The sequence below is a fragment of the Cupriavidus sp. DB3 genome (assembly GCF_020418465.1).
GTDB lineage: Bacteria > Pseudomonadota > Gammaproteobacteria > Burkholderiales > Burkholderiaceae > Cupriavidus > Cupriavidus cauae.
Genome location: NZ_JAIZPL010000003.1, coordinates 57,672 through 113,900, shown reverse-complemented (window position 1 = coordinate 113,900; position 56,229 = coordinate 57,672). Strand labels below are relative to the sequence as shown.

The 56,229-nt window shown below is 69.0% G+C and carries 51 protein-coding genes and 1 pseudogene (2 of these 52 running past the window's edge); 27 read left to right on the top strand and 25 right to left on the bottom strand.

Annotation, left to right across the window (positions count from 1 at the left end; all coding sequences use genetic code 11):
- From thiL to K7G19_RS10160, 3 genes are all read left to right on the top strand, one after another.
- Window positions 1–708: the 3' portion of a thiamine-phosphate kinase gene (gene thiL, locus K7G19_RS10170; RefSeq protein WP_226107139.1), read on the top strand. It extends 342 nt beyond the left edge of the window; 708 of the gene's 1,050 nt are visible here — the last part of the coding sequence; its start codon lies off the left edge, out of view; it ends in the stop codon at window positions 706–708.
- A gap of 117 nt (window positions 709–825) precedes the next feature.
- Entirely contained in the window at window positions 826–1,392 is a 567-nt protein-coding gene (locus K7G19_RS10165; RefSeq protein ID WP_149316626.1) for a phosphatidylglycerophosphatase A, read from the top strand.
- A 61-nt stretch (window positions 1,393–1,453) separates the two neighbouring features.
- Complete coding sequence (locus K7G19_RS10160; protein ID WP_149316625.1) at window positions 1,454–1,951, top strand: CinA family protein; 498 nt, start codon at window positions 1,454–1,456, stop codon at window positions 1,949–1,951.
- A 121-nt stretch (window positions 1,952–2,072) separates the two neighbouring features.
- Here the strand turns inward: K7G19_RS10160 and pyrF are convergent, their stop codons facing one another.
- Window positions 2,073–2,915, bottom strand: a complete 843-nt coding sequence (gene pyrF, locus K7G19_RS10155) for an orotidine-5'-phosphate decarboxylase (RefSeq protein ID WP_149316624.1) — start codon at window positions 2,913–2,915, stop codon at window positions 2,073–2,075.
- Window positions 2,916–3,125: 210 nt separating this feature from the next.
- Between pyrF and K7G19_RS10150 the strand changes: the two genes are divergently transcribed.
- Both K7G19_RS10150 and corA read left to right on the top strand, forming a co-directional pair.
- Window positions 3,126–4,022: a DMT family transporter gene (locus K7G19_RS10150; protein ID WP_226107137.1), complete on the top strand. Its 897-nt coding sequence runs from the start codon at window positions 3,126–3,128 to the stop codon at window positions 4,020–4,022.
- A 532-nt stretch (window positions 4,023–4,554) separates the two neighbouring features.
- Window positions 4,555–5,517 (top strand): magnesium/cobalt transporter CorA, encoded by a 963-nt coding sequence (corA, locus tag K7G19_RS10145; RefSeq protein ID WP_149316622.1) that lies wholly within the window; start codon window positions 4,555–4,557, stop codon window positions 5,515–5,517.
- A 64-nt stretch (window positions 5,518–5,581) separates the two neighbouring features.
- Here the strand turns inward: corA and mtgA are convergent, their stop codons facing one another.
- From mtgA to mpl, 9 genes and pseudogenes are all read right to left on the bottom strand, one after another.
- Complete coding sequence (gene mtgA / locus K7G19_RS10140; protein ID WP_150082155.1) at window positions 5,582–6,283, bottom strand: monofunctional biosynthetic peptidoglycan transglycosylase; 702 nt, start codon at window positions 6,281–6,283, stop codon at window positions 5,582–5,584.
- A gap of 216 nt (window positions 6,284–6,499) precedes the next feature.
- Window positions 6,500–7,366: pseudogene (gene aroE, locus K7G19_RS10135) on the bottom strand (shikimate dehydrogenase); the annotation flags it as partial.
- A gap of 18 nt (window positions 7,367–7,384) precedes the next feature.
- Window positions 7,385–8,290, bottom strand: a complete 906-nt coding sequence (locus K7G19_RS10130; protein WP_190286285.1) for an energy transducer TonB — start codon at window positions 8,288–8,290, stop codon at window positions 7,385–7,387.
- A 60-nt stretch (window positions 8,291–8,350) separates the two neighbouring features.
- The gene (locus tag K7G19_RS10125) at window positions 8,351–10,555 is read right to left on the bottom strand and encodes a ribonuclease catalytic domain-containing protein (protein ID WP_226107135.1); all 2,205 of its coding nucleotides are present in this window, start codon (window positions 10,553–10,555) and stop codon (window positions 8,351–8,353) included.
- 398 nt (window positions 10,556–10,953) lie between these two features.
- Window positions 10,954–11,694: a 3-oxoacyl-ACP reductase FabG gene (gene fabG, locus K7G19_RS10120; RefSeq protein WP_150082139.1), complete on the bottom strand. Its 741-nt coding sequence runs from the start codon at window positions 11,692–11,694 to the stop codon at window positions 10,954–10,956.
- A complete protein-coding gene (locus K7G19_RS10115; RefSeq protein ID WP_226107134.1) occupies window positions 11,691–11,912 on the bottom strand; it encodes a hypothetical protein in 222 nt (73 codons plus the stop codon). The genes fabG and K7G19_RS10115 overlap by 4 nt, the downstream gene beginning before the upstream one ends.
- Window positions 11,913–11,935: 23 nt before the next feature.
- Entirely contained in the window at window positions 11,936–12,562 is a 627-nt protein-coding gene (locus K7G19_RS10110; RefSeq protein WP_226107132.1) for a chorismate lyase, read from the bottom strand.
- Window positions 12,555–13,235, bottom strand: a complete 681-nt coding sequence (locus tag K7G19_RS10105; RefSeq protein WP_226107130.1) for a YqiA/YcfP family alpha/beta fold hydrolase — start codon at window positions 13,233–13,235, stop codon at window positions 12,555–12,557. The genes K7G19_RS10110 and K7G19_RS10105 overlap by 8 nt, the downstream gene beginning before the upstream one ends.
- A 14-nt stretch (window positions 13,236–13,249) precedes the next feature.
- The gene (mpl, locus tag K7G19_RS10100; RefSeq protein ID WP_149316616.1) at window positions 13,250–14,641 is read right to left on the bottom strand and encodes a UDP-N-acetylmuramate:L-alanyl-gamma-D-glutamyl-meso-diaminopimelate ligase; all 1,392 of its coding nucleotides are present in this window, start codon (window positions 14,639–14,641) and stop codon (window positions 13,250–13,252) included.
- Window positions 14,642–14,861: 220 nt separating this feature from the next.
- Here mpl and K7G19_RS10095 point away from each other — a divergent pair, with 220 nt between their 5' ends.
- The 10 genes from K7G19_RS10095 to K7G19_RS10050 all read left to right on the top strand — a co-directional run bounded on the left by K7G19_RS10095 (window position 14,862) and on the right by K7G19_RS10050 (window position 23,276).
- Entirely contained in the window at window positions 14,862–15,572 is a 711-nt protein-coding gene (locus K7G19_RS10095; RefSeq protein ID WP_149316615.1) for a UDP-N-acetylmuramate--alanine ligase, read from the top strand.
- Between the two features lie 54 nt (window positions 15,573–15,626).
- On the top strand, window positions 15,627–16,205 hold the full coding sequence (locus K7G19_RS10090; RefSeq protein WP_150082138.1) for a TlpA disulfide reductase family protein: 579 nt from the start codon (window positions 15,627–15,629) through the stop codon (window positions 16,203–16,205).
- A gap of 250 nt (window positions 16,206–16,455) precedes the next feature.
- Window positions 16,456–16,935 (top strand): type II 3-dehydroquinate dehydratase, encoded by a 480-nt coding sequence (gene aroQ / locus K7G19_RS10085; protein ID WP_226107648.1) that lies wholly within the window; start codon window positions 16,456–16,458, stop codon window positions 16,933–16,935.
- Between the two features lie 171 nt (window positions 16,936–17,106).
- Window positions 17,107–17,568 carry an acetyl-CoA carboxylase biotin carboxyl carrier protein gene (gene accB / locus K7G19_RS10080; RefSeq protein ID WP_149316613.1) on the top strand — a complete coding sequence of 154 codons (462 nt, stop codon included), beginning with the start codon at window positions 17,107–17,109 and terminating at the stop codon, window positions 17,566–17,568.
- Window positions 17,569–17,724: 156 nt separating this feature from the next.
- Window positions 17,725–19,092 carry an acetyl-CoA carboxylase biotin carboxylase subunit gene (accC, locus tag K7G19_RS10075; RefSeq protein WP_149316612.1) on the top strand — a complete coding sequence of 456 codons (1,368 nt, stop codon included), beginning with the start codon at window positions 17,725–17,727 and terminating at the stop codon, window positions 19,090–19,092.
- Between the two features lie 124 nt (window positions 19,093–19,216).
- Window positions 19,217–20,128: a 50S ribosomal protein L11 methyltransferase gene (prmA, locus tag K7G19_RS10070; RefSeq protein WP_149316611.1), complete on the top strand. Its 912-nt coding sequence runs from the start codon at window positions 19,217–19,219 to the stop codon at window positions 20,126–20,128.
- Window positions 20,112–21,128 (top strand): DUF3426 domain-containing protein, encoded by a 1,017-nt coding sequence (locus tag K7G19_RS10065; protein ID WP_226107128.1) that lies wholly within the window; start codon window positions 20,112–20,114, stop codon window positions 21,126–21,128. Before prmA ends, K7G19_RS10065 begins: the two co-directional genes overlap by 17 nt.
- Before the next feature lie 119 nt (window positions 21,129–21,247).
- A complete protein-coding gene (tpx, locus tag K7G19_RS10060) occupies window positions 21,248–21,748 on the top strand; it encodes a thiol peroxidase (protein WP_149316610.1) in 501 nt (166 codons plus the stop codon).
- Between the two features lie 92 nt (window positions 21,749–21,840).
- Window positions 21,841–22,788, top strand: coding sequence for a carbohydrate kinase family protein (locus K7G19_RS10055; protein ID WP_150082137.1), 948 nt, complete (start codon window positions 21,841–21,843; stop codon window positions 22,786–22,788).
- Window positions 22,789–22,808: 20 nt separating this feature from the next.
- Entirely contained in the window at window positions 22,809–23,276 is a 468-nt protein-coding gene (locus K7G19_RS10050) for a hypothetical protein (protein WP_053822532.1), read from the top strand.
- A 342-nt stretch (window positions 23,277–23,618) separates the two neighbouring features.
- Here K7G19_RS10050 and K7G19_RS10045 read toward each other — a convergent pair whose 3' ends face one another.
- Window positions 23,619–24,335, bottom strand: a complete 717-nt coding sequence (locus K7G19_RS10045; protein ID WP_187829090.1) for a histone H1-like DNA-binding protein — start codon at window positions 24,333–24,335, stop codon at window positions 23,619–23,621.
- 746 nt (window positions 24,336–25,081) lie between these two features.
- Between K7G19_RS10045 and K7G19_RS10040 the strand changes: the two genes are divergently transcribed.
- The 5 genes from K7G19_RS10040 (at window position 25,082) to K7G19_RS10020 (ending at window position 30,516) form a co-directional block, all read left to right on the top strand.
- Entirely contained in the window at window positions 25,082–25,318 is a 237-nt protein-coding gene (locus tag K7G19_RS10040) for a hypothetical protein (RefSeq protein WP_226107126.1), read from the top strand.
- Window positions 25,319–25,797: 479 nt separating this feature from the next.
- The gene (locus K7G19_RS10035) at window positions 25,798–27,099 is read left to right on the top strand and encodes an MFS transporter (RefSeq protein ID WP_226107124.1); all 1,302 of its coding nucleotides are present in this window, start codon (window positions 25,798–25,800) and stop codon (window positions 27,097–27,099) included.
- Between the two features lie 5 nt (window positions 27,100–27,104).
- On the top strand, window positions 27,105–28,349 hold the full coding sequence (locus tag K7G19_RS10030; RefSeq protein ID WP_149316605.1) for an amidohydrolase family protein: 1,245 nt from the start codon (window positions 27,105–27,107) through the stop codon (window positions 28,347–28,349).
- A gap of 213 nt (window positions 28,350–28,562) precedes the next feature.
- Window positions 28,563–29,492: a LysR substrate-binding domain-containing protein gene (locus tag K7G19_RS10025; protein WP_226107122.1), complete on the top strand. Its 930-nt coding sequence runs from the start codon at window positions 28,563–28,565 to the stop codon at window positions 29,490–29,492.
- Window positions 29,493–29,682: 190 nt separating this feature from the next.
- On the top strand, window positions 29,683–30,516 hold the full coding sequence (locus K7G19_RS10020) for an aldo/keto reductase (RefSeq protein WP_226107120.1): 834 nt from the start codon (window positions 29,683–29,685) through the stop codon (window positions 30,514–30,516).
- Between the two features lie 130 nt (window positions 30,517–30,646).
- Here K7G19_RS10020 and K7G19_RS10015 read toward each other — a convergent pair whose 3' ends face one another.
- Window positions 30,647–31,123 (bottom strand): Lrp/AsnC family transcriptional regulator, encoded by a 477-nt coding sequence (locus tag K7G19_RS10015; RefSeq protein ID WP_226107118.1) that lies wholly within the window; start codon window positions 31,121–31,123, stop codon window positions 30,647–30,649.
- A gap of 265 nt (window positions 31,124–31,388) precedes the next feature.
- Between K7G19_RS10015 and K7G19_RS10010 the strand changes: the two genes are divergently transcribed.
- Complete coding sequence (locus K7G19_RS10010; RefSeq protein ID WP_226107116.1) at window positions 31,389–35,030, top strand: indolepyruvate ferredoxin oxidoreductase family protein; 3,642 nt, start codon at window positions 31,389–31,391, stop codon at window positions 35,028–35,030.
- Between the two features lie 104 nt (window positions 35,031–35,134).
- Here K7G19_RS10010 and K7G19_RS10005 read toward each other — a convergent pair whose 3' ends face one another.
- Window positions 35,135–35,572: a hypothetical protein gene (locus K7G19_RS10005; RefSeq protein ID WP_226107114.1), complete on the bottom strand. Its 438-nt coding sequence runs from the start codon at window positions 35,570–35,572 to the stop codon at window positions 35,135–35,137.
- A 262-nt stretch (window positions 35,573–35,834) separates the two neighbouring features.
- Between K7G19_RS10005 and K7G19_RS10000 the strand changes: the two genes are divergently transcribed.
- Window positions 35,835–36,431: a YSC84-related protein gene (locus K7G19_RS10000; protein ID WP_150082133.1), complete on the top strand. Its 597-nt coding sequence runs from the start codon at window positions 35,835–35,837 to the stop codon at window positions 36,429–36,431.
- A gap of 234 nt (window positions 36,432–36,665) precedes the next feature.
- A complete protein-coding gene (locus K7G19_RS09995; protein ID WP_149316600.1) occupies window positions 36,666–37,565 on the top strand; it encodes a recombination-associated protein RdgC in 900 nt (299 codons plus the stop codon).
- Window positions 37,566–37,682: 117 nt separating this feature from the next.
- Here K7G19_RS09995 and K7G19_RS09990 read toward each other — a convergent pair whose 3' ends face one another.
- From K7G19_RS09990 to K7G19_RS09960, 7 genes are all read right to left on the bottom strand, one after another.
- Window positions 37,683–38,459 carry a pentapeptide repeat-containing protein gene (locus tag K7G19_RS09990; protein WP_226107112.1) on the bottom strand — a complete coding sequence of 259 codons (777 nt, stop codon included), beginning with the start codon at window positions 38,457–38,459 and terminating at the stop codon, window positions 37,683–37,685.
- 487 nt (window positions 38,460–38,946) lie between these two features.
- Complete coding sequence (locus tag K7G19_RS09985; RefSeq protein WP_226107111.1) at window positions 38,947–40,227, bottom strand: DUF445 domain-containing protein; 1,281 nt, start codon at window positions 40,225–40,227, stop codon at window positions 38,947–38,949.
- Window positions 40,228–40,356: 129 nt separating this feature from the next.
- Window positions 40,357–41,559 carry a ribonucleotide-diphosphate reductase subunit beta gene (locus K7G19_RS09980; protein WP_149316597.1) on the bottom strand — a complete coding sequence of 401 codons (1,203 nt, stop codon included), beginning with the start codon at window positions 41,557–41,559 and terminating at the stop codon, window positions 40,357–40,359.
- A gap of 135 nt (window positions 41,560–41,694) precedes the next feature.
- Entirely contained in the window at window positions 41,695–44,631 is a 2,937-nt protein-coding gene (locus tag K7G19_RS09975; RefSeq protein WP_226107108.1) for a ribonucleoside-diphosphate reductase subunit alpha, read from the bottom strand.
- Between the two features lie 540 nt (window positions 44,632–45,171).
- Window positions 45,172–45,777 (bottom strand): 1,6-anhydro-N-acetylmuramyl-L-alanine amidase AmpD, encoded by a 606-nt coding sequence (ampD, locus tag K7G19_RS09970; RefSeq protein ID WP_226107106.1) that lies wholly within the window; start codon window positions 45,775–45,777, stop codon window positions 45,172–45,174.
- Entirely contained in the window at window positions 45,774–46,121 is a 348-nt protein-coding gene (locus K7G19_RS09965; protein WP_370639525.1) for a PP0621 family protein, read from the bottom strand. Before K7G19_RS09965 ends, ampD begins: the two co-directional genes overlap by 4 nt.
- Before the next feature lie 15 nt (window positions 46,122–46,136).
- Window positions 46,137–47,108: an inner membrane protein YpjD gene (locus K7G19_RS09960; RefSeq protein WP_226107103.1), complete on the bottom strand. Its 972-nt coding sequence runs from the start codon at window positions 47,106–47,108 to the stop codon at window positions 46,137–46,139.
- Between the two features lie 305 nt (window positions 47,109–47,413).
- On the opposite strand from K7G19_RS09960, the gene ffh reads away from it, so the two are divergent.
- Both ffh and K7G19_RS09950 read left to right on the top strand, forming a co-directional pair.
- Complete coding sequence (gene ffh / locus K7G19_RS09955; RefSeq protein ID WP_149316592.1) at window positions 47,414–48,817, top strand: signal recognition particle protein; 1,404 nt, start codon at window positions 47,414–47,416, stop codon at window positions 48,815–48,817.
- A 147-nt stretch (window positions 48,818–48,964) separates the two neighbouring features.
- Complete coding sequence (locus K7G19_RS09950; protein WP_149316591.1) at window positions 48,965–49,510, top strand: hypoxanthine-guanine phosphoribosyltransferase; 546 nt, start codon at window positions 48,965–48,967, stop codon at window positions 49,508–49,510.
- A gap of 130 nt (window positions 49,511–49,640) precedes the next feature.
- Here the strand turns inward: K7G19_RS09950 and K7G19_RS09945 are convergent, their stop codons facing one another.
- From K7G19_RS09945 to K7G19_RS09930, 4 genes are all read right to left on the bottom strand, one after another.
- Window positions 49,641–50,261, bottom strand: a complete 621-nt coding sequence (locus tag K7G19_RS09945) for a LysE family translocator (RefSeq protein WP_226107101.1) — start codon at window positions 50,259–50,261, stop codon at window positions 49,641–49,643.
- Between the two features lie 217 nt (window positions 50,262–50,478).
- Entirely contained in the window at window positions 50,479–51,486 is a 1,008-nt protein-coding gene (locus K7G19_RS09940) for a 2OG-Fe(II) oxygenase (RefSeq protein WP_226107099.1), read from the bottom strand.
- Window positions 51,483–52,247 carry a lytic transglycosylase domain-containing protein gene (locus K7G19_RS09935; RefSeq protein ID WP_226107646.1) on the bottom strand — a complete coding sequence of 255 codons (765 nt, stop codon included), beginning with the start codon at window positions 52,245–52,247 and terminating at the stop codon, window positions 51,483–51,485. Before K7G19_RS09935 ends, K7G19_RS09940 begins: the two co-directional genes overlap by 4 nt.
- A 130-nt stretch (window positions 52,248–52,377) precedes the next feature.
- Window positions 52,378–54,105: a proline--tRNA ligase gene (locus tag K7G19_RS09930; protein WP_226107097.1), complete on the bottom strand. Its 1,728-nt coding sequence runs from the start codon at window positions 54,103–54,105 to the stop codon at window positions 52,378–52,380.
- 236 nt (window positions 54,106–54,341) lie between these two features.
- Between K7G19_RS09930 and K7G19_RS09925 the strand changes: the two genes are divergently transcribed.
- Both K7G19_RS09925 and K7G19_RS09920 read left to right on the top strand, forming a co-directional pair.
- Window positions 54,342–55,001, top strand: coding sequence for an RNA pyrophosphohydrolase (locus tag K7G19_RS09925; RefSeq protein ID WP_150082123.1), 660 nt, complete (start codon window positions 54,342–54,344; stop codon window positions 54,999–55,001).
- Window positions 54,994–55,632: a CNP1-like family protein gene (locus K7G19_RS09920; protein ID WP_223819432.1), complete on the top strand. Its 639-nt coding sequence runs from the start codon at window positions 54,994–54,996 to the stop codon at window positions 55,630–55,632. The genes K7G19_RS09925 and K7G19_RS09920 overlap by 8 nt, the downstream gene beginning before the upstream one ends.
- 114 nt (window positions 55,633–55,746) lie before the next feature.
- Here K7G19_RS09920 and proB read toward each other — a convergent pair whose 3' ends face one another.
- Window positions 55,747–56,229: the end of a glutamate 5-kinase gene (gene proB, locus K7G19_RS09915; RefSeq protein WP_226107095.1), read on the bottom strand. The gene runs 642 nt beyond the window's last position; 483 of the gene's 1,125 nt are visible here — the last part of the coding sequence; the start codon falls outside the window, past its right edge — the gene reads right to left on this strand; its stop codon occupies window positions 55,747–55,749.

Sequence of the window (56,229 nt, the reverse complement as noted above, 5' to 3'; positions counted from 1 at the left end):
GCGCTGGCGCTGCCCGAGGCCGATCCCCCCTGGCTGGCCGAACTGGCCGCCGGCATGCTGGAACTGGCCGACGCGCATGGCTGCGAGCTGGTCGGCGGCGACACCACGCGCGGCCCGCTGACGCTGTCCTTGACGGTGTTCGGCGACGTGCCGCGGGGCAGCGCGTTGCGCCGCGACGCCGCCCGCCCGGGCGACGACATCTGGATCTCCGGCACGCTGGGCGATGCACGCCTGGCGCTGGGCGATTGCCGCGGCGAATGGCTGCTGCCCGAGCCCGACTTCACGCTGGTGCGCCCGCGCATGGACACGCCGACCCCGCGCGTGGCGCTTGGCATGGCGCTGCGCGGGCTGGCCCATGCCGCGCTCGATATCTCGGACGGCCTGGTCGGCGATCTGGGCCATATCCTGGAGCGATCGCAGGTCGGCGCGCTGCTCGACGTCGATGCGCTGCCGCGCTCGGAGGTCCTGGCGAGCCAGCCGCGCGACTGCCAGCTCGATTGCGTGCTGGCCGGCGGCGACGATTACGAGCTGTGCTTCACCGCCCCGGTCGGGACGCGCGAAGCGCTGGCCGCGCTGGCCGAGCGGTTGGTTCTGCCGCTGACACGGGTCGGCACGATCACCGCCGAGCCCGGGTTGCGCCTGGTCGATGCCGGTGGCGGGCCCGTCTCCTTCCGGGCCCGAAGCTTCGATCATTTCGCCAACCCCTGACAGCCGGACGGCGGCATGTCATGATGCCGCCATGCGGCGGAGCGCCGCGCCGCCGGCCGCCTGCCGCGCCGGCGAGTCCCGCCTCCGACCGCGATAACAAACGAGCCAAATACCTTGATGTCCGCCTATCCTCCCGGTTCGGCGTCTACCGATCCCGCGATGACGCTGGAGGCCGGTCAGACCGCCAAGATCCTGCGCCCGACGGCGCGCTTCATGCTGTCCCACCCCGCGCATTTCATCGCGCTGGGCTTCGGTTCCGGCCTGTCGCCGGTGATGCCCGGCACGGTCGGCACGCTGTACGGCTGGCTGTCCTTCGTCGTGATCTCGCTGTGGGTGCAGCCGTCCGCCTGGCTGTGGATCATCGTCGGCGGCTTCCTGATTGGCCTGTGGGCCTGCGCACGGACCGCGCGCGCGATGGGCGTGCACGATCACGGCAGCATGGTGTGGGACGAGATCGTGGCGTTCTGGCTGGTGCTGGCCTTCGTGATGCCGACCGGCTTCTGGGGCCAGTTCGCCGCCTTCCTGTGGTTCCGGCTGTTCGACATGGCCAAACCCGCGCCGATCGCCTATTACGACCGCACGCTCAAGGGCCCGGGCCTGCGCGGCGGCTTCGGCGTGATGTTCGACGATCTGGTCGCGGCGTTCTACACGCTGCTGGTGTTCGCGCTGTGGCGCTCGTTCTGAGCGCATCCACGCCGCCGCATCCGAACCGTACCGATTCACCGCCAGCACGAGAGCCGTCATCATGTCCATCAGCCGCTTGCTCGACCAGCTTGCCGTCCAGGCCGGCATCGCCCTCAAGGAAAAATCGCTGATGGTCGCCACCGCCGAGTCCTGTACCGGCGGCCTGGTGGCGGCCGCCATCACCGACGTCGCCGGTTCGTCCGGCTGGTTCGAGCGCGGCTTCGTCACCTACTCGAACGAAGCCAAGAGCACCATGCTCGGCGTTCCGGCCAAGCTGATCCGCGATTTCGGCGCGGTCAGCGAGGAAGTCGCGCACGCGATGGCCGAGGGCGCGCTGCTCAACAGCCGTGCCCAGGTGGCGCTGTCGATCACCGGCGTCGCGGGCCCGACCGGCGGCACGCCGGAGAAGCCGGTGGGCATGGTCTGCTTCGGCTGGAGCAACCGCATCGTGACGCGGGTCGAGACCCAGCGCTTCAAGGGCGACCGCCAGCAGATCCGCCGCCAGGCCGCCGAGCATGCGATGCGCGGCCTGCTCGACCTGGTGCGCAACGAGGCCTGAGCGCCGGGGCGGCGGTTCGCCCGTTCGCCCGTTCGCCCAACACCCGAGCGCCCGAGCACCCGAGCACCCGAGCACCTCAGTACCCAAGTACCCAAGTACCCAGGCGCAGCGGCCCCGCCGTTCAGCCCTGGCGGAAGCGGTTGATCGTGTCGCGCGTCTGCAGCGCGGCGCGGCGCGCGGCCGCGGCGAAGTCCTTCTCGCGGCTGGCGTAGAGGATCGCCCGCGACGAATTGATCATCATGCCGGTACCGTCGGCGCTGCGACCCGCCTTGACCGTGGCTTCGATATCGCCGCCCTGGGCACCGATGCCCGGAATCAGCAGCGGCATGTCGCCGACCAGCTCCCGCACCTTGGCGATCTCGTTCGGGAAGGTCGCGCCGACCACCAGCCCCATCTGCCCGGTGGTGTTCCAGCGCGCCGCGGCCTGCTCGGCCACCAGCTGATAGATCGGCTTGCCCTCGACCTGCAGGAATTGCACGTCCGAGCCGCCCGGATTCGAGGTCCGGCACAGCACGATGACGCCGCGCTCGGGATAGGCGAGATACGGCTCCACCGAATCGAATCCCATATAGGGGCTGACCGTGACGGCATCGGCCTGATAGCGGTCGAACGCCTCGATCGCGTAATGCTGCGCGGTCGAGCCGATGTCGCCGCGCTTGGCGTCGAGAATCACCGGGATGCCGGGATGTGCGTCGTGGATATAGTGGATCAGCTGCTCGAGCTGGTCCTCGGCGCGCTGCGAGGCGAAGTAGGCGATCTGCGGCTTGAAGGCGCAGACCAGGTCGGCGGTGGCGTCGACGATCTCGCGGCAGAAGGAAAAGATCGCGCCGCCGGCGCCGGTCAGCGACAGCGGCAGCTTGCCCGGATCCGGATCGAGCCCGACGCACAGCAGCGAATCGTTGCGCCGCCAGGCCTGGGTCAACTGCTCGGTGAACGGGACGGGAGGAACGGAAGGACGGGTCATGGATCGCTCGAATGCGTGGCATCCGGGCCCGGGATGGGCCGCGGCGGACCGTTGGCTATCGTCTGTCGGCACGGGCAGAGAATCGCGGCGGCCGGCGACGGTCGGGTCGTTGCCGGCAATTTTACCCGTTGCATGCTATCTTCCTTGCGCTTTTCCGACAGACGAAACCAATAGAAAGAGCGGTAACGCACCGGTAACCGCCTCCCCTCCATGACTCTCGATCGCCGCAACCTTGCCCTGCTCGTCGCGCTGACGCTCGCCTGGGGCGTCAACTGGCCCGTGATGAAGATCGGCGTGGCCCATTTCCCGCCGCTGGGCTTTCGCCTGCTGTGCATGGCCGGCGGCCTGATCGCGCTGGGGCTGGCGCTGCGCGCCAAGGGCATCCCGCTGACGCTGCCGCGCGAGACCTGGGGCACGGTGTTCAAGCTGGCGCTGCCCAATATGGTGATCTGGCACCTGCTGGCGATCGGCGCGGTCAAGATGCTGTCCTCGGGCCGCGCCGCGATCCTCGGCTACACGATGCCGATCTGGGCCGTGGTCTGGGGCCTGGTCTTGTTCCGCGAGCGCATCTCGGCCTGGGCCTGGGTCGGCATCGGCTGCGCGCTGGCCGGCACGCTGCTGCTGATGTCGAGCGAGTTCGGCGCGCTGACCGGCAGCCCGACCGGCACCGTGATGATGCTGGCCGCCGCGGCCGGCTGGGGCTACGGCACCCAGCTGATGAAGCGCACCCCGGTCGATATCCCGCTCGGCACGCTGACCTTCTGGATGCTGGCGGTCGCGCTGCCCTTCCTGCTGGCCGGCACGCTGCTGTTCGAGGAGGGCTGGCGCATGCCCAACGCGATCGAATGGGCCGCGATCGTGTACAACGCGGTGGTCGTGTTCGCCTTCTGCCATCTGGTCTGGTTCGCGCTGGCCCGTTCGCTGCCGCCGGTGGTATCGAGCCTGTCGATCATGTTCATCCCGGTGGTCGGGGTCTTCTCCGGCATGTGGATGCTGGGCGAGCAGCCCCACTGGCAGGACTACGCCGCGATCGTGCTGATGTTTGCCGCGCTGGCCTCGGTGCTGCTGGTACCGCTGCTGATGCCGCGGCTGCGCCGTCGCGCGTAAGGCGGGCAGAGCCGCAGCCGCAGTCGAACCGTGCCTCATACCCCGTACCACGGCCGCGGTGACGCTTCATCCAGATTTCACTTAACAAACGCGGTCGCGTTGGGCTACACTCGCGCCCATCCATAATCCCGGAGAAATTACGTGGGCAGTAGCATCGGGTGTTCGAGTTGCCGCGGCAAAGCCGCGACCTCTACGAATGCCATGTCACTGCGGGCTGCGTAACGACGAACCCGTCCGGACCATCCTGGTCGGACGCTCGCCGAACCCGCCCGCAGCACACTGCGGGCGAGTGTTTTTTCCGTACTGCCACCGGCGGCCATCGCTTCAACAGGCCCGCCGCGTTGTTGCGGACTTCCCTCACCCGGCTTGCCAGCCATCAACGGCAAACGCCATCGCCTTGCACGGCCCGTCCGCGCAGCGCGATCACGCTTGCCTTCGAGCCCGCCATTCGCCGTCGCGAAGGGCGCGGCCCGGCCGTGCCGCAAGCCTGCCTGCCGATTTTCTTCATCGCACGGCATAAGGAATACCGGGGATGATCAATCTGTTCGTCCTGCAGAAAGGCCGGCTCGCCCAGGAGCAGGTCGACGACCGCAACGAGTTGCTGCAGCACAAGCCCATCTGGATCGATGTCGTCAGCCCCGACGACGAGGAACTGGACTGGATCAAGGAAGCCTACGGCGTGGCCCTGCCCGAGCTCGAGGACCTCGGCGACCTCGAGGCCTCGGCGCGTTATTTCGAGGGCGAGGATGAAAACATCCATATTCGCACCGACTTCCTGCTCGACGAGGACGAGGTCTCGCGCAACGTGCGCGTGGCCTTCGTGCTGACGCGCGACGTGCTGTTCTCCATCCACGACGAGGACCTGCCGGTGTTCCGGCTGGTGCGGCTGCGCGCCCGCATGCGCCCGGGCTCGGTGCGCAACGCCAAGGACGTGCTGATGGATCTGTACGCGACCGACGCCGAGTACTCGGCCGACTCGATCGAGGAGATCTACGAACGGCTGGAGGACGCCAGCAAGCGCGTACTGGCCGAGAACGTGACCGACGCCGCGGCGGCCGATGTGCTCGAGACCATCGCGCGCGAGGAAGACCGCAATGGCCGCATCCGCCGCAACGTGATGGACACCCGGCGGGCGCTGTCCTTCCTGATGCGCAGCCAGCTGCTGTCCGCCGAGCAGCAGGACGAGGCGCGCCAGATCCTGCGCGATATCGACTCGATCGAGAACCACACCGCGTTCCTGTTCGACAAGATCAACTTCCTGATGGACGCCACGGTCGGTTTCATCAACATCAACCAGAACAAGATCATCAAGCTGTTCTCGGTGGTGTCGGTTGCGCTGATGCCGCCGACCCTGATCGCCAGCGTCTACGGCATGAACTTCAAGGTGATGCCCGAGCTCGACTGGGCCGGCGGCTATCCGTGGGCGATTGCGCTGATGGCGGTGTCGGCGGCGATTCCGCTGATCTATTTCCGCCGCAAGGGCTGGCTCAGCTAGAAGCCCCAAGGCCCGGCGCCGCGACGACCGGGCCGCCCGGCGGGCTGCCCGCTGCCGTACGTCATCAGTCCGGCAGCGTGGCCGAGCCCATCCGGCGCGCGATGATGCCGGCCTTGGCGCGGAAGTTGACGCGCACATGCGCGCAGTACTGCTTCTTGTCGAAGCATTTTGGCGCCGGCAGCGCCGCCGCCAGGCGCGCCGCCTGGCCCACGCTGAGACGGCCGGCGCTGGTCTTGAAGTAGTGCCGGGCGGCGGCCTCGGCGCCGAACACGCCCTCGCCCCACTCGACCGAGTTCAGATAGATCTCGTAGATGCGCTGCTTGTCGAGCCAGAACTCCAGCATCCAGGTAATCAAGAGTTCCTGGCCCTTGCGCAGGTAATGCTGCTCGGGCGACAGGAACAGGTTCTTGGCCAGCTGCTGCGTGATGGTCGACCCGCCGCGCACGATATGGCCGCGCTTCTTGTTGCGCTCCCAGGCTTCCAGCATCGCGTCGAAGTCGTAGCCCGGATGATTGACGAAGTCGGCGTCCTCGCTGGCGATCACGGCGCGCTTCAGGTTGCGCGAGATCTCGCCATACGGCACCCACTGCCGCTCGATGCCGCAGCTCCAGACATTCCAGCCGCACAGGCGCCAGCGCTCGGCGCGCATGAACGAGGTCGGACCGGGATCGACTACCTGCCACGCGGCGATCTGCAGGAAGAAATAGACCTGCATCGCGACCACGCCGGCCAGCACGCTGCCCAGCAGCCATGCGAGCCAGCGCAGCGGCGCGGAAGTGCCGGCGCGCGCGGACGCGGCGGCGGCACGGGAACGGACGGCGCGTTTGCGTTGGGCCAAGGCGGAACTCGCGTCGGTCAGTCGGCGTAGCGGAAGAACGGGATGCGCCCGAGGTCAGCGTCCGGCCTGCGGTTTGCCGTGCGGTCTGGCCTGGGGTTCGGCCGCCGCTTTGGCTCCCGGTTCGGCAGCCGCTTCGCACCCGGCTTCGGCCCGCAGCGCGGCCCGCAGTTCCTCGAGCACCGGCGCGGTATCGGGATGCACGCCGCGCCAGAGGTAGAAGGCCTGCGCCGCCTGCTCGACGAGCATGCCGAGCCCATCGGCGGTGCGGGCGCCCTGCGCCGCCGCGTACTGCAGGAACACGGTCGGCTCGGCGCCGTACATCATGTCGTAGGCCAGCACGCCCTCGCCGAGCAGCGCCTCGGGCACCGGCGGCACCTCGCCCTGCAGGCTGCCGGCGGTCGCGTTGATCACCACCTCGCAGCCGTCCTCCTCGGACAGCCCGGCCAGCGCCTCGAAGCCGCCGCCCCACAGTTCGACGCCGGCCTCGCCGGCGGCCTCGGCGAAGTTCTCCAGCATCTCGCTGGCGCGGTCGGCGGTGCGGTTGGCCACCACGATGCGGTCGGGCCGGCAATCGATCAGCGGCAGCATCGCGCCCATCGCGGCGCCGCCGGCGCCCAGCAGCAGGATGCGCCGCCCTTCGAGCTCGACGCCGAGACGATCGACGATATCGCGCACCAGGCCGACGCCGTCGGTGTTGTCGCCGTGCAGCAGGCCGTCCTCCATCCACAGCGTGTTGACCGCACCGGCGGCCTCGGCGCCGGGCGTCAGCCGGTCGGCCAGCTCGAAGGCCTGCACCTTGAACGGCGTCGTCACGTTCAGGCCCTGGCCGCCCTCGGCGAAGAACCGGCGCACGGTGTCGGCAAACCCGTCCAGCGGCGCCAGCAGCCGTTCGTAGCTGAGCGCCTGCGCGGTCTGGCGCGCGAAGGCGGCATGAATCTGCGGCGAGCGGCTGTGCGCGATCGGGTTGCCGACCACGGCATAGCGGTCCACGGCGAGGTCAGGGTTGGGCATGTCGGTAGCGTTGGGCATTTATCGGGATGGCAGCGGCGATGGCGCCTGGGACGGCAACCGGGATTGCAGCCGGGTTTCCAGCCCGCTGCGCGAGAACTTGAACGTCGAAATCACTTCGAGAATATCGTAGCGGGCCCGCATCTCCGGCGAAAACTCGCCGAACGGCGCCGCGGCGCGCACGATCGCGATGGCCTGGCGGTCCAGAGCGGCGTTGCCCGAGCTCTTGACCAGCTCGACGCCGTCGACGCGGTAGCCGCCGCGCTCGTAACCGAGCCGGCCATGCCGGTCGACGTTGATCGCCACGATCAGCTCGCCGTACAGCGGCTGGCCGGCGCGGCGAGGGAAGTCGGCGGTGCCGCGCGCCTCGATCTTCTTGCGCAGGCGGTCGTAGTAGCGGGCGTAGACCACCTGCTGCGCGCTGGTGGCGGTGATCTGGTGGCGCTTGGGCCGGCGCGCGTAGTGCTCCAGATTGCGGGCGATCTCGGCCTCCAGCCGCGCCATCTCGTCGAGCGAATCGTGCTCGTCCTGGCCGCGCGCCGGGGTATCGAGACGGCGTTCGCCCGGACGCAGCGGCTGGCTGTGGACCGGCGGCGCGCTCTCGCGCAGCTGTGTCATCAGCCGCTGCTGGCGCTCCTCGAGCAGATCGACGCGGCGCTGCACCTGGCGCACCAGATCGCCCTCGCGCGGGATGGGCTGCGCCGGCAGCGGCGTGCTGGCACGCTGCTGCTCGTGGTCGCCGCCGCCGTCGAGATCGGCCTGCGCCAGCGCGGCTGGCTTGAGCGGCTGCTGGCCCGACTTCGCATTGACCAGCACCACGTCGAGCGCGGTGTCGCTGCGCTTGATCTCGAAGGCCTCCGGCGCGCCGAAGCGCACTGCCAGCAGCAGCGCATGCACGGCCAGCGAGATCGCGATGGCCTTGGCCATCGTGCTGCTGCCTTGCCACCACTGGCGGGAAGCGCGGGCGAGGTTCACGGCAGGCCTGGATCAGGAGGCAGCGGGGCCGCCGTTGCCGGCGGTCCTGGCAGCGCCGTCGCGACCATCGGCGCCGTCGCCGGCGCTGGCGTTGGCGTTGGCGTTGGCGTTGGCGTTGTCGTTGGCCCTTTCGCCGGGGATGGCTTCGGCCGGCGCTTCGGTACCGGTACCCTCCAATGTCTCCGGCACCGTCTCGGCGCCCTGCTCGGCGGCCTCTTCCGCGGCCTGCTCGGCCGCCACCTCGGCGGCCGCTTCGGCGGAGACCTCCGCCGATTCTTCATCGCCTTCCAGTTCTTCGGCCGGCAGCTCACCCTCGCCGGCAAACACCTCCAGCACCCGACAGCTGACTTCCAGCGTCAGCTCGTCGGTGCCGGCGATCTCGAGCAGCACCTGCGTGCCGCGCGCGGCCTGCGCGAGTTCGGGCACGCGCGTGACCAGCGGGATCTCGGCAAAGCGCACCGCGCCGTCCTTCAGCACGGTCGCCATCATGCGTTCGCGGTTCTCCTGCGCGAGCCAGCGCAGGCACCAGTAACGCTCCATGGTCGACTGGTGCTCGGCATAGGCGGCATAGGTGCCCTCGAAGTCCGCCACCGCGGCCAGCAGGTCGGCGTCCTTGGGCTTGAACGGCGCCACCAGCTTGGCGGTGACGCCGTGCTGCGCGGCCGCGATGATCTGCCACTGGTTGACCAGATCGACATAGCGGCGCAGCGGCGAGGTGCTCCACGCATACTGCGCGACGCCCAGCCCCTCGTGCGGAGCCGGATAGGTCTGCATGCGGGTCCGATGCATGCCCCAGGCCTTCTGCGTGCGGTAGATGCCCGGCACGCCGTGGTCGGCCAGCAGCTTGCCCCAGGTGCTGTTGGCCAGGATCATCAGCTCGGCGACGATCTTGTCCAGCGGCGATCCGCGCTTGCGCTGCTCGATGCGCACGCGCTGGCTGCCGTCGGGCTGCTCGTCCAGATAGAAGCTGTAGTCGGCGCGGCTGTGCGACTCCGGCCGCAGGCCGCTGGCGACGCGCGCGCGCTGGCGCTCGTCGTAGAGGAAATTGGCGAAGCCCCACAGCGCGGTCAGCGCCTCGCGGAACGGATAGTCGCCGCTGCCTTCGGTCAGCGCGGCCTCGGTCACCACCTCGTCGAGCAGGTTGTGGCGCAGATTGGAGGCGATCTTGACCATCTCGGCGCGCGTCTCGCTGGCGAGGATCTGCTGCGCGGCCGGATCGTAGGTCACGTACAGCGACAGCGCCGGGCACTGTCGCCCTTCCTGCAGCGTGTAGCGCTCGACCACCGCGTCCGGCAGCATCGTGATCTTGTCGCCCGGAAAGTAGACCGTCGACAGCCGCTGCCGCGCGATCGCGTCGAGCGGATCGCCGCGGCGGATGCCCAGGCCCGGGGCCGCGATATGGATGCCGATGCGCAGGCGCCCCTCGTCCAGCGGCATCACCGACAGCGCGTCGTCGATCTCGGTGGTGGTGACGTCGTCGATCGAGAACGCCTCGACCGGCGCGAGCGGGAGGTCGCCGCCCGGCTCCGGCACCATGATCTCCGGAAAGCCGGTGCCCTTGGGGAAGCACTCGGACAGGAAGCGGGCCTCGTGCAGCGCGCGCGCGTTCGGCACGCCGCCGACCTCGATCATCAGCCGCATCGGCGACTTGCCCAGCGCGGTGCACGCGGCATCGAGCGCCTTGTACTCGAGGCTGTTCTTGTCCGGCTTGAACAGCAGCGTCAGCACCTTGCCGCGGAACGCCTCGGGCAGCACGCCGGCCTTCAGTTGCTGTTCGTATTCGGCCTGCACCAGCGCCTGCTGGCGCTTGCGCTCGAGCCCGGCCAGCGCTGCCTTGAGCTGGTCCTCGGGCGCGCGCTGGTAGCGGCCGCGGCCCTTGCGGCGGAAATAGACCGGATTGCCTTGCAGCGCCATCGCCAGCGCCGCCTGCTGCGCGGGGCTCGCCGACGCACCGTAGTACTCGGCGGCCAGGTCGGTGAAGCCGAACTCCTGCTCGGGGGCGCATTCCCACAGGAAATCGAGATCGATCTCGCCGGTCAGCGCCGCCGTCTGCGACAGCAGCTCGGCCGCGCTCGGCTGCGCGAACTGCAGCAGCACGTCGCGCGACTTGACCTTGGTGCGCTTGCCCGCGGGCAATTCGACCTGATAGGCCTCGCCTTGCTGGTTCAGCACGGTACCGGCGCGGATCTCGCCGCCTTCCTCGAACAACAACTGCATGGGATCGGGTCTTTCAGATATGCCGGAAACCGGGCGTCGGCGAGGCGCGCTGCCCGCCTCGGAAATGGATAAGCGTCACCGCCCGGCACGGGCCGGGCGGGGGGGTCATGGGCCGCGCGCATGGGCGCCGCGGCCGGTCGTCAATGATACCGTACCGGGCTGGCGCGGCCGTCTGCCGGGCCACGCAATAAAACGTGTCCGGCGGCGGGTGCCCGGCGCCGCGGCGTGCCGGCAAGCGTGCCGGGAAACGTGCCCGCGAACGCGCCGGAAAGCCTGCCCGGGAGCCGTCCGGACGGGCGACCGGAAACGCGTCCGGAGGCGCGTCCGGAGGCGCGTGCGGAGGCGCGTCCGGAGGCGCGTGCGGAAGCGCGTCCGGGAGTGTGTCCGGAAGCGCGCCCTCAGATCGACATGCCGCCGCTGGCCTCGATCGCGGTGCCGTTGATATAGCTGGCGTCGTCGCTGGCCAGGAAGGCGTAGATGCTGGCGATCTCGTCCGGCTCGGCCAGCCGGCCCAGCCAGCAGGCCTGCTTCATGCCGTCGAGCACCTTGTCCGGCACCGTCTGCAGGATCTCGGTGGCGACGAAACCCGGGCACACCGCGTTGACGCGCACGCCCTTGGGCCCGAGCTCGCGCGCCCAGGTCTTGGTGAAGCCGACCACGCCAAACTTGCTCGCGGCGTAGTTGGTCTGGCCGAAATTGCCGTACAGGCCGACCACGCTGGAGGCGTTCAGGATCACGCCGCGGCCGCGCTCGATCATCGGGCCGGCGACGGCCTGCGCGCAATGGAACACGCCCTTCAGGTTGACGTCGATCACCGCGTCGAACTGGGCCTCGGTCATCTTGACCAGGCGGGCGTCCTTGGTGATGCCGGCGTTGTTGACCAGGATGTCGATCTGGCCGTACTCGGTCAGCGTCGCCGCGACCATCGTGTCGACCTGCTCGCGCTGCGTGACGTCGACCCGGTGCGCGCGGACGGTGGCGCCGCCGGCGGCCAGCTGCGCGGCGGCCTGCTGGACGCGCTCGGCGTTGACGTCGCACAGGATCACGATGGCGCCCTCGGCGGCGAAGCGCCGCGCGGTCGCAAAGCCGATACCGGCGGCGGCGCCGGTGACGATGGCAATCCGTCCCTGAAGTTTCATCGTTGAGTTCTCGTGGTAGTGGGGTTGGCTGTCGTTATCGTTTTTTTGTTTGGGTTGGGGCGGGTCCGCGCGTCGTCGGCCGCGGCGCCGTCGGCATCGATTGCATCGGTCGCATCGGTCGCGTCCATCACCTCCGACGCGTCCATCGCGTCCATCGCGTCCATCGCGTCCATCGCGTCCATCGCGTCCATCGCATCCATCGCATCCATCGCATCCATCGCGTCTGTCGGGTCGCTCTCCCCTATCGCGGCGGACGCATCGGCACCGGCATGCCGGTCGCGGTGCGCGGCGCCGGGCGCGTGGCGAGGTCGGGCAGGAATACCTCGGTCACCAGCATCACGCCCGCGCCGCGGCGGAACACCGAGCGCCGCGCCGGCAGCATGATTCCCGCCAGCTCCTCGCCGAATTCGGGCAGCGCGCGGCGCAGCCGCTGCGCCAGCGGATGATGCGGCAGCAGGCGGGCGAATTCGAAGGGGTCGCGGCGCACGCGCGGATCGACGAACAGCGCGCCGCCCAGCGGCCGGTCGCCCAGTCCGCCGAGGAAGGGCCAGTCGCGGCGCGCATGGCGCGGATGGACGATGGTGTGGCCGAACACGGCCGGGGTGTTGTCGCAGACCAGCAGCACGTCGCGCGCGATCACGGGCAGCGGCGCGCCCAGCCCGAGCGTGTGCCACTCGTCCGCCAGTGGCCGCTCCATCCGCTGCGACAGCTTGCTGACGCGAAAGCGCGACGAGGCGGTGATCAGCCGCGCGGTCAGCGAGCCTTCGCCGGTGATCCAGCGCCGCAGGTTGGCGCCCATTGCCGCGTCGAACGGCAGATGCCCGCTCCAGGCACAGCGGCGCACGCGCGCCGCGCAGGCGTCAGGCATTGCCACCGTCCTTGTTGTCCGTCTCCTCGCCGGATGTCCCGGCTTGCCCGGTTTCGCGGGTTTCCCCGTCGTTCTTGGCGTTGTCGGCGTTGCCGTAGCCGCAGAAGTCCAGCACCTCGTCGACATAGTCGGCGAACTCGCTGATGCCGTGGTCGCTGCCCTCGATCACGCGGATGCGCGCGCCCGGGCAGGACGCCACCATCTCGCGGTAATCCAGCACCTCGTCGCCGGTCGCGGCCAGCAGATAGAAGCGCTCCGGGTGGCGCAGCGTGTCGACGCGCAGATCCAGCAGTTCCTGCAGATGACGGCGCTCGACCTTGACCGAACCGCCGCCATGCCACAGCGGCTGCTCGCCGAGATGGCGCTCGAGATCGGTCCAAGGATGCACGGCCGGGTTGAGCAGCACGGTGGGGCAGCCGTGCCGCTCGCCGAGCCAGCGCGCGTAGTAGCCGCCGAGCGACGAGCCGACGATGGCCAGAGGCCGATCGCTCGGGGCCGACAGGCGCGCCGCGGCGATCGCGGCCTCGGCTTGCTCGATCGCGCGGGCCGGCGACACGTCGAGCATCGGACAGGCGTAGTAGCGGCCCAGCCCGCGCTCGCGCAGGCGCTGCTGCACCAGTTGCGCCTTGAACGAGCGCGGCGACGAACGGAATCCGTGCAGATACAACAGCATGGGCGCCGCTCCGTTCAGCCCTTGGCGGGCGCCGCCAGCGCGTCCAGCAGCTTCTGATGGACGCCGCCGAAGCCGCCGTTGCTCATCACCAGAACATGGTCGCCCGGCCGCGCCGCGGCGCGTACCGCGGCGACCAGCGCGTCCAGATTGTCGAAGGCGCCGGCGCGCTCGCCCAGCGGCGCCAGCGCCTCGGTCAGATCCCAGCCCAGCGCGTCCTTGCCGCTGGGGGCGCCATAGCCGAATACCAGATCGGCCAGTTCGAGGCTGGCGGGCAGCTGCGCCTTCATCACGCCGAGCTTCATCGTATTGGAGCGCGGCTCCAGCACCGCCAGGATGCGCGCCGCGCCGACGCGCCGGCGCAGGCCGTCCAGCGTGGTCTGGATCGCGGTCGGATGGTGGGCGAAGTCGTCGTAGACGGTGACGCCGCCGGCCACCCCGCGCACTTCCATGCGGCGCTTGACGTTGGCGAAGCGGCCCAGCGAATCGATCGCCTGGGCGGGCGGCACGCCGACATGGCGGGCGGCGGCGATCGCGGCCAGCGCGTTCATGCGGTTGTGCACGCCCTGCAGCGTCCATTGCACGCGGCCGACCACGGTCTCGCCGTGCCAGACATCGAAGGCGTCCAGCTCGGCGCCGGCACCTGCGGCCTGCGCCGCATCGCTGGCGCGCCAGTCTCCGGTGCCGAACTGCTCGACCTCGCTCCAGCAGCCGCGCTCGAGCACGCGCGCCAGGCTCTCTTCGAGGCCATTGACCAGCAGCCGGCCCTGGCGCGGCACGGTGCGCACCAGATGGTGGAACTGGGTCTCGATCGCGGCGAGATCGGGAAAGATGTCGGCGTGATCGAACTCCAGGTTGTTCAGGATCGCGGTGCGCGGCCGGTAGTGGACGAACTTGCTGCGCTTGTCGAAGAAGGCGGTGTCGTACTCGTCGGCTTCGATCACGAAGAAGTCCGAGGGCGTCACCCGTGCCGACACGCCGAAGTTCTGCGGCACGCCGCCGACCAGGAAGCCTGGCTCGTAGCCGGCGTCCTGCAGGATCCAGGCGAGCATCGACGTGGTGGTGGTCTTGCCGTGCGTGCCGGCCACCGCCAGCACCCATTTGCCGCGCAGCACATGCTCGCCCAGCCATTGGGGGCCGGACACATAGGGCAGGTTGCGGTCCAGGATGGCTTCCATCAGCGGGTTGCCGCGCGAGACCACGTTGCCGATCACGAACAGGTCCGGTTCCAGCGACAGCTGGGCGGGATCGAAGCCCTCGATCAGCTCGATCCCCTGGGCCTCGAGCTGCGTGCTCATCGGCGGATAGACATTGGCGTCGCAGCCGGTGACGCGATGGCCGGCCTGCTTGGCCAGCACGGCGAGGCCGCCCATGAAGGTGCCGCAGATACCGAGGATATGAATATGCATGGGGATCGGTGAACAGCCGGATGGAAAGCGAGGGTTGATGGCGCGAGCCGCGGCGAAGGCCGATGCCGGCCCGGCGGCGGGCATCGGGCGGGCATCGATGGGGCGCGAGGATCGCCGCCGGCGATGCGCGGGACGCGGGCATCGGCGCGACCGCACCGTGCCGCAGTGCCGCATTGTACCGTGCGAGCCGGGCCTCGGCGGCAGCGGGTATCATCGTGGGATGTCACGACGTACCCCCATCGATCCGGCGCGCCTGCGCAACGAGATCGCGCAAGCCGCCGCCCGGATGATCGCCGAGGATGGCGCCGACTACGCCACCGCCAAGCGCAAGGCCGCCCGCCAGCTGCTCGGCGACGTGCGCATCGCGGGCGACTGGCTGCCCGACAACGAGATGGTCGAGGACGAGGTGCGCGCCTATCAGGCGCTGTTCCATGCCGACAGCCAGCCGCGCATCCTGGCGCTGCTGCGCCGCGTGGCCCTGCTGGCGATGCAGGATCTGGCCGGATTCCGCCCGTATCTGGCCGGCGCGGTGCTCAACGGCACCGCGACCGAGCATTCCGACATCCATCTGCAGTGCTTCTGCGACAGCCCCAAGGATGTCGCGCTGCACCTGCTGAACGCCGGCGTCGACTTCGAGACCAGCGAATCCCGCCACTTCGCCAACCGCGGCGAGGTCGAGACGCTGAGCTTCCTGTGGCGCGGCCAGTGGCCGGCGCAGCGCGAGGCACGCCTGCTGGCCGGCGAGGTCCGCGCCGAACTGGGCGCGCCGGTCGGCATCCATATTGCGCTGTATGACGCCAACGACGAACGCGGCGCCCGCGGCGAGCCAGGCGGCCGGCCACTGCGGATCGACGAGGGTGCGCTGCGCACGCTGATCGCCGCGGACGAGGCGGCGGCCGGCAACCCGGCCCCCGACGGCGACACCATATAAATAGAACCGGCGCCCATCTGGCGCCATCTCTTCGTCTTCCTTGCCAGAGGCCCCATGAAACCGTCCACGTCCTCCGCCCCGCCTTCGCCACCTTCCGCGCCGCAGCCGGTTCGTCGCGGCCGCCTGTGGTTCTGGCTGGCCATCGCCGTCGCCGCCGCGATTGCCGGCGCCGTGGTCGGCCACCGGGTCTTCTCGCCGCAGCCGGCCAGCGACCAGGCGGTCGAAGCGCTGTACCGCACCGAGCTGCCGGATGCGGACGGCAAGCCGATCCGGATGGACGCGCTGCGCGGCAAGACGGTGGTCGTCAACTTCTGGGCGCCGTGGTGCGGCCCCTGCGTGGAAGAGATGCCCGACCTGACCGCGCTGCACAAGGAATACCAGTCGCGCGGCGTCGAATTTGTCGGCATCGGCATCGATTCGGCCAGCAATATCCGCGAGTTCGTCCAGAAGGTCCCGGTCGCCTACCCGTTGGCGGTGGCCGGCTTTGCCGGTACCGAACTGACCCGCAGCTTCGGCAATGCCGCTGGCGGCCTGCCCTATACGGTGGTGATCGATCCCGATGGCGTGGTGCGGATGCGCAAGATGGGACGCGTGATGCCCGACGAACTGCGCGCCGTGCTGCCAAAGGGATAACGGCGCACGCGCCGCCGCGCAGGTGCCGCCAACGTGGTTTTGCCGCCTTCTGCAGCGAACCGGTCCGCAATTGTGGCGAAATGGTGCAGCACACGGCGATGACAAGGCCCGGCTCGGTCAAATGCGATGCATAGTGCCCCTGCAAGGCGGGATTCGCGGATCCGCCTTGTACCGTGTGCTAGACAAATCCCTCTAAGCTACGGTAATCTCCGCGCAATTTCGTAGAACTGGTCGAGCTGCCGTGACCGATATTCGTCCAAGCCCTAGCGCCGCCCGCTACCGTCAGGTGCTGGTCCTCCATGGACCGAACCTGAATTTGCTGGGCACGCGGGAGCCGCAGACGTATGGCACGACCACGCTGGCCGACATCGATGCCGCCCTGGCGCAGCGTGCGGCCGCGGCAGGCATCGGGCTGGCGACCTTCCAGTCCAACCATGAAGGTGCGTTGATCGACCGCATCCACGCCGCGCGCGAGCAGGGTGTGGATTTCATCATCATCAATCCCGCCGCCTACACGCACACCAGCGTGGCGTTGCGCGACGCGCTGGCGGGCGTGTCGATACCGTTCGTCGAAGTCCACCTGTCGAACGTGCATCGCCGCGAGAGCTTCCGCCATCGGTCCTATTTTTCCGATCTGGCGGTCGGCGTGATCTGCGGGCTGGGTTGGCAGGGCTACCTGCTGGCGCTGGACTACGCCCTCGGGCAGGAACAGGCGCCACCCGGGGCCTGACCCCCGCGTCGAACAGAAACAGACACAGTACCCATGGCGCGCGCCGGTGTGCGCGCCCTCGCCGGCTACCTCGCGTGCCCGGCGCGGCGGCGCGATTGCCGGCCGCAACGATTTTCTCCGGGCCCCCGCCATCGCGGCGGTGCCGGACAACCCGATTCAGGAGGATAGAAGATGGACCTGCGCAAGCTGAAGACGCTGATCGACCTGGTGGCCGAATCCGGCATCTCCGAGCTGGAGGTCACCGAGGGCGAAGGCAAGGTGCGCATCGTCAAGGCGCCGCCCCAGGTGGTCGCCCAGGCGATGCCGATGCAGGCCGCCCCGGCGATCGCCGCGGCGCCGGCTCCGGCCGCCGCTCCCGCCGCGATCCCCGCCGAACCGGCCGCGCCCCAGCTGCCCGCGGGCCACGTCGTGACCTCGCCGATGGTCGGCACCTTCTATCGCGCGCCGTCGCCCGGCGCGGCGCCTTTCGTCAACGTCGGCGACACGGTCAAGGAAGGCCAGACAGTCTGCATCATCGAGGCGATGAAGCTGCTCAACGAGATCGAGTCCGACAAGGCCGGCGTGATCAAGGAAATCCTGGTCGAGAACGGCCAGGCGGTCGAATACGGCCAGCCGCTGTTCGTCATCGGCTGATTCCGAGGACCGCACGCCGCGCCCCACGCCCGCACCATGCGGGCGTTTCGCGTGGCGGCGTGCGGTGCCGGCCGCCGGTCGCAACGCGGCGTTCGTGGCCGGCCCCCGGCGTAACCGCCCTTCTGTGACCGCCCTTCTGCTGCGCAGAGAGAGACTATGTTCGAAAAAATACTGATCGCGAACCGCGGCGAAATCGCCCTTCGCATCCAGCGCGCCTGCCGCGAGCTCGGCATCAAGACCGTGGTGGTCTATTCCGAAGCCGACAAGGAGGCCAAGTACGTCAAGCTGGCCGACGAAGCGGTCTGCATCGGCCCGGCGCCCTCCCCCCAGTCCTACCTCAACATGCCCGCCATCATCTCGGCGGCCGAGGTCACCGACGCACAGGCGATCCACCCGGGCTACGGCTTCCTGTCGGAGAACGCCGACTTCGCCGAGCGCGTGGAAAAGTCCGGCTTCGTCTTCATCGGCCCGACCCCGGAATGCATCCGGCTGATGGGCGACAAGGTGTCGGCCAAGCAGGCCATGATCAAGTCCGGCGTGCCGTGCGTGCCGGGCTCCGAAGGTGCGCTGCCCGAGGATCCGAAGGAGATCCTGGCCACCGCGCGCCGGGTCGGCTATCCGGTCATCATCAAGGCGGCCGGCGGCGGCGGCGGGCGCGGCATGCGCGTGGTGCACACCGAGGCCGCGCTGCTGAACGCCGTCAACATGACGCGCGAGGAGGCGGGCCGCGCGTTCGGCAATCCGGAGGTCTACATGGAGAAATTCCTGGAGAACCCCCGGCATATCGAGATCCAGGTGCTGGCCGACCAGCACCGCCAGGCGATCTGGCTGGGCGAGCGCGACTGCTCGATGCAGCGCCGCCACCAGAAGGTCATCGAGGAAGCGCCGGCACCGCACATTCCGCGCCGCCTGATCGAGCGGATCGGCGACCGCTGCGCCGAGGCCTGCAAGAAGATCGGCTACCGCGGCGCCGGCACGTTCGAGTTCCTGTACGAGAACAACGAGTTCTACTTCATCGAGATGAACACGCGTGTGCAGGTCGAGCATCCGGTGACCGAGATGATCACCGGCATCGACATCGTGCAGGAGCAGATCCGCATCGCCTTCGGCGAGAAGCTGCGCTATCGCCAGAAGGACGTGCAGTTCCGCGGCCACGCGATCGAATGCCGCGTGAACGCCGAAGATCCGTTCAAGTTCACGCCGTCGCCGGGCCGCATCACCGCCTGGCACGCGCCGGGCGGCCCCGGCGTGCGGGTCGATTCGCACGCGTATGATGGCTATTTCGTGCCGCCGCACTACGATTCGATGATCGGCAAGCTGATCACCTACGGCGCCACCCGCGAGCAGGCCATCGCCCGCATGCGGATCGCGCTGTCGGAGATGGTGGTCGACGGCATCCTGACCAATGTGCCGCTGCACCGCGAGCTGATGCTCGACGCCAACTTCGTCGAAGGCGGCACCAGCATCCATTATCTGGAGCACCGCCTGGCCCAGAAGAGCGTGGCCAAGGGCGAGAAGGTCTGAGCCGGTTCGGGCCGGTTCGGGCCGGTTCGGGCCGGTTCGGGCCGGTCCGAGCCGGGCCGGCTGCAGCAGGCAGTTTGACGGCCGCCCCGCCGACCACGGCAGGCGGCCAGCATGGGGAAAGCGCGTGGCATTTCAGGAATGTGTAATCGAGATTGCCCAGGATCAGGCCGAGGCCTGGTCCGACGCGCTGTTCGAGCTGGGAGCGCTGTCGGTCTCGGTCGAGGACGCCGACGCCGACACGCCCGATGAGCAGCCGCTGTTTGGCGAGCCGGGCATGGAACCGACCCGGCTGGCATGGCAGCACTCGCGGCTGGTGGCGCTGTTCGACGCGGACACCGACCCGGCGCTGGTGCTGGCCGCCGCGGCCAACGCGCTGGGCTGCGCGGTGCCAGCCAGCGAGGTGCGCAGCGTCGAGGACCAGGACTGGGTGCGGCTGACGCAGTCGCAGTTCGAGCCGATCCGCATCGGCGAGCGCATCTGGGTGGTGCCGTCCTGGCACGATGCCCCGGAACCCGACGCCGTCGTGCTCGAACTCGATCCGGGCCTGGCCTTCGGCACCGGCAGCCATCCGACCACGCGGCTGTGCATGCAGTGGCTCGAGCAGAACCTGATCCCGGGCGAGACCGTGCTCGACTACGGCTGCGGCTCGGGCATCCTGGCCATCGTCGCGAAGAAGCTCGGCGCCGGCGACACGCTCGGCGTCGATATCGATCCGAACGCGGTCGAGGCCTCGCGCTACAACGCCGAGCGCAACCGTGTCAGCGCGACCTTCGCGCTGCCGGACGACGCCGCGGCATTGGCTGCCTCCACCGGCGCCACAACCCACGACCTGGTGGTCGCCAATATCCTGTCCAACCCGCTGAAGCTGATGGCCGCGATGCTGAGCGCGCGGGTACGGCCGGGCGGCCGGCTGGTGCTGTCGGGCGTGCTCGAACGGCAGGCCGACGAGGTCGCCGCCGCCTATGCGCCGTGGCTGCCGCTGAGCGTCTGGCGCAGCGACGAAGGCTGGGTGTGTCTGCATGGCACCCGCCCCTGACGCCGATCACTCCGAACTCCCTGAAGACGCCCGGCGCGAGGCCGGGCCGCGGCATGCCGGCCGCAACGGCGGCATGGACCCTGGCACCCGCTCCGGTGCCAACGCCGCCACGAACGCCGGCAGCGATGCGGACACCAATGCGGGCACCAATGCCGACAGCGACGTTGGCACCAATGCCGACGCCAGCGCCGACGCCAGCGCCGACGCCAACACCGGCACCAACGTCGGGACCACTGCCCAAGCCAACGCAAACGCCGACGCCAGCGCCGACGCAAACGCCCGCACCAACGTCGGCACCAACGTCGGCACCAAAGCCGGCCTGAGCGCCGGCGGTTATCTGCGCGCACGGGCCGCCGAATCCAACGAGATCGCCCCGAGCGCGATCGCGCGCGAACAGGCCATGCGCCGCTGGCAAGGCGGCGCCGCCCCCGACACCGTTCCCTTCTCCGCCGATCTGTCCGGCACGCCCGAAGAGGCCGCCCTGGCGGCGCGGCGGGCGGCCGCACGCCGCCGTCGCCTGCGCTGGGCCGCGGCCGCCGCGGTACTGGCCGCACTGCTGGCACTGCTCGCCGCGGCGCTGCTGTGGCGCACCGAACTGGCCGGACGCGTGCCTGCACTGCGGCCGTGGCTCGAGGCCGCCTGCGCGCCGCTGGGCTGCCGCGTGCCGCCGGCGAAACACCTGTCCGCGCTGCGCATCGACGGCTCGCAACTGCAGATGCCCGATGCCGGCACCGAGGACTATCTGCTGACGATGACGCTGCGCAACGAGGGCCGCGCTGTGGTGGCGCTGCCGGCGATCGAGCTGGTGCTGACCGACGCGCAGGACCGCCCGCTGCAGCGGCGCGTGCTGATGCCGGCCGACTACCTCCCGGCGGCCCACCGCGCGCGCGATCCGGATGGCGCCGCGGGCCTGCAGGCGGGCGCCGAGCTGCCCCTTCAGGTACGATTCCGGACTCGGCAGGCAGCGGACAACTACCGCGTGTCGGTGTTTTATCCCTGAGCATCCCGAATGCATCGCTGATGCATCGCCGAACACCCGAACCATCCTCGAATTCCCCGGGATGCGCCGCCGCGGCATCCGGCCGCGCGCGCCGCGTCCCCCCTCAACCAGGAGCGACCATGAGCACTGTGACCCTCGGCGGCAACCCGATCGAAGTCGGCGGCAAATTTCCCCAACCCGGTGACAAGGCCCCCGCATTCTCGCTGGTCGGCAAGGACCTGAAGGACGTGACGCTGGCCGACTTCGCCGGCAAGCGCAAGGTCCTCAATATCGTGCCGAGCCTGGACACGCCGGTGTGCCAGGCCTCCGCCCGCAAGTTCAACGAGAAGGCCAGCGCGCTGGCCGACACCGTGGTGCTGACCATCTCGGCCGACCTGCCGTTCGCGATGGGCCGCTTCTGCACCGCGGAAGGCCTGAGCAACGTGGTGCCGCTGTCGACGATGCGCGGCGCGCAGTTCAAGCACGACTACGGCGTCGACATCCAGAGCGGCCCGCTGGCCGGCGTGACGGCCCGCGCGGTGGTGGTGCTGGACCAGAACGACACGGTGACCTACAGCCAGCTGGTGCCGGAAATCAAGAACGAGCCGGACTATGACGCGGCGCTGGCAGCGTTGAAGTAAGCGACCGTGTTTCCCTCTCCCGCCCACGGGAGAGGGAAAAAACAAGCAGCACCACCAGCGATCCACCAGAACCAAAACACCTTGGAGCATCCATGCCCAGCCTGATCTGCGGCTCCGTCGCCTACGACACCATCATGACGTTCGAAGGCAGGTTCCGCGAACACATCCTGCCGGACCAGATCCACATGCTCAATGTGTCCTTCCTGGTCCCCGGCATGCGCCGCGAGTTCGGCGGCTGCGCGGGCAATATCGCCTACAGCCTGAAGCTGCTCGGCGGCGAGCCGGTGGTGATGGCGACGGTCGGCGAGGATGCCGGCCCGTACCTGGACTACCTGCGCGAGCTCGGCATCGGCACCGAGCACATCCGCACGCTGCCCGGCACCTTCACCGCGCAGGCGATGATCACCACCGATCTGGAGAACAACCAGATCACCGCCTTCCATCCGGGCGCGATGAGCCAGTCGCAGCTGTCGCAGGTGCAGGACGCGCTCAAGGGCGAACGCGCGCCCCGGCTGGGCATCGTTGCGCCGGACAGCCGCGAAGGGATGCTGCACCACGCCCGGCAATTCGCCGAGGCCGGCATTCCGTTCATCTTCGACCTGGGCCAGGCGATGCCGCTGTTCGACGGCGAGGACCTGCGCCAGTTCGTCGAGCTGGCCAGCTACGTGACGGTCAACGATTACGAAGGCCAGGTGCTGCTGTCGCGCACCGGCTGGAGCAGCGCCGAGGTGGCGGCGCGCGTGCGCGCCTTCATCGTGACGCACGGCGAGCGCGGCGCCACCATTCACGCCGATGGCCGGCAGTACAATATTCCCGCGGTGCAGGCCGAACGGGTCGTCGATCCGACCGGCTGCGGCGACGCCTTCCGCGGCGGCCTGCTGTACGGCATCGAAGAAGGCCTCGACTGGGAAACTACCGGCCGGCTCGCGAGTCTGATGGGCGCGATCAAGATCGCGCACCAGGGGCCGCAGAACTACAAGGTCTCGCGCGAGCAGATCGGCCAGATGTTCGAGTCGGCCTTCGGCTACCGTTACGCGTAAACCCTTGCTGGGGAATCACCATGCAAACCCTTATCCGAACCTGCGGCGTCGCGCTCGTGGCGGCCGCCAGCCTCGTGGCCGGCTGCGCCACGCAATCGAACTCCGCCAGCATCTATACGCCGGGGCAGGCGCAGCGTGAACAGACGCTGCGCTACGGCGTGGTCGAGAGCGTGCGCGAGGTGATGATCCAGGGTCAGCAATCGGGCGTCGGCACGCTGGCGGGCGGCGCCATCGGCGGCATCGCGGCGGGCAGCTCGATCGGCAGCGGCAGCGGCTCGGTGGCGGCCGGCATCCTCGGCGCGGTGCTCGGCGGCATGGCGGGCAGCGCGATCGAGAACCGGGTCGACCAGCGGCGCGGGCTCGAGATCACGGTGCGCCTGGACAACGGCGAGATGCGTGCGATCACGCAGGACGCCGACGAGATCTTCCGTCCGGGCGAACGCGTGCGGCTGCTGTCCTCGGGCGGCGTCACGCGGGTCACGCACTGAGCGGCACGCGCTGAGCGCCGCGTACTGAGCCGTACGCACTGAGCGGCGCGCTTCACCGGCCGTCGATCACGACGCCGCCTCCTTCGGGGGGCGGCGTTTTTGTTTGCGCGTGCACCGGCGGCGCGATCCCGGAGAGCCGCTATGGCGTCGCGCTGCGTTCGGGCAGATCGCGGTGCGTTGGGACGAACCCCAAACAAAAAACCCGCCGCGGCAGTTGCCGGCGGCGGGTTGGCAGGACCACAGTCATGCCGGCCGGATACGGGGTATCCGGTCATCCGGGCACGCGAAGGTGCCCCAAGGATTCCCGCAGGAATCGAGCGCGCACAGGTCGCGCGTCAACGCTTACGGACGGCTGCCGGTCGGGAACGGCCAGGCGGCGGCCGGGCTCAGCGCGGTCTTGGCGGCCGGCGCGGGAGCCGAGGCGGGCGACGAGGCAGGGGCCGAGGCAGGCTGGGCAGCGGCCTTCTTGCCGGCAGCCTTCTTCGCCGGCGCCTTCTTCGCGGCAGCCTTCTTGGCCGGCGCGGCCTTCTTGGCGGTCGCCTTCTTCGCGGTGGTCTTCTTGGCCGCGGCCTTCTTGGCCGGCGCCGCCTTCTTCGCCGCTACCTTCTTGGTCGCGGCCTTCTTGGCGGGGGCCTTCTTCGCTGCGGCCTTCTTGGCCGGTGCCGCCTTCTTCGCCGCTACCTTCTTGGTCGCGACCTTCTTGGCGGGGGCCTTCTTCGCTGCGGCTTTCTTGGCCGGTGCCGCCTTCTTCGCCGCTACCTTCTTGGTCGCGACCTTCTTGGCGGGGGCCTTCTTCGCCGCGGCCTTCTTGGCCGGCGCGGCCTTCTTCGCGGCGACCTTCTTCACCGCGGTCTTCTTGGCCGGTGCGGCCTTCTTGGCGGCTGCCTTCTTGGCGGGCGCGGCCTTCTTGGCCGCAGGTTTCTTCTTCGCAGTCGTTGCCATGGATGACTCCTTCACTAGAGCGTGAATATCGAATGTCCAAAATTGGCGACCCGACCGACCCGAGGCGTTATTGCTTGCGAACCCCAGTCGAGCGAGCGATTCATCGGCGTGCCGCAATACGGCTGCCGCACGCTAATGAATTCCTTGGCAGGCGCTCCGCGCAGGGCGAAGCTTCCGTGGCGACGTGCAACGCGATGACCCGCGCGCAACGCTCGCCGCGTCCTGCAGTATTCGATCCGCTCGCGCGTCGTTGCCCGACGACACGCGGCTTCCAAGTAGGAGTATTCCGACGGCAGACCTGCATTCGCGGTCATGGCCCGCGCCAGGCAGACGCCGTGTTGTTCGAGGTAGCGAACCCATCCCGTCAATGGGCCACAGGAGACTGTACGCGTTGTAAGAAGCCAGCCCGGTCTGGTCTGCGTCAAAGTTCTGTTGCTCCTCGGCTACCTGCATCACTGCATCGAAACGCGCCGCGGTTGTTGTTCGAGTTCTTCGCTTCGCGATGTCTTGCTTCATGCAATGAAGAGAGACTCTTGTCAAGGCGAATCATAATTCGTTTGGTCGGTGATGTTAAGAAAAAAGTTCCAAAAAATCACGCCATCGAATGCGCGCGCATTGCGATGACGAACACATCGATGCGATGACATGCGCGACGCGCTGTCGAGACACGCATCGCATGCCGCGACGACACGCTGCGAGACCCTCGTCGTCGATCGCATCGCGGCCTCATCGATATGCCGACGATGCGGTGCGCGACCGCTGCGCGCGGACCTCGCGACGACGTTCGCAGCGACCCATCGCCAGCCCTCGCGAGGCCGCGGCGAAGACACGAGGGAGAACCCGCATGCTCGCCGCAAAGCCGCATGCGACAAGGCTTTGCGGCATGCACTGAAGATCGGTCGCGCGTGTTGCGGGGTCGCTTGTCACCGCACGACGCGGCGTCATCGCAGCGCATCGCGGCACCGCTCGACACCGTCGCCGCGAGACGAACGACGAGCGCATCGACGGCGACGACAGCCGTCGCGACGTCGCGGCACGCATCGCGTATCGACATCGCCTCGCGCGTCGGCGCGCAGCGTGCACGCACGTCGATCGAGTGATGCGCCGACGCAACGCTTTGCCCTTCGCGAGCGCGATGTCGATGCCCCACCGACGCTCGATCGACGCTCGATCGACGTTCGATCGACGCTCCATCGATGACCGTCGAGGGCGATCGACCACGCGCTGGACCGCATCGTCGACGGTCTTCCGCGACCCTCGACGCTGACCGACGGCATCCACGACGCCCCTTCGATGGTCCTCGATCGCCATCGCCCTCCATCGCTCGCCATCGCTCGCCGGCGCCTGACTGTCGGACGATGGCGGACACCATCGCATGCCCCTGCGCATGCCCCTGCGCATGCCCCTACGCATGCGCCGACGCATGCCCCGATCCATGCGCCGGCGGCATGCGGACATGCGCAGATTTCGTTACCGCCTGCGCGGGCCCAGCTTCTAACATCGGCCGTCGGGCCCGCTGCGCCTGCCGCGGACGGGCGCTGTCCATCTCAGAGGAGGAAACCATGCACAGGAGAACAACATGCAAGCGAGCGTAGCCCACGCCGACGCGCTGCCCGCCACTCACGCCAGGGAACGCCGCCGCGCCATCGTCGCGACGGTGATCGGCAACGGCCTCGAGTGGTTCGACTTCACGGTCTACAGCTTCTTCGCGGTCATCATCGCCCGGCTGTTCTTTCCGACCGGCAACGACCTGTCGTCGCTGTTGCTGGCGGTCGCCACCTTCGGCGTCGGCTTCTTCATGCGCCCGGTCGGCGGCATCGTGCTCGGCATCTATGCCGACCGTGTCGGCCGCAAGCAGGCGCTGTCGCTGACCATCCTGCTGATGGCGCTGGGCACCACCATCATCGGCATCGCCCCCACCTACGACCAGATCGGTGTCTTCGCGCCGCTGCTGATCGTGGTCGCGCGGCTGATGCAGGGCTTCTCCGCCGGCGGCGAGATGGGCGGCGCGACCGCCTTCCTGACCGAGTACGCGCCCGCCCGCCAGCGTGCCTTCTATTCGAGCTGGATCCAGGCCAGCATCGGCGTCGCGGTGCTGCTCGGCGCCGCGGTCGGTACCTTCGTCACCAGCGCGCTGAGCCGCGAGGCACTGAACAGCTGGGGCTGGCGCCTGCCCTTCCTGCTGGGCATCGTGATCGGTCCGGTCGGCTACTACATCCGCCATCACCTGGACGAGACGCCGACCTTCCGCGACAACGCCGAGCGCTCCGACTCGCCGCTGAAGGAGATCGTGCAGACCTACCCGCGCGAGACCACGGCGAGCTTCTCGATGGTGATCCTGTGGACGGTCTGCACCTACGTGCTGCTGTTCTATATGCCGACCTACTCGGTCAAAGTGCTCCAAGTGCCGCAGTCCACCGGCTTCATCGCGGGCATGGTCGGCGGCCTCGCGATCATGGTGTTCTCGCCCATCGTCGGCTGGCTCGCCGACCGCATCGGCCGGCGCGCGCTGCTGTCGGGCTCGGCGCTGCTGATCCTGCTGCTGGCCTATCCGATGTTCTTCTATATCAACCACGTGCCGGGCCTGGCGTCGCTGCTGGTGTTCCAGCTGGTGTTCGGCGTGCTGATCGCCGCGTACACCGGCCCGATCCTGGCGGCCTTCTCCGAACTGTTCCCGGCCAAGGTGCTGTCGACCGGCCTGTCGGTCGCCTACAACCTGGCGGTGACGATCTTCGGCGGCTTCGCCTCGTTCATCATCACCTGGCTGATCGCCAGCACCGGCAGCACCATGGCGCCCGCCTTCTACGTGATGATCGCCGCCGCCATCAGCTTCGTCGGCACGCGCTTCGTCCGCGAGCCGGCCTATCTGCAACGACACTGAGACTCATGACCAGAATCCTGCTTCAGGGCGGCAACGTCCTCGACCCGGCGCACGGCAGCCTGCTGCGCCGCCACGACGTCCTGATCGACGGCGAGCGCATCGCCGCGGTATCGGCCACGCCGCTCGACCTGCCAGACGCCCCCGACCTGCGGCGCATCGACGTCGCCGGCAAGACCGTGATGCCTGGGCTGATCGACTGCCACGTGCACGTGCTGGCCTCGCTCGCCAACCTCGGCCTGAACGCGACCCAGCCCAACGTGCTGGTGGCCATCCGCGCGCTGCCGATCATGCGCGCGATGCTCGAGCGCGGCTTCACCACGGTGCGCGACGCCGGTGGCGCCGACTGGGGCCTGTCGCAGGCGGTCGCCAGCGGCCTGATCCCGGGGCCGCGCATCTTCCCGTCGGGCAAGGCGCTGTCGCAGACCGGCGGCCACGGCGACTTCCGCCCGCGCGGCGACACGCTCGAGCCCTGCTCGTGCGCGTTCCGCGCCGGCGCGATCGCGCGCGTGGTCGACGGCGTCGACGCGGTGCGGCTGGCGGTGCGCGAGGAGATCCAGAAGGGCGCGACCCAGATCAAGATCATGGCCTCGGGCGGCGTCGCCTCGCCGACCGATCCGATCGCCAACACGCAGTACAGCGAGGCCGAGATCCGCGCCATCGTCGAGGAGGCCGAGGCCGCGCAGACCTATGTCGCGGCGCACGCCTACACGCCGCGCGCGATCGCCCGCGCGGTGCGTTGCGGCGTCCGTTCGATCGAGCACGGCAACCTGGTCGACCGCGCCACCGCCGAGGTGATGCGCGAGCATGGCGCCTTCGTGGTGCCGACCGTGATCACCTACGAGGCGCTGGCGCGCGACGGCGCGCGGCTGGGCCTGCCGGCCGAGTCGGTAGCCAAGATCGAGACCGTGCGCCAGGCCGGCCACGACTCGCTGCGCATCTACGCCGAGGCCGGCGTGCCGATGGCCTTCGGCTCCGACCTGCTCGGCGAGATGCACCAGTGCCAGAGCGAGGAGTTCCGCATCCGCGCCGACGCGCTCGGCAACCTGGAGGCGATCCGCTCGGCCACCTCGATCGCCGCCGCGCTGCTGCAGCGCGAGGGCGAGCTCGGCACGGTGCGCGCCGGCGCGCTGGCCGACCTGCTGGTGGTCGACGGCGACCCGCTGGCCGACATCGGCCTGCTGATGGGCCAGGGCGAACACCTGGCATTGGTGATGCAGGGCGGGCGGATCCATACACGCGCGGCGCAGTAGCGTCCCCTGCGTCTGTCGCTCTGTAGTTCTCCCTCTCCCGGGGAGGGCCGGGGAGAGGGGGAGATGTGGCGCCCCATCGCATGGCGAGCGCGCTTGCCCTCTCCCCCAATCCCTCCCCCGCGAGCGGGAGAGGGGAGCCCCACGCGGGGCTGTCCCTTCATGCCCAACGTGGGCCCTCCACTATCATGGCGGCTTGACCGACCGGACGCCGCCATGCGCATTTCCCCGCTTCCTCCGCTGCCCTGCCTGATCGCCTTCGAGGCGGCGATGCGGCACGGCAGCTTCACGCGCGCCGCCGCCGAGCTGCATCTGACGCAGAGCGCGATCAGCCGGCAGGTCGCCCAGCTCGAACAATTCCTCGGCAAGAAACTGTTCGTGCGCGAGCCGCGCGCGCTGCGGCTGACCGTCAGCGGCCAGCGCTATGCCGAGGTGGTGCAGCGGCTGCTGGTCGGATGCGCCGAGGCGACCGAGGACGTGATGAAGCGCAAGGGACATACCGAGCTGTCGGTAGCCTGCTCGTCCGGCGTCGCGGTGCTGTGGCTGACGCCGCGGCTGGCGCGCTTTCGCGCCGCGCATCCGGACATCCACCTGCGCCTGGTCGTCAACGACAGCCTCGCCTCGATGTCGGGCGCCGAGTTCGATATCGGCCTCTATTACCTGCGCGAAGGTCCGCCGCCGGGCTTCGCGGCACGGCGCCTGTACGACGAGGAAGTGTTCCCGGTCTGCACGCCCGGCTACCTGCGCGGCCGGCATCTGGAACCCGCCGACCTGGTCGACGAGACGCTGCTTGTGCTCGAGGACGCCCAGCGCCAATGGATGTCATGGGAGACCTGGCTGGCGCAGAACGGCCTGCCCGATGCGCGCCCCAACCATCGCGTGGTGGCCAACCAGTATCCGATCCTGCTGCAGCTGGCCATCGAGGGCCACGGCATCGTGCTGGGCTGGCGGCATATGATCGATGCCTGCCTGCGCGACGGCCTGCTGGTGCGCGCAACCCAGGCGAGCGCGACCCTGGGCGGCGGCTACTACGCGATCTGGCCGCGCGAGCGCGCCGAGCCGGCCGCGGCGCGTGCGTTCCGCCAATGGCTGGTGCAGCAGAGCGGCATCGATGGCCGCGCCGGCGAACGAAGCGCCGAGGGATAAAGTGTGGACGGATGAAGCGCCGACGAAGGCAGCGCCGATGGATGCGGCGCCGACCGATGCGCCCACGCCATCGGCATCCCGATCCCGATCCCGGATGCCGAATCCGAATCCGAATCCGAATCCGAATCCGAATCCGATCCCGATCCCGATCCCGAACCTCGAATCCCGGAACACATAGGAGCGATGCGCCATGAAGCAAGTGCTGCTGCCCTGCGGTGAACGCGTGCCGGCCCTCGGCATGGGAACCTGGAATATCGGCGACGATCCCGCGCGCCGGGCCGAGGAGATCGCCACGCTGCGGCTCGGCCTGGACCTTGGCCTGCGGCTGATCGATACCGCCGAGATGTATGGCGAGGGGCTGTCGGAAGAACTGGTCGGCGAGGCGATCGCCGGCCGGCGCGACGAGGTGTTCCTGGTTACCAAGGTCTATCCGCACAACGCCGGACGGCGCGACGCGGTGGCGGCCTGCGAACGGAGCCTGCGCCGGCTCGGCACCGACCGCATCGACCTGTACCTGCTGCATTGGCGCGGCGGCGTGCCGCTGGCCGAGACCATCGAGGCCTTCCTCGCGCTGCAGCAGGCCGGCAAGATCCGCCACTTTGGCGTCAGCAATCTCGACCTCGACGATATGCGCGAGCTGTGGAAGGTACCGGGCGGCGACCGGGTCCAGACCAACCAGCTGCTGTACAACCTGGGCCGCCGCGGCATCGAATGGGATCTGCTGCCATGGCTGCGCGAGCGCGGCGTGCCGGTGATGGCCTATTCGCCGATCGAGCAGGCCCGGTTGCTGCGCCATGCCGGCCTGAAGAAATTTGCCGCGCGCCATGGCATCGCCCCGGCGCAGGCCGCGCTGGCCTGGCTGCTGGCGCGCGACGGCGTGATCGCGATCCCGAAGACGGGACGGCGCGACGCACTGCGCGAGAACGCCGCGGCGGTGTCGATCGCGCTCGACGCCGCGCAGCTGGCCGAGCTCGATGCCCTGTTTCCGCCGCCGCGCGGGCCGCGTCCCTTGGAGATGCTGTAGCACCGCCGGCGCGGACCGGGACGAGCGACCAAGGCACCGAGGCATGCGCGCAGCTCCGGCGCGCGACTCAGGAGCACCACTCAGGAGCACCACTCAGGCGCGCGACTCAGGCCCCGACTCAGGCTCCAACTCAAGCGCCGATCGGCAGCGGCGCCCCGCTCTTGACCTCGCACAGCACGATGCTGGTACGGATGCCGGTGACGCCCGGCAGCCGGAATATCACGTCGTGCAGGAAGGCGTCGTAGGCGCGGATATCCGGCGTCAGCACCTTCAGCAGATAGTCGGCCTGGCCGGTGGTGCGATAGCACTCGACGATCGCCGGGCAGCGGCGCACCGCGGCCTCGAATTCGTCGACCACGGTCTCGCTGTGGCGCGTCAGATTGATTTCGGCCAGCACGCAGTTCGACAGCCCGACCCGCTCGCGGTCGACCCACACCGTGTAGTTGCGGATCACCCCGCTCTCCTCCATCGCCTTGAGCCGCTTCCAGCAGGGGGTGACCGACAGGCCCACCGCGCCGGCCAGCTGCTGCAGCGACTGGCGCGCGTCGCGCTGCAGCTCGGCGAGGATGCGGCGCGAGTACTCGTCCAGAACCTCTTCGTTCTTCATATCGCCCGTTATCGAGATGGGTTTTCTCCAATCTAGGCCCTGGCGGCAAAATTGAGAAATCCATTTCTCCGATCGCGTGCCTAACATGGTCTTCAGGAGATGGGCCTGGAGACGGCCGGTACACCGGCGGCGCATCGCCCGTGCATCGCCCGTGCATCGCCCGCGCATCGCCCGTGCGTCAACGACAGCGCGCTGCCGGGACGCTGCCCGGACGCTGCTCGCAGGCCCAAGAAGAGGCTGGTCGGCAGGCCGTAAGGAGGCCGCAATGGAGACACGCACGCTGCGCACCGACTATCGACTGTCGGACAACCTGACCGCGCCCGCTGGCCAGGTGTTTCTGAGCGGCACGCAGGCGCTGGTCCGCCTGGTGCTCGAACAGGCGCGGCGCGACCACGCCGCCGGCCTGGGTACCGCCGGCTTCGTCAGCGGCTATCGCGGCTCGCCGCTCGGCATGGTCGACCAGGCGATGTGGAAGGCCGCGCCGCTGCTCGATGCCGCCGGCGTCCGCTTCCTGCCCGCGATCAACGAAGAGCTCGCCGCCACCGCGGTGCTCGGCACCCAGCAGGTCGAGGGCGATCCGCAACGCACCGTCGACGCCGTCTTCAGCCTCTGGTACGGCAAGGGCCCCGGCGTCGATTGCGCCGGCGACGCGCTCAAGCATGGCAACGCCTATGGCAGCTCGCCGCACGGCGGCGTGCTGGTGGTGTCCGGCGACGACCATGGCTGCGTGTCGTCGTCGATGTCGCACCAGAGCGATTTCGCGATGCAGGCCTGGTCGATGCCGGTGCTCGCCCCCGCTGATGTCGCCGAGTACCTGGAGTTCGGCCTCTACGGCTGGGCGCTGTCGCGCTACTCGGGCAACTGGGTCGGCTTCACCGCGCTGTCGGAGACCGTCGAGAGCGCGATGACGGTCGACCTCGACCAGGTCCATGCGCGCGTCGCCTGCTGGCAGGACGCGGAGGCGATACGCCGGGCCACCGGCCATATGCCGCCGCCCGACGGCCTGCACTACCGCTGGCCCGACCTGCCGTCGCCGCGCATCGAACAGCGGCTCGGCGCCAAGCTCGACGCGGTGCGCGCCTTCGCCCGCGTCAACAGCATCGACCGCATGGTGGTCGAGGCGGACGAAGCCCGCGCCGGCATCGTGACCTGCGGCAAGGCGCATCACGATCTGATGGAAGTGTTCCGGCGCCTGGGCATCTCGACGCAGGCGCTGGCCGACGCCGGCATCCGCGTCTACAAGCTCGGGCTCACCTGTCCGGTCGAGCCGACCCGGCTGCTGGCCTTCGCGCGCGGCCTCGAAGAGATCCTGGTGGTCGAGGAAAAGGGCCCGCTGGTGGAGCGGCAGCTGCAGGCGCTGTTCTATAACGCGCCCGACGGCGTGCGCCCCGCGATCGCCGGCAAGCTCGGCATCGATGGCCGGCCGCTGTTGCCCGAGCGCGAGGAGATGCGGCCGTCGCGGCTGATGCAGCCGGTGGCCGACTGGCTCGCCCGCCTGAGCCGCGGCCTGGACCGGCGCGAACTGGTGCCGCAGTTCAGCGAGCACGCGCTGCTGTCCAACGCGGCCGATGGCATCCGCCGCCAGCCCTACTTCTGCCCCGGCTGTCCGCACAACACCTCGACCCGCGTACCGGAAGGCTCGCGCGCGCAGGCCGGCATCGGCTGCCACTTCATGGCCAGCTGGATGAACCGCGAGACCTCGGGGCTGATCCAGATGGGCGGCGAAGGGGTCGACTGGGTCGCGCACAGCTGCTTCACCGCGACGCCGCACGTGTTCCAGAACCTGGGCGACGGCACCTACTATCACTCGGGCTATCTGGCGATCCGCCAGGCGGTGGCCGCGCGCACCAACGTGACCTACAAGATCCTGTGCAACGACGCGGTGGCGATGACCGGCGGGCAGCCGGTCGACGGGCCGCTCGACGTCGAGGCGATCGCGCGCCAGGTCAGCGCCGAAGGGGTCGCGCGCGTCGCCGTGGTCAGCGACCGCATCGACGTGCATCGCGGCCGCCGCGTCTGCTTTCCGGCGGGCACCACCTTCCATCCGCGCGAGTCGCTCGATGCGGTGCAGCGCGAACTGCGCGAGGTGCCGGGCGTGACCGTGCTGCTGTACGAGCAGACCTGCGCCGCGGAACTGCGCCGCCGCCGCAAGAGCGGCCGTGCGCCGGCGCCGGCGCGGCAGGTCTTCATCAACGAGGCGGTATGCGAGGGCTGCGGGGACTGCAGCGTGCAGTCCAACTGCCTGGCGGTGCAGCCGGTCGAGACCGCGCTGGGGCGCAAGCGCCAGATCGACCAGGCCAGCTGCAATCACGACGAGTCGTGCGTCAAGGGCTTCTGCCCGAGCTTTGTCACCGTCGAGGGCGCGACGCTGCGCCACCCGGTGGGCCACGAGCGCGGCGCCACGGCGCTGCGCGAGCAGGCTTCGGCATTGCGCGAGCCGGCGCCCCGGCTCGGCCCCGGGCCCTTCGACATCCTGGTGGTCGGCGTCGGCGGCACCGGCGTGGTGACGGTCGGCGCGCTGATCGCGATGGCGGCGCACCTGGAGCGACGCGTGGCCAGCGTGCTCGACTTCATGGGCTTCGCGCAGAAGGGCGGCGCGGTGCTGTCCTTCGTGCGGCTCGCGCAGAGCCGGCAGTGGCTGAACCAGGCGCGCATCGACGCGCAGCAGGCCGATGCGGTGCTGGCCTGCGACCTGGCGGTGGGCGCCTCGCCCGACGTGCTGCAGACGGTCGCGCCGCGGCGCACGCAGATCGTCGCCAATACCCATCCGACGCCGGTGGCCGAATTCCAGCGCAATCCGGATGCCGACCTGCATGCCGACGCGCTGCTCGCCAAGCTGCGCCACGCGACGGGTTCGGGCGGCATCGACACGCTGGACGCGCAGGCGCTCGCCACGGCCTTCCTCGGCGATACGGTGGCGGCCAACATCGTGGTGCTCGGCTTTGCCTGGCAGAAGGGCCTGGTGCCGGTCTCGCTGGCGGCGCTGACACGGGCGATCGAGCTGAACGGCGTCGCGGTGGACGCCAACCTGGAAGCGCTGGCGCTGGGACGCCTGGCGGCCGGCGATCCTCTCGCGCTGACGCGCCTGGGCGCGAGCGATGGCAAACCCGCCGGCCTGGCCCTGGTCGCGCCCGAGCCCGCGGCGACCTCGGCCACGCCGCTGCCGCAGCTGATCGCCGAGCGCGTGGCGCTGCTGACCGCCTACCAGGACGCCGCCTACGCGGCGCGCTATACCGCGCTCGTCGAGGCCGTGCAGGCCGCGGAGGACGCCCTTGGCGAGGCCGGACGCGAGCGCCGGCTGACCCGTGCGGTGGCCGAGCAGTTCGCGCGCCTGATGGCATACAAGGACGAATACGAGGTCGCGCGGCTGCACAGCGATCCCGCCTTCCGGCAGGCGCTGCGCGAGCGCTTCGACGGCCCGCTGCGGCTGCGCTTCCATCTGGCGCCGCCGCTGCTGTCCCGGCCCGGCAAGCATGGCGAGCCGCCGCGCAAGATCGCCTTTGGCGCCTGGCTATGGCCGTTGATGGGATGGCTCGCCAGGGGCAAGCGGCTGCGCGGCACGCGCTTCGACCCGTTCGGCAGGACCGCGGAGCGCAGGCTGGAGCGGCAGTCCATCGCCGACTACGAGGCCCGCATCCGCGCCCTGCTGCCGGCGCTGACGGAGGCGCGGCTGCCGATCGCCGTCGAGATCGCGCAATTGCCTGCCAAGGTACGCGGCTTCGGCCATATCAAGCTGGCCGCGCACGCGGTCGCCGCCGCGCGTGCGGCCGAGCTGCTGCACCGCTTCGACGCGCAGCGCTATCCGCGCCCGGACAGCGCGCATGGCGCCAATGGCGCGGGTCAACTCAGGGGAATTCCGATCCGGCAGGCGGACGCAGGAACGGCGCGCAGTGGCGCGCCGCATTGAGGGGAATATCGGGAGGAATATCGAGATAAGGCCGGGCGGCCATCGAGGCGGTGCCCGTCGGCGGGCGGCCCTCGGCGGGCCGCCGCGCAGGTGCGAACGCCGGCTTACTGGCGCGCGGCGACGGCGCGGTGGTACTCGACGTGGCGCAGCAGGTAGGCGCGCACCTTGTCCTCGGTATCGCGGCCCAGCCGGTCGGCGGCCTGGCGCGCGGAGCGCTTGCCGTGGGCCGACACCATCTGGCCATCGAGATACTCGCGGAACGACGTGCGCACGGCATCGAGTTCGCCGCGGCAGTCGCGCAGCGCATCGTTGACCACGGCCTGGGTCGTGCCGGGCTTGGCCGAGCGCGCTTCGGCCTTGTCGCGCGCGCAGTCGGTGTATTGCTGCCGCTTCTTCTGCCACTCGGGCGGCGGCCCGGAGGCGGCCTGGCTCTCGGCGGCGGCGGCGGTGGCGGCAGCGGCGGCCTGCTGGTCCGCGGGCGCATGCGAGGCGCACGCGCCGACCAGCAGGATGGCGGGGATCAGGGCAAGAACTTTAGGCATGCCGCATGGTAGCGCCGACGTCGGACATCGCAACACCTCGTTACATCGCGTTGCATTGGCGCCGCAAAAAGTGCCGTGTAGGACAGACACCACCCCGGCTGGGCGGGAAGTCCTACAGCGGTCGCGTTCCTCGCTTTGTATATTGCACAAACGGAGGGCAGCGTGATGGAAGCCATTTGCCCGGTCCAACGATCCAGCGACCGTCGGCGTGGCGCCATCCTGGTTGGCATCGCAGTGTTTGACAGGAACAAAGGAGAACAACATGGAACGTAGGGCATTCCTGAACGCCAGTGCGGGTCTCGGTTTGGCGGTGGCCGGCAGCGGCCTGCTGTTGGGCGCGTGCACCACCACGCGCGATTCGGCTTCTTCCCCGGCCGAGAAAACGACGCGCCGCCGCGAGATCGATTCCGGCGTTCAAAACACGCTGGACCGGCTGTACAGCTCGGTCAATGGCTCGCGCGACCTCGCCTCGCGCGCCCGGGGCATCCTGGTGTTTCCGCGCACGCTGTCGGCCGGCTTCTTCGTCGGCGGCGAATATGGCGATGGCGCGCTGCGCGTGGGCAATACCACCCGCGGCTATTACCGCACCATCTCGGGTTCGCTGGGCTGGCAGATCGGCGCGCAATCGAAGGCGCTGATCTTCATGTTCATGAACCAGCAGGCGCTCGACAAATTCCTGGCCAGCGAAGGCTGGACCGCGGGTGTCGACGCCACCGTGGCGGTCGCCAAGGTCGGCGCCAACGGCGCGCTCGACACCAATACCGTGCAGCAGCCGGTGGTGGGCTTCGCGCTGACCAACGCAGGCCTGATGGCTGGCCTGAGCCTCGAAGGCACCAAGATCACCAAGCTGGACCTGTAAGGCGCGCCATCTGCTGGTGATGCCTTGCAGCACCTCGCGCCGCGGCCCTTGGCAGGGGGCCGCGGCGCTTTTTCCTGTCGATTCCGTGGCTGGGAAGCCGAGCCGTGTTGCCGCCGTCCTTGCCGGCCTCCTTGCCGCCTTTGTTTCCTCCGCCACGCCAACGTCCGCGACACCGGCAACGCCAAGCCGCTAGAATTCGTCCCTTTCGCCAACCGGCCGAGGTACCGAATTCTCATGTGGTTCAAGAATCTTCAGCTACACCGCTTCTCCGCACCCTGGAACAAGGACGCCGACGAGGTCGAGGCCTGCCTCGCCTCGCACGCCTTCTATCCGGGTACCAGCCTCGAAATGCAGACCCAGGGATGGGCCTCGCCGCGCGATAACGGCGCGCTGGTGCACCGCGTGGGCAAGCAGATGCTGCTGACCATGCGCGCCGAGAAGAAGCTGCTGCCGGCCACCGTGGTCAATCAGGTGACCAAGGCGCGCGCCGCCGAGCTCGAGGAGCAGCAGGGCTACAAGCCGGGCCGCAAGCAGTTGCGCGAACTGAAGGAACAGATCACCGAGGAGTTGCTGCCGCGCGCCTTCAGCATCCGCCGCGATACCCGCGTCTGGATCGACCCGGAGCGCGGCTGGCTGGCAATCGACGCGGCCTCGGCGATCAAGGCCGACGAGGTCCGCACGCTGCTGTTCAAGGCGCTGGACCCGCTGCCGCTGACCTCGCTGCAGGTCAACCAGTCGCCGGTGGCGGCGATGACCGGCTGGCTGGCCGACGATGCGGCGCCGGCCGGCTTTACCGTCGATCAGGAGATCGAGCTGCAGGCCAGCGCCGAGAGCAAGGCGACCGTCCGCTATGTCCGCCATCCGCTCGACGCCGAAGAGCTGCGCCGACATATTGCCGCCGGCAAGCGCTGCACGCGCCTGGCGATGACCTGGAACGACCGCGTCTCCTTCGTGCTGACCGACGCGCTGGCGATCAAGCGCGTGGCGCCGCTCGATGTGGTCAAGGAGCAGATCGACGGCACCATGAGCGACGAGGACGAGCGCTTCGACGCGGACTTCGCGCTGATGGCCGGCGAGCTGTCGGCCATGCTGGGCGATCTGACCGAGGCGCTGGGCGGCGAACGGAAGGGCTGAGGCCGGTTTCGGCGGTAGTCGCCAGCGTCGGCGGTTTTCGATACGGGGCCGGCGTCGATACCGGCCCTGGCTCACCGACACCGATTCGCCGATTCAGTGGCTCGGCGGCTCGGCGCCTCAGCGGGCCGGATGCCGCTCGGCACCAGCCGGTGCGCATCGCTCCAGCACCGTCTCCCGGCCCGGCAGGCCGGCAAACAGCGGATGCACCGAGACCAGCGCCCGCAACTCGGCGGGCAGCATGACGCGGTCCCTGCGGGCCAGCGCCGCCGCCTGCTGCAGGGCGCCCAGCACCTGCTCCATCAGCGCGCGCCGCAGCCCGGCATGGCGCGGGTCGATGGTTGCAATCGATTGCAATGCCAGCGCCAGCACGCTGGGCCGCGCGACCCGCGCCAGCGTCTCCGCGGCGATCGTGATGCGCGCCCCGTCGAGCTCGGCGCCGCTGAAATCGGTCCACGCCAGGCTGATATCGCGCAGCGTCGCCTGCTTCAGATTGGCGCCGTTGAAACGCAGATGCGATACGCCGGCAACCGGCGGGTCGGCACCCGCCAGGTCCGCATTGCTGAAATCGAAGGCCAGCGCCGTCAGCGGCGCCTCGTCGCGCGGGTCCAGGCTGACGCGGCGCAGCAGCGCGCTGCGCTGCGCGGCGGTCGTCGACGGGGCGCGGGAGGCGTCGTCCGCGCGGCGCCCGACCAACCGCCGGGCCAGGTCCAGAAAACCCTGCCAGCCGCGCTGCCGGGGCGCGGCATCGTGGCCCGGTGACTTGGCGTGGCTGGCGTCATGCACCGCGAGCTGGATACCGGCATTCACCGGCCTGGTGGACGCGGTAGGGATCGCGCCGGCCTGCTCCGACGCGGAAGGCGCGGCAATGCCGCGGTGGATACTGGGAATGGTCATGTCGGCTCTCCCGCTGTGGAATCAGGCTGCTGGGTGGAAGGTTCGATTCGATCGTTCGACTGGAAGGGTCGAACCCGGGCGTTGAATCGAAGAATCGAATCGACGGGTCGCATCGAAGGATCGAATCGACGGGTCGCATCGAAGGATCGAATCGACGGGTCGCATCGAAGGATCGAGTCGAAGGATCGAATCGACGGGTCGCATCGAAGGATCGAATCGACGGGTCGCATCGAAGGATCGAGTCGAAGGATCGAGTCGAGTCGTCGAATCGAATGGCAGCCATTGTTCCCGCGGCGGAGACGTCCGACCATGCCGTTAGGGCAGCGGACTATCGATTTTGGTCCGCTCCTTGCGGGGTTGGTGACCCAGGCCTCACGACGAGGGCCCGCCGCGGCAAAAACCCCTTGCAGTTCGGCGCGGACTTCAGGGTAAACACGCCCCTGGGGGGTGAGACCCGGAAAAACGCACCCGGAAGCCCGACAGCCGCTCAGAAGATCTCGCCCAGGTGCGATACCAGGAAGAGCAGGATGCCGATGCAGCAACCCACCGCCGTGCCGCTGATCCGGATGTACTGCAGGTCGGGGCCGATGCTCAGTTCGATCTGCCGGGACATGTCCGTCGCGTCCCAGTTGCGCACCGTGTCGCTGATATGCGACGTCAGGAAGTCGGCGAACCGCGGTGCGGCCGTCGCGGCGAACGACTCGGCGTGGTCATTGATGGAGCGGCGCAATTCCTCGTCGCCGGACAGCTTCCGGCCGAACCACAGGCCCACGCGCTCGACCTGTTGCTGCAGCTGTGGCGAGCTCGCCTGGAGGTCGTTGGACAGCCATTCGCGGAGCGAGGCCCACACGCTGGCGGCATAGTCGGCAAGCTCGGGATTGCGCAGCACGAAGTCCTTCAGCTCCTCCCCCCTGCGCAGGAACGCTTCGTCGGTCTTGAGCCTCGCGATCAGCGCTTCGAGCGCCTTGTCGAAGGCCGCCCGCAGCTCGTGCGCCGGCATCCGGGCGACCTCGTCGAGAAAGTCGATCACGTTGGTGCGCGCCGCCTCCGCGGCCTTGTCGCCCAGCCACTCGGTCGGCAGCACGATCTGCTTCCACTTGTGTTCGCTCCTGAGCCAGTTGACCACGCGCTGGGCGATCAGCTGCTGGGTTTCCGGCCTTTTCAGCAGCGCGATCGCATGCCTGAGCACGGCGTCGAGCAGTTGCTGATGGCTGCCTCCCTTTGTCAGCATCTCCAGCACGGAAGCGAGCGCCGGCGAGAAATCGATGCGGCCGATGACCGTACGCGCGGCATCGTTGAGGAACGCCTGGATGCGCCGGTCGTCGACCAGATCGAGCAGCACGCTCATCAGATTGGCCGCGTGCTGACCGATGCGGCGCGCATTGGGGGGCTCGCTGAACCAGACCGCCAGCCGCTGGGCGGGATCGCTGCGCCGGATCAGGTCCGTCAGCACCTCGGGGTTCAGGAACTTGTCGCGAACGAACACCGCAAGATTGTCGGCGATGCGGTTCTTGTTCTTCGGGATGATCGCCGTATGCGGGATCGGCAGGCCAAGCGGGCGCCGGAACAGCGCGACGACCGCGAACCAGTCCGCCAGGCCGCCGACCATCGCGGCCTCGGCACCGGCCCGGACCAGCCGGACCCAGAACGTGGGCGGCAGGAACAGCGTCGCCACGAACACCGCCGCCGCCGCGCCGACGCATGCCAGCGCCACCCGTTGCATGCGCCGGAGTTCGGCTTCCTTGCCCGCGATCCGCTCTTGCTGCATGGCGTTCCCACCCCACTCCGCTCGCACCCGCATCCTCCTTGATGAAAAAAGGGACGTTTCGACCGAAACGTCCCCTTCCTTACCGCTGATTTCGCTACCGTCCGACAGCCCGGCGCGACGCTGGCAATCTCAATCCCAGGACAGCGCACCGCCCGTCTGGTACTCGATCACGCGCGTCTCGAAGAAGTTGCGCTCCTTCTTCAGGTCGATCATCTCGCTCATCCACGGGAACGGGTTTTCCTCGTTCGGGAACAGCGGATCGAGGCCGATCTGCTGGCAGCGGCGGTTGCAGATGAAGCGCAGATAGCTCTTGAACATCGGCGCGTTCAGGCCCAGCACGCCGCGCGGCATGGTGTCCTCGGCGTAGCGGTATTCGAGGTCGACCGCCTTCCTGAACAGGCCGACGATCTCTTCCTTGAACTCCGCCGTCCACAGATGCGGGTTCTCGAGCTTGATCTGGTTGATCAGGTCGATGCCGAAATTGCAGTGCAGCGACTCGTCGCGCAGGATGTACTGGTACTGCTCGGCGGCGCCGGTCATCTTGTTCTGCCGGCCCATCGCCAGGATCTGCGTGAAGCCGACATAGAAGAACAGGCCTTCCATGATGCAGGCGAACACGATCAGCGACTTCAGCAGCTTCTGGTCGTTCTCCGGCGTGCCGGTCTTGAACGACGGATCGGTCAGCGTGTCGATGAACGGGATCAGAAACTCGTCCTTGTCGCGGATCGACGGCACCTCGTGATAGGCGTTGAAAATCTCGGCCTCGTTCAGCCCCAGCGACTCGACGATGTACTGGTAGGCGTGCGTGTGGATGGCCTCCTCGAAGGCCTGGCGCAGCAGGTACTGGCGGCACTCGGGCGCGGTGATCTGCCGGTAGGTGCCCAGCACGATGTTGTTGGCGGCCAGCGAATCGGCGGTGACGAAGAAGCCCAGGTTGCGCTTGATGATGCGGCGCTCGTCTTCGGTCAGGCCGTTCGGGTCCTTCCACAGCGCGATGTCGCGCGACATGTTGATTTCCTGCGGCATCCAGTGGTTGGCGCAGCCGGCCAGGTACTTTTCCCAGGCCCACTTGTACTTGAACGGCACCAGCTGGTTGACGTCGGTGGCGCCGTTGATCACGCGCTTGTCGGCGGCGTTGACGCGGCGCGTGCTCTGCGCGGCCGCGGCGTTCGGGTTGTTGCCGAGGATGCCGGCGCCCGGCTGCGTCGCAGCGGGCGGCAGCACGCCCTGCTGGTCGGCGGTGGCGGCGACGGCAGGTTGCAGGGCAGGTTGAGGCGCGGGCTGCGGGGCAGCCTGCGGATTGGCTTGAACGTCGTCGTCCCAGCTCAGCATGGTGTTGGTTCTCCGTGTAACGCTCTGGTGAGCCGGCCCCCGGGGCCGCGCGCGGCGCGGGCCATCGAGTCCGGATCGGGTACCAGTATCAGGACCAGCACGCGCGCCGCGTGGCGCCGCGTGCCGGCATTGCCGTTATTGGCAGGCCTCGCACTCGTCGAACCCCGGATCGCCCGGGCGCATCGTGCAGACCGCGCCTTCGGCTTCGGGCATCGCCGGCGCCGAGGCGGCGGCCTGGTCCAGCGCCGAGGCCGAGGCACCGCCGGCGGCGGCGCCCGACGACACCGCGTTCAGCGAACCGCGCGACACGGTCGACTTCTCGACGTGCGTGGCGGCGATGGTGCGCAGGTAGTAGGTCGTCTTCAGGCCGCGGATCCACGCCAGCTTGTAGGTGTCGTCCAGCTTCTTGCCCGAGGCGCCGGCCATGTAGATGTTCAGCGACTGGGCCTGGTCGATCCACTTCTGGCGGCGGCTGGCGGCCTCCACCAGCCAGGTCGGCTCGACCTCGAACGCGGTCGCGTACAGGTCGCGCAGGTCCTGCGGAATGCGGTCGATGCGGGCCAGCGAACCGTCGAAGTACTTCAGGTCGGCGACCATCACCTCGTCCCACAGGCCGCGTGCCTTCAGGTCGCGCACCAGGTAGTCGTTGACCACCGTGAACTCGCCCGACAGGTTCGACTTGACGTACAGGTTCTGGAAGGTCGGCTCGATGCAGGCCGACACGCCGATGATGTTCGAGATCGTCGCGGTCGGCGCGATCGCGATGCAGTTCGAGTTGCGCATGCCGTGCTGCTTGATGCGGGCGCGCAGCTTGTCCCAATCCATCGTCGACGACTGGTCGACCTCGAGGTAGCCGCCGCGTTCCTCGGCAAGCAGCTTCAGCGAGTCCTGCGGCAGGATGCCGCGATCCCACAGCGAGCCCTCGTAGGTGCTGTAGCGGCCGCGCTCCTCGGCCAGCTCGGTCGAGGCCTGGTAGGCGTAGTAGCAGACCGCTTCCATCGAGGTGTCGGCGAACTGCACGGCGGCGTCGCTGGCGTACGGCACGCGCAGCACGTGCAGGCAATCCTGGAAGCCCATGATGCCCATGCCGACCGGGCGGTGGCGCAGGTTCGAATTGCGCGCCTTGTCGACCGCGTAGTAGTTGATGTCGATCACGTTGTCGAGCATGCGCATCGCGGTGCGGATGGTCTTCTCGAGCTTGGCGTGGTCGAGCACGTGGCTGCCGTCGGCCTGCTGCTTCAGGTGGGCGACCAGGTTCACCGAACCCAGGTTGCAGACCGCGATTTCGCTGTCGTTGGTGTTCAGCGTGATCTCGGTGCACAGGTTCGAGCTGTGCACGACGCCGACGTGCTGCTGCGGGCTGCGGATGTTGCACGGATCCTTGAAGGTGATCCACGGATGGCCGGTCTCGAACAGCATGCCCAGCATCTTGCGCCACAGCTGCATCGCCGGGATCTTCTTGAACAGCTTGAGCTCGCCGCGCGCGACCTTCTCTTCGTAGCCGAGGTAGGCCTTCTCGAATTCCTTGCCGACCTTGTCGTGCAGGTCCGGGCAGGTCGACGGCGAGAACAGCGTCCATTCGCCGTTCTCCATCACGCGCTTCATGAACAGGTCCGGAATCCAGTTCGCGGTGTTCATGTCGTGCGTGCGGCGGCGGTCGTCGCCGGTGTTCTTGCGCAGCTCGAGGAATTCCTCGATGTCCAGGTGCCAGGTCTCCAGGTAGGCGCAGACCGCGCCCTTGCGCTTGCCGCCCTGGTTGACCGCCACGGCGGTGTCGTTGACCACCTTCAGGAACGGCACGACGCCCTGCGACTTGCCGTTGGTGCCCTTGATGTGCGAGCCCAGCGCGCGCACATTGGTCCAGTCGTTGCCCAGACCGCCGGCGAACTTCGACAGCAGCGCGTTCTCCTTCAGGCCCTCGTAGATGCCTTCCAGATCGTCGGAGATCGTGGTCAGGTAGCACGAGGACAGCTGCGAGCGGCGCGTGCCCGAGTTGAACAGCGTCGGCGTCGACGACATGAAGTCGAACGACGACAGCAGGTTGTAGAACTCGATGGCGCGGCCTTCACGGTCGCTCTCGTTCAGCGCCAGGCCCATCGCGACGCGCATGAAGAAGGCCTGCGGCATCTCGATGCGGGTCTCGTCGATGTGCAGGAAGTAGCGGTCGTACAGCGTCTGCAGGCCCAGGTAGTTGAACTGGAAGTCGCGCGAGGCGTCCAGCGCCGCGCCCAGGCGCGCCAGGTCGAAGGTCGCCAGCTTCTCGTCGAGCAGCTCGGCCTCGATGCCGCGGGCGATGAACTTCGGGAAGTACTCGGCGTAGCGGCTGCCCATCTCGGCCTGGGTCACTTCCTCGCCGAGGATTTCCTTGCGGATCGTGTGCAGCAGGATGCGGGCCGTGACCTGGCTGTAGGCCGGGTCCTTCTCGATCAGCGTGCGGGCGGCGAGGATGGCCGAGTCGTAGACCTGGCTCATCGGCACGCCGTCGTACAGGTTCTTGACCGTTTCCTTCAGGATCGGCTCGGCCTCGACGCCGCCGCCCAGGCCGGCGCAGGCGGTGTCGATCAGCGCGTGCAGCGCGACCAGGTCCAGCGGCCGGGTGACGCCGCCATCGGTCACGTTGAAGCTGACGCCGCCCTGCACGCGGGCGACGGCCTGCGCGTTGGCGTGGCTGCGCTCCTGGTTGCGCTTCTCGCGGTAGAGCACGTAGGCGCGCGCGACCTCATGCTCGCCCGAGCGCATCAGCGCCAGCTCGACATGGTCCTGCACGTCCTCGATGTGGAAGGTGCCGCCGTTCGGACGGCTGCGCAGCAGCGCGCGCACCACGTTCTGGGTCAGCTGCTCGACCAGCTCGCGCACGCGCGCCGAGGCGGCGCCCTGCCCGCCATTGACGGCGAGGAAGGCCTTGGTCATCGCCACCGAGATCTTGCTCGGCTCGAAAGCGACCACCGCGCCGTTGCGGCGGATGATCTTGTAATCCTGGTAGTTGCCAGCGGCGTTGTCAGCGGCGGGGCTCGGCTGCGCCACGGCGGCGGAACCAGCCTTGCCGGCGAATTCTTGTTGGGCCGTCTGCATGAAGCACTCCTGTTTTTTTTGACCAGTGTTATCAACGACAAAGAGCCCCTGGAAAATGCGCAAAAAGAGACATCCCGTGCGCGGCGATGCCGTGCCGGATTACTGCCTTGCTGCATTCCCGTGGAGGGCTCTTGTGACGTGCCGACCCTGTGGTGGCGCGCCGGTGCATGCGCTGGCGGCCGGCTGGAAACGCTTGACGCGCGTGGCGCGAAGGCAACCTGCCGAGCCCGTGGCGAACGCTGCACGCCTAGGTCGGCTCCCCGAAAGCACCACTAGATATAGTGGTCATAACGAAAAGCTGGACTAAGTATAGTGAAATGAATCGCGTTGACCAGTCTTGACAAGCGCTTCGGCAGGCCGCTCCGGCGCCACGCCGGACCCCCACCTCCCCGCCAGACCAAGCGGCTCAAGGCTTGGGGCCGTTTTGTCGGTTGCCGCACCGACGAAAGAATTTTTTTCGATGAGCGCCGCGCTTTCGATAGCCCCGCCAATATCCCGACCGATAGCCCCCGATAGCCCCGCACCGGCAGGGGTTTTCGGCTAGGCCGCCGCCCCGCCGCGGCGGTACGGCATCATCGCCGGCGCCAGTCCGGCGCCTCGCGCAAAGCGCGGCCAGTCAAAGCAGGGGCCGGGGTCGGTCTTGCGGCCGGGGGCGATATCGCTGTGGCCGGCGACAGCCCCGATCGGATAGGCGCGCAGCAGCAGCCGGGTCAGCGCCGCGGCGGTGTCGTACTGGGCCGGTTCGAAGGGCAGCGTGTCGCAGCCTTCCAGTTCGATACCGATCGAGAAGTCGTTGCAGCGCTCGCGGCCGAAGAAGGCCGATTGGCCGGCATGCCAGGCGCGGTCCTGGCACGAGACGAACTGCACCAGCTCGCCGCTGCGCCGCACCAGGAAATGCGCCGACACGCGGACCGCGTGGATGGTGGCGAAGAAAGGATGGCGAGCCGGGTCGAGCCGGTTCAGGAACAGCGCCTCGATATCGTCGCTGCCGAACTCGCCGGGCGGCAGGCTGATGTTGTGCACCACCAGCAGGTCGACCGGCATGCCGGGCGGACGCGGATCGAAGTTGGGCGACGGCACCCGGCGCGCGCCCTCGACCCAGCCCGCGCCGTCGAGCCGCAGCCGGGACGGAAGCGGCGCCGTCATACGGGACCGCCGCGGTCGCCGCGGTTGCCACCGGGGTTGCCACCGCGGTTGTCACCGCGGTTGTCACCGTTATCGCCGCCCTCGTCGCCAAAACGGTCCCGGGATTCGGGCAGATGCGCGGCACGGCAGTAGTGCAGGCCCTGGTAGGCGATCGCCTCGCTGCGCGGCAGATGCACGCCGCAATGGGCGCACGGCACCATCGGCTCCTGCGCGCGGCCGTCGGTGCCCTGCCGCGGCACGCCGGCATCGGCCGGAGGGGGTTCGGCCCGGCGCGCGCGCACGCGGCTGCCCAGCCACCAGAAAATGGCCAGCAGGATCGCCAGCAACAGGAACAGACGTGCCATCGACGATGCCTTGCTTCAGAGGCGATGCAGAATCACTTCGATCACGAAGCGGCTGCCGACATAGGCCAGCAGCAGGATGCAGAACGAGGCGATGACCCAGCGCAGCGCCACGCGGCCGCGCCAGCCGTAGAACCGCCGGCCTGCCAGGATGCCGGCGAACATCACCCACGAGACCACCGCGAACACGGTCTTGTGGTCGAAGCGGAAGACCCGGCCGAACAGCTCCTCGGAAAACAGCAGCCCGGACGCGATGGTCAGCGTCAGCAGCACGAAGCCGGCCGCGATCAGGCGGAACAGCAGCTTCTCCAGCGTCAGCAGCGGCGGCAGCAGATCGAGCCAGCGGCCGAGCCAGCCGACCTGCTGCGGCGAGCCGGCGGCCATCGCGCCGCCCGGCACGTGCACGCCGAGGCCGCGGTTGAAGCCATGCAGCCGGCGCTCGACCAGCAGCATCAGGAAGGCATGGAAGGCCGCCAGCGTGAACAGCCCGTAGGCGACGTTGGCGATGATGAAATGCAGCTTGAACAGCGGCCGCGCGGCGTAGCCAAGGATCTGCGCGCCGGGGAAGGCGAGCGGCATCAGGCTGGCCAGCATTGCCACCGGGATCACGACCAGCCCCAGGCCCGCCAGCGAGAAGAAGAAGCTCTCGATCCAGTAGATGCCGACGCCGAGCCACAGCATCGCCGACAGCGCGAAGGCGAAGCCGAACACCATGCGGTCGGCCGGAAAGATGGTTTCATGGAGCAGCATGCCGTGGCTGGCGAGCACCGCCACCATCAGCACATGCCACCAGGCGGGCTGCCCCTCGGCGCTGCCGCCCGGCGTCGGGCCCGGCACCAGCACCATCGAGCCCGGCTGGCCTCCGATACCGGGTCCGCCCGCCGGACCGCCCGCCGTGCTGGCGGCCAGCCCGGCGTGGCGCGTCGCCCAGCCGTGATAGGCCAGCGCGCAATAGAGGAGTGCCGTCAGGGCATACAGTACAATCGCCATTCGCGCAGTTTACCCTAGCGCCTGCCGTGGTGACCGACGGCAGTGGCCGCGGCGGCAAGGCCGGACGGGCGACGCCGCGATGGACGCCCGGTGCCATCGCCCGCCGCCGGTGCCACGCCACGGTCCGGACCCGCGCGGTCGACGATGCAGTCGAAGCCCGGTCACCGGTCGGTCGATGGCCGGTCGACGCTCGGTTACCAGTCGGTCGACAGCCGGCCGATGGTCGGCCAACAACCGATCGATGACTGGCCGATAAGCGCGGCGGCGCGCCGCAACCCTACAAAGCCCCTCTCCGGATTTCTGCCATGCTGGACAATCTCACTCAACGCCTGGCGCGGGTCGTCAAGACCATGCGCGGCGAGGCACGCCTGACCGAAGCCAATACCGCCGAGATGTTGCGGGAGGTTCGCCTGGCCATGCTCGAGGCCGACGTCGCGCTGCCGGTGGTCCGCGAGTTCGTTGCCCGCGTCAAGGAAAAGGCGCTGGGCGAGGAAGTGGTCGGCAGCCTCACGCCGGGCCAGGCCCTGGTCGGCGTGGTGCAGCGTGAACTGACCGCGGTGATCGGCGGCGAGGAAGCCGTCTCGGCCGACGGCGCGCCCGGCAAGGCGGCCGAGCTGAACCTGGCGGTGCAGCCGCCGGCGATCATCCTGATGGCCGGCCTGCAGGGCGCGGGCAAGACCACCACGGTCGGCAAGCTGGCCAAATGGCTCAAGGAAAACAAGAAGAAGAAAGTGCTGACGGTCTCGTGCGACGTCTACCGGCCCGCCGCGATCGCCCAGCTCAAGACCGTGTCCGAACAGGTCGGCGCCGACTTCTTCCCCTCGCAGCCGGACCAGAAGCCGGTCGACATCGCCCGCGCCGCGGTCGACTGGGCCCGCAAGCACTATCACGACGTGCTGATCGTCGACACGGCCGGCCGGCTCGGCATCGACGAGGCGATGATGCAGGAGATCGCCGCGCTGCACGCCGCGCTCAAGCCGGCCGAAACGCTGTTCGTGGTCGACGCGATGCTCGGCCAGGACGCGGTCAACACCGCCAAGGCCTTCAACGACACGTTGCCGCTGACCGGCGTGGTGCTGACCAAGCTCGACGGCGATGCGCGCGGCGGCGCGGCCCTGTCGGTGCGGCACGTGACCGGCCGCCCGATCAAGTTCGTCGGCGTCGGCGAGAAGCTTGACGGCCTCGAACCCTTCTACCCCGACCGCATGGCCCAGCGCATTCTGGGCATGGGCGACATCCTCGCGCTGGTCGAGGAGGCGCAGCGCGGCGTCGACATGGAAGCGGCCGAGAAGCTGGCCAAGAAGATCAAGAAGACCGGCGGCTTCGACCTCGAGGACTTCAAGGCGCAGATCGGCCAGATGAAGAAGATGGGCGGACTGGGCAGCCTCGTCGACAAGCTGCCGGCGCAGTTCGCCCAGCAGGCCCAGGGCGCCAATATGGATCAGGCCGAGAAGCAGGTGCGCCGCATGGAAGGCATCATCAACAGCATGACACCGGCCGAGCGCGCCAAGCCCGAGCTGATCAAGGCCAGCCGCAAGCGCCGCATCGCCGCGGGCGCCGGCGTGCCGGTGCAGGAAGTGAACCGGCTGCTGAACCAGTTCGACCAGATGCAGAGCATGATGAAGAAGCTCAAGGGCGGCGGCATGGCCAAGATGATGCGCTCGATGGGCGCGATGAAGGGCGGCATGAAGGGCCTGTTCAATCGCTGATCCGCCGAGCGAAGCCCGATGGCGCCACCGACCGCGCCATCGATCGCACCAGCAATCGGACGCACCAATCGCAATACCGACCGCGGCACGCTGGCTCCCTGGCCGGCTGCCGCCGCAAAGAACACCGCCAGACCAGGACCGAACATCATGATGACTGCCGAACAGGCCCGCGAACTGTGGGCCAACTCCGAGGAAATCGTCAGCGCCCAGGCCGTGCAGCAATCGCTGGACCGCATGGCGCGCGAGATCACCGACAAGATGGGAGACCGCTTCCCGCTGGTGCTGTCGGTGATGGGCGGCGCCGTGGTCTTCACCGGCATGCTGCTGCCCAAGCTCGAATTCCCGCTAGAGTTCGACTACATCCACCTGTCCCGCTACAACAACAAGACGGTCGGCGGCGAGATGCAGTGGCGCGTGGCGCCGCGCGAGTCGGTCAAGGACCGGACCGTGCTGGTGCTCGACGACATCCTCGACGAGGGCGAGACCATGGCGGCCATCCGCCAGCGCATCATGGACATGGGCGCGCGCGAGTTCTACGCCGCGGTGCTGTGCGAGAAGACGCTGGCCAAGGCAAAGCCGATGCATCCGGACTTCTGCGGCTTCACGGTGCCGGACCGCTATGTGTTCGGCTGCGGCATGGACGCCAAGGGCTACTGGCGCAACCTCGGCACGATCCGGGCGCTGAAGGGCTGAGCCTGCACCGGCTCCGGAGGCGGTCCCGGCGCGGGAGGCGACTCCAGCCGCGGTTCCGGCTCCGGCTCGGACTCCGGCACCTCCACCGCACCCACGGCCAGAGCCGCAGCCCAAACCCGCCGGACGCCCCTCAGTGTCCGGCCGCCAGGATCGGCCACAGCGAGCCGAGCAACAGGACCGCCATCGTCACGTTGAACACGCGCAGCACGCGCGGCCGTGCCAGCCAGCGGCGCAGCGAGGCGCCGAACACCGCCCACACCGCCACGCTCGGCAGATTGATGATCGCCGACAGGCCGGCCAGCAGCAGCACGTTGAGCCACAGATTGGGGTGCAGCACATAGGCGCTGCACGCCCCCACCGCCATCACCCAAGCCTTCGGATTGACCCACTGGAACGCGGCCGCCTGCAGGAAGCTCATCGGCCTGGCCACCTGGCGGTCCTGCACGCCGCCGGCGGTGGCCAGCCTGTACGCCAGATAGACCAGGTACACGGTGGCCGCCACGCGCAGCAGCGGCCAGGTCCACGGCAGTGCGGTAAACAGCGAGCCCAGCCCGAGGCCGATCAGCGCGATCATCAGCGCGAAGCCGCTGCTAATGCCGAGCAGATGCGGAATGGTGCGGACGAAACCGAAATTGACGCCGGACGCCAGCACCATCGTGTTGTTCGGTCCCGGGGTGATCGACGACACCAGCACGAAGCCGCCGAAGGCGGCAAACACGGCAGAGCCTGCCGCCAGTTCCGACAGTGCCATGGCAACTCCTTGGAATGCAGGGGAAGCGGCAGTCTAGCGTGGCGGCCCTATACAGTACCGGTACAGATTGCCGGCCAATTACCGGCACAGTGCTGCTTGCGGTTCGGCACAGCTGGGGGGCGAATTCCGGGGGCGGATTCCCGGGGGCGGATTCCCGGGGGCGGATTCCCGGGCGCGGATCGCGATCGAGCGCCGGGCGGCCCGGGCCGGCGTGCGTTCAGCCGTCCGCCCGATACGGCGCTTCCCGCAGCCACTTGGTGGCGATCCACTTCTCGCCCTGCTCCACCGGCAGCCCCGCGTGCAACGTGCGCTCGTCGAGGGCGCCGTCCTCGCCGAGATAGGCGAAGAACACCGCATTGCCCTGGACCGGATTGACGCGCAAACCCAGCTTCGGGAAGGCGGTCGCCCCGCCGGCGGGAACGTCGTTCAGGTAGATCACCAGAGTCGCCATGCGCTGTCCGCCGACGCGCAGCTGGCGCGCCTCGCCCGGGCGCTGCGGATTGAAGAAGTCGTAGTGCGGCTGGTATTCGGCGCCGGGCTTGTAGTTCAGGATCTGCAGCCCTTCGCCCTGTTCCACCGGGACGCCGGTGACCGCCGCGATGCGCGCCTCGAGCGTTTCGATCAGCGGATGCTCGCCGACCTGGAACATCGCGCCCATGCTGGTGCGCGCGTCGATCAGGTTCCCGTCGCCGGTATCGGGATTGACCACCGGCGAACGCGCCAGCCGGCCGCGGGACAGCGCGATCAGCGCCTCGCATTCGTCCGGCATCAGCAGCCGCTGGAACAGCGCGATGCGGGGCGATTCCATCGCGAACAGTACCGGCACGTCGCGGCCGTCGCCGGCGGGCAGCGCATTGGGAGCGTTGAGGGCGGAGGTCGCGTCGGCGGCGGCCTGCGCAGTGTGCGTCGTGACTTCCGCAGCGGTCCTGGCCTTCGCGGACCGCGATGACGACGACGACGACGACGATGACGATGACGATGACAGTGACGATGCGGATGCCGCCGGCGATGGACCCGACCGCGCGCCGCGCGCCCCGGCTCCGGCGAGCGCGGCCTGCACGGTGGTCCGCGCGAAGCCCGCATCGTAGCCGGACTGGCACATCGACCGCACCAGCGCGTCGGCGCCGAAGCCCTGCGCGATATGCCGGGCCAGCCAGCGTTCGAGTTCGGGCGACGAGGTGGCGTAGCCGGTCTTGCCGGCCGCCGGATGCGAGCGGGAGGTCATGACGGATCGGACAGGCGGGTGGGCGGGAACGCGGCGGGGCCGCCGAGGGGTCGGGACGGCGCCGGCAGCAGGCGCGCGGCGGCATCGCCCGCACGGCCGGGGCGGGCTGCGGCCGCCAGCGCGCCATTGGACTCGGCGGCGCTCGCCACCGTGACCGCGACCTCGGCCTGCTGCCAGCGCTTCCACGCGGCCAGCACCGCGTTCGGGTATTCCGCGCGGCCGCGGCTGCCGTTGTAACGGCCCAGCGCCAGGAACAGGTCGCCGGACTCGCGGTCCAGGTAGTGGCGCAGGATGGTGCAACCGTAGCGCAGATTGCTCTGCAGATGGAACAGCTTGCGCGCGTCGCCATCGCCGATGGTGCGCGCCCAGAACGGCATCACCTGCATCAGCCCGCGCGCGCCCGCCGTGCTGATCGCGTACTTGCGGAAATTGCTCTCGACTTGAATGAGCCCCAGTACCAGTGCCGGCTCCAGCCCGGCGCGCTTGGCCTCGTAATAGACGGTCTCGACCAGCTCGGTGCGGATCAACGGCTCGGGGATGCGCGGCTCGAGGCGGCGCGACATCTCGGCCACCCAGCGCAGATAGGCGTCGCGCTCGCCGGCGGAGACAAATACCGGACGGGCCGGACGCGCATCCGCGATCGCCGCGGCCAGCGCGCCGCGCACGGCGTCGGCCAGCTGCTCTTCCCGCTGGGCACCGGCGTGCGCCGGGGGCGAAGCCAGCAGCAGCGCCAGCGCGGACAGCAGCGCAGCCGCCAGCATCGCAAGCCCCGACGTGGGTTCGGCAAACCTGCCCCGGACGCTGCCGGCAAACTTGCCCGGACGCATGCCCGGAGACTTGCCGGGAAGCGGCGCCGCCGCGATGGCGGCGCATCGCGGCGGTTGCATGGCCTCAGTCGGCCAGCAGCTTGCGCACATGCCCGACGATGTCGGCCACCGCCACGCGGCTCGCCTCGGCGTCGCGCCGGCCCTGGTACTCGACCTGGCCTTCCTTCAGGCCGCGGTCGCCCACCACCACGCGGTGCGGCACGCCGATCAGCTCCCAGTCGGCGAACATCACGCCGGGGCGCTCGCCGCGGTCGTCCAGGATTGCGTCGACGCCGGCCGCCAGCAGCTCGGCATGGATGCGGTCGGCCTCGGCCTTGACCGCTTCCGAACGGTCGTAGCCGACCGGGCACACCACCACTTCGAACGGCGCGATCGCGGCGGGCCAGATGATGCCGCGCTCGTCGTAGTTCTGTTCGATCGCCGCGCCGACGATACGGGTCACGCCGATGCCGTAGCAGCCCATCTGCATCGGCTGGGTCTTGCCGTTCTCGTCGAGGAAGGTCGCGTTCATCGCCGCCGAATAGCGCGTGCCCAGCATGAACACGTGGCCGACCTCGATGCCGCGGCAGATCGCCAGGCGGCCCTTGCCGTCGGGCGAGGCGTCGCCCTCGACCACGTTGCGCAGGTCCGCGACGAGCGGCTCGGGCAGGTCGCGGCCCCAGTTGACGCCGGTCAGGTGATAGTCGCGCTCGTTGGCGCCGCAGACGAAGTCGCTCATGTTGGCGACGGTGCGGTCGGCCACCACGCGGATCGGCGCCTTGGCACCGATCGGGCCCAGATAGCCCGGCGGCGTGCCGAAGGTGGCGACGATCTCCGCCTCGGTGGCGAAGCGGAACTCGGCCAGGCCCGGCACCTTGGACGCCTTGATCTCGTTCAGGTCGTGATCGCCGCGCAGCAGCAGCAGCCAGATCTGCGCGGGCTCGCCCTCGGCGCCCTCGGTCGCCAGCACGATCGACTTGACGGTGCGCTCGAGCGGAATGCCCAGCAGCTCGGCGACGTCCTCGCACTTGGCCTTGCCCGGCGTGGGCGTGCGCGTCAGCGCCTCGCGCGCGGGCGCGCGTTCGGCGACCAACGGCAGCGCCTCGGCAGCCTCCATGTTGGCCGCGTAGTCCGACTCGGGGCAGTAGACGATGGCGTCCTCGCCGGTGTCGGCGATCACGTGGAACTCGTGCGAGCCCGAGCCGCCGATCGCGCCGTTGTCGGCCGCCACCGCGCGGAATTCGAGGCCAAAGCGCTGGAAGATACGGATATAGGCGTCGTACATCTGGCGGTACGAGACCTTCATCCCTTCCTCGTCGCGATCGAAGGAATAGGCGTCCTTCATCGTGAATTCGCGCCCGCGCATGATGCCGAAGCGCGGCCGGCGCTCGTCGCGGAACTTGGTCTGGATCTGGTACAGGTTCAGCGGCAGCTGCTTGTAGCTGCGGAGCTCGGTGCGGACGATGTCGGTGACGACCTCCTCCGAGGTCGGCTGCAGCACGAAGTCGCGCTCATGGCGGTCCTTCAGGCGCAGCAGCTCCGGGCCCATCTTGTCCCAGCGGCCGGTCTCCTGCCACAGCTCGGCCGGCTGCACGAACGGCATCAGCAGTTCGACGGCGCCGGCGCGGTTCATCTCCTCACGGACGATCCGCTCGATCTTGCGGATCACGCGCAGGCCGGTTGGCATATAGCTATAGATGCCGGCACCCAGCTTCTTGATCATGCCGGCGCGCATCATTAGCTTGTGCGAGACGATCTCCGCGTCGGCGGGGGCTTCCTTGAGAGTGGAAATGAAGAATTGCGAAGCTTTCATCCGTGGCTTTCGGTTGGGACAGCGCGCGCGGCGCGGATCGATGGGAAAAGGCGTAAGGGGTAAAACAGGTCAAGGAAAGGCGGGCAAGGACCCGGGTGGTGAGACGGTTTGCGGACCGGCGAAAGGCGCCTGAAACGGCGCATTTCGTCGGGGAAAACCACCACCCCGGAGCGGCCCGGACGGACCCCGCGCTTCCTTTATAATCGACGTAATTCTAAAGGATTCGAGGTGCAGTCATGCTCGATCGTGAAGGCTTTCGCCCGAACGTCGGCATCATCCTCATCAACGCACGGAACGAGGTGTTCTGGGGCAAGCGAATCGGCGAACATTCTTGGCAGTTTCCGCAAGGCGGCATCAAATACGGCGAGACGCCGGAACAGGCGATGTACCGCGAACTGCATGAAGAGGTCGGACTGCTGCCCGAGCACGTCAGGATCGTCGGTCGCACGCGCGACTGGCTGCGTTACGAGGTGCCGGACAAGTTCATACGCCGCGAGATTCGCGGGCATTACAAGGGGCAGAAACAGATCTGGTTCCTGCTGCGCATGGCGGCGCGCGATTGCGATATCTGCCTGCGCGCCACCGACCACCCGGAATTCGATGCCTGGCGCTGGAGCCAGTACTGGGTGCCGCTCGACGCGGTGATCGAATTCAAGCGCGAGGTCTACCAGATGGCGCTGACGGAATTGTCGCGCTTTCTGCATCGCGGCCCGCGGGCGCCGCTCAGTCCCTACGGCAACCACCATGCCGGGACCCATGGCAACCCCGGCCGCGCCGGCGGCCCACGCGCAGGCCGGCAAGGTCCGGGCAATGCGCCGGCCGCCAGCCAGCCGTCCCCTACCCTGACGCAGCCGGAACCGCCGGTCTGCGCGCAAACGCGGAGCACTGATGAATAAACCCGCCGGCTTCGGCCGACGCCGCGCCGGCAGCGCGACCCCTTCGGGTCTGGCTGCCGGGCTTGCCACGCTGTTCGCGCTCGCCCTGGTGAGCGCCTGTTCCACCAGCACAGAAACGCCCAAGCGCGCCGCCCAGCTGGAAGCGGAGGAGGCCGAGGAACCGGTCTTCCTGCTCGACCGGCTCGCCTCCAAGGGCTTCCAGGAGGCCGCGACCAAGCTGCCGCCGCCGCCCGCGGACGCCGACCTGCTGCCCTTCGACGTCAGCACCACCGGGCGCCTGTCGTTCGCCGTGGACGCCAAGTCCATCATGGTCGGCGAGGACGGCGCGGTGCGCTACACCGCGGTGATCACCAGCCCGACCGGCGTGCGCAACATCAGCTACGAAGGGGTGCGCTGCGACGTGTTCCAGCGCAAGCTGTTCGCCACCATGCCGCCCGGCAGCAAGACCTGGGTGCCGAACCAGAGCGCGGGCGCCGAACAATGGCGCACGATGAGCACCAGCGTGCGCAACAGCTATGCGGCGACGCTGGCGTCCGAATACCTGTGCGACGGACGCGCGGTGGCGGGCAAGACCGAGGATATCGTGCGGGCGATCCGCGACGGCGTCGCGCGGCAGGGCGCGTACCGGTAAGGCGTATCGGTCGGCAGGAATGAAGACCGGAGGGCGCGATTCGCCGTCCGTCCAGAAAGGCCGGGGGCGGCGATTAGCCGTCCGCTCAGAAGGCTGGGGCGCTTCGCCTTCCGCTCAGACCAGCACCAGATTGTCCCGGTGGATCAGCTCGGGCTCGTTCAGGTGGCCGAGCACCGATTCGATTTCCGATGACGGCTTGCGGGCGATCAGCCGCGCCTCCGCGCTCGAATAGTTGGTCAGGCCGCGCGCCACCTCGCGTCCCTGCGCATCGACGCAGGCGATGACCTCGCCGCGCGCGAATTCGCCCTGCACTTCCACCACGCCGATCGGCAGCAGCGACTTGCCGCCCGCGGTCAGCTTGTCGACCGCGCCGGCATCGATGACGACGCGCCCGCGCAGCTGCAGATGGTCGGCCATCCACTGCTTGCGCGCGGTCAGCCGCCCGGTCGGCGCCAGCAACTGCGTGCCGATCGCCTCGCCGCCGGCCAGCCGCGCCAGCACGTCGGCCTCGCGACCGGATGCGATCACGGTATGGGCGCCCGACTTGGCCGCGCGCTTGGCGGCCAGGATCTTGGTCAGCATGCCGCCGCGGCCGAT

Bases quoted from the DNA above. Each gene is read 5' to 3' on its own strand.
- K7G19_RS10165 (WP_149316626.1), top strand. From the start codon at position 826: ATGTCCGCCTATCCTCCCGGTTCGGCGTCTACCGATCCCGCGATGACG.
- K7G19_RS10160 (WP_149316625.1), top strand. From the start codon at position 1,454: ATGTCCATCAGCCGCTTGCTCGACCAGCTTGCCGTCCAGGCCGGCATC.
- pyrF (WP_149316624.1), bottom strand. From the start codon at position 2,915: ATGACCCGTCCTTCCGTTCCTCCCGTCCCGTTCACCGAGCAGTTGACC.
- K7G19_RS10150 (WP_226107137.1), top strand. From the start codon at position 3,126: ATGACTCTCGATCGCCGCAACCTTGCCCTGCTCGTCGCGCTGACGCTC.
- corA (WP_149316622.1), top strand. From the start codon at position 4,555: ATGATCAATCTGTTCGTCCTGCAGAAAGGCCGGCTCGCCCAGGAGCAG.
- K7G19_RS10130 (WP_190286285.1), bottom strand. From the start codon at position 8,290: ATGGCCAAGGCCATCGCGATCTCGCTGGCCGTGCATGCGCTGCTGCTG.
- K7G19_RS10125 (WP_226107135.1), bottom strand. From the start codon at position 10,555: ATGCAGTTGTTGTTCGAGGAAGGCGGCGAGATCCGCGCCGGTACCGTG.
- fabG (WP_150082139.1), bottom strand. From the start codon at position 11,694: ATGAAACTTCAGGGACGGATTGCCATCGTCACCGGCGCCGCCGCCGGT.
- K7G19_RS10115 (WP_226107134.1), bottom strand. From the start codon at position 11,912: ATGGATGCGATGGATGCGATGGATGCGATGGACGCGATGGACGCGATG.
- K7G19_RS10110 (WP_226107132.1), bottom strand. From the start codon at position 12,562: ATGCCTGACGCCTGCGCGGCGCGCGTGCGCCGCTGTGCCTGGAGCGGG.
- K7G19_RS10105 (WP_226107130.1), bottom strand. From the start codon at position 13,235: ATGCTGTTGTATCTGCACGGATTCCGTTCGTCGCCGCGCTCGTTCAAG.
- mpl (WP_149316616.1), bottom strand. From the start codon at position 14,641: ATGCATATTCATATCCTCGGTATCTGCGGCACCTTCATGGGCGGCCTC.
- K7G19_RS10095 (WP_149316615.1), top strand. From the start codon at position 14,862: ATGTCACGACGTACCCCCATCGATCCGGCGCGCCTGCGCAACGAGATC.
- K7G19_RS10090 (WP_150082138.1), top strand. From the start codon at position 15,627: ATGAAACCGTCCACGTCCTCCGCCCCGCCTTCGCCACCTTCCGCGCCG.
- accB (WP_149316613.1), top strand. From the start codon at position 17,107: ATGGACCTGCGCAAGCTGAAGACGCTGATCGACCTGGTGGCCGAATCC.
- accC (WP_149316612.1), top strand. From the start codon at position 17,725: ATGTTCGAAAAAATACTGATCGCGAACCGCGGCGAAATCGCCCTTCGC.
- K7G19_RS10065 (WP_226107128.1), top strand. From the start codon at position 20,112: ATGGCACCCGCCCCTGACGCCGATCACTCCGAACTCCCTGAAGACGCC.
- tpx (WP_149316610.1), top strand. From the start codon at position 21,248: ATGAGCACTGTGACCCTCGGCGGCAACCCGATCGAAGTCGGCGGCAAA.
- K7G19_RS10055 (WP_150082137.1), top strand. From the start codon at position 21,841: ATGCCCAGCCTGATCTGCGGCTCCGTCGCCTACGACACCATCATGACG.
- K7G19_RS10050 (WP_053822532.1), top strand. From the start codon at position 22,809: ATGCAAACCCTTATCCGAACCTGCGGCGTCGCGCTCGTGGCGGCCGCC.
- K7G19_RS10040 (WP_226107126.1), top strand. From the start codon at position 25,082: ATGCGACAAGGCTTTGCGGCATGCACTGAAGATCGGTCGCGCGTGTTG.
- K7G19_RS10035 (WP_226107124.1), top strand. From the start codon at position 25,798: ATGCAAGCGAGCGTAGCCCACGCCGACGCGCTGCCCGCCACTCACGCC.
- K7G19_RS10030 (WP_149316605.1), top strand. From the start codon at position 27,105: ATGACCAGAATCCTGCTTCAGGGCGGCAACGTCCTCGACCCGGCGCAC.
- K7G19_RS10025 (WP_226107122.1), top strand. From the start codon at position 28,563: ATGCGCATTTCCCCGCTTCCTCCGCTGCCCTGCCTGATCGCCTTCGAG.
- K7G19_RS10020 (WP_226107120.1), top strand. From the start codon at position 29,683: ATGAAGCAAGTGCTGCTGCCCTGCGGTGAACGCGTGCCGGCCCTCGGC.
- K7G19_RS10015 (WP_226107118.1), bottom strand. From the start codon at position 31,123: ATGAAGAACGAAGAGGTTCTGGACGAGTACTCGCGCCGCATCCTCGCC.
- K7G19_RS10010 (WP_226107116.1), top strand. From the start codon at position 31,389: ATGGAGACACGCACGCTGCGCACCGACTATCGACTGTCGGACAACCTG.
- K7G19_RS10005 (WP_226107114.1), bottom strand. From the start codon at position 35,572: ATGCCTAAAGTTCTTGCCCTGATCCCCGCCATCCTGCTGGTCGGCGCG.
- K7G19_RS10000 (WP_150082133.1), top strand. From the start codon at position 35,835: ATGGAACGTAGGGCATTCCTGAACGCCAGTGCGGGTCTCGGTTTGGCG.
- K7G19_RS09995 (WP_149316600.1), top strand. From the start codon at position 36,666: ATGTGGTTCAAGAATCTTCAGCTACACCGCTTCTCCGCACCCTGGAAC.
- K7G19_RS09990 (WP_226107112.1), bottom strand. From the start codon at position 38,459: ATGACCATTCCCAGTATCCACCGCGGCATTGCCGCGCCTTCCGCGTCG.
- K7G19_RS09985 (WP_226107111.1), bottom strand. From the start codon at position 40,227: ATGCAGCAAGAGCGGATCGCGGGCAAGGAAGCCGAACTCCGGCGCATG.
- K7G19_RS09980 (WP_149316597.1), bottom strand. From the start codon at position 41,559: ATGCTGAGCTGGGACGACGACGTTCAAGCCAATCCGCAGGCTGCCCCG.
- K7G19_RS09975 (WP_226107108.1), bottom strand. From the start codon at position 44,631: ATGCAGACGGCCCAACAAGAATTCGCCGGCAAGGCTGGTTCCGCCGCC.
- ampD (WP_226107106.1), bottom strand. From the start codon at position 45,777: ATGACGGCGCCGCTTCCGTCCCGGCTGCGGCTCGACGGCGCGGGCTGG.
- K7G19_RS09965 (WP_370639525.1), bottom strand. From the start codon at position 46,121: ATGGCACGTCTGTTCCTGTTGCTGGCGATCCTGCTGGCCATTTTCTGG.
- K7G19_RS09960 (WP_226107103.1), bottom strand. From the start codon at position 47,108: ATGGCGATTGTACTGTATGCCCTGACGGCACTCCTCTATTGCGCGCTG.
- ffh (WP_149316592.1), top strand. From the start codon at position 47,414: ATGCTGGACAATCTCACTCAACGCCTGGCGCGGGTCGTCAAGACCATG.
- K7G19_RS09950 (WP_149316591.1), top strand. From the start codon at position 48,965: ATGATGACTGCCGAACAGGCCCGCGAACTGTGGGCCAACTCCGAGGAA.
- K7G19_RS09945 (WP_226107101.1), bottom strand. From the start codon at position 50,261: ATGGCACTGTCGGAACTGGCGGCAGGCTCTGCCGTGTTTGCCGCCTTC.
- K7G19_RS09940 (WP_226107099.1), bottom strand. From the start codon at position 51,486: ATGACCTCCCGCTCGCATCCGGCGGCCGGCAAGACCGGCTACGCCACC.
- K7G19_RS09935 (WP_226107646.1), bottom strand. From the start codon at position 52,247: ATGCTGGCGGCTGCGCTGCTGTCCGCGCTGGCGCTGCTGCTGGCTTCG.
- K7G19_RS09930 (WP_226107097.1), bottom strand. From the start codon at position 54,105: ATGAAAGCTTCGCAATTCTTCATTTCCACTCTCAAGGAAGCCCCCGCC.
- K7G19_RS09925 (WP_150082123.1), top strand. From the start codon at position 54,342: ATGCTCGATCGTGAAGGCTTTCGCCCGAACGTCGGCATCATCCTCATC.
- K7G19_RS09920 (WP_223819432.1), top strand. From the start codon at position 54,994: ATGAATAAACCCGCCGGCTTCGGCCGACGCCGCGCCGGCAGCGCGACC.